52 protein-coding genes and 2 tRNA genes (1 of these 54 cut by a window edge) are annotated in these 56162 nt (G+C 73.5%); 28 read left to right on the top strand and 26 right to left on the bottom strand.

The genetic code is table 11. The features are described from left to right. Positions 1-441: the 5' portion of a hypothetical protein gene (locus PO879_RS05980; RefSeq protein ID WP_278237005.1), read on the bottom strand. The gene continues 270 nt to the left of window position 1, outside the view; the window shows 441 of its 711 coding nt (coding positions 1-441); the start codon lies at positions 439-441; its stop codon lies beyond the left edge, outside the window. Between the two features lie 359 nt (positions 442-800). Here PO879_RS05980 and PO879_RS05975 point away from each other — a divergent pair, with 359 nt between their 5' ends. Both PO879_RS05975 and ddaH read left to right on the top strand, forming a co-directional pair. Beyond that, complete coding sequence (locus tag PO879_RS05975) at positions 801-3458, top strand: hypothetical protein (RefSeq protein ID WP_278237004.1); 2658 nt, start codon at positions 801-803, stop codon at positions 3456-3458. Positions 3459-3517: 59 nt separating this feature from the next. Further along, a complete protein-coding gene (gene ddaH / locus PO879_RS05970; RefSeq protein ID WP_278237003.1) occupies positions 3518-4279 on the top strand; it encodes a dimethylargininase in 762 nt (253 codons plus the stop codon). Between the two features lie 5 nt (positions 4280-4284). On the opposite strand, the gene PO879_RS05965 is transcribed toward ddaH, so the two are convergent. Together PO879_RS05965 and PO879_RS05960 are read right to left on the bottom strand one after the other, a co-directional pair. After that, on the bottom strand, positions 4285-4719 hold the full coding sequence (locus tag PO879_RS05965; protein WP_278237002.1) for a hypothetical protein: 435 nt from the start codon (positions 4717-4719) through the stop codon (positions 4285-4287). Positions 4720-4807: 88 nt separating this feature from the next. Next, complete coding sequence (locus PO879_RS05960; protein ID WP_278237001.1) at positions 4808-5449, bottom strand: TetR/AcrR family transcriptional regulator; 642 nt, start codon at positions 5447-5449, stop codon at positions 4808-4810. An 84-nt stretch (positions 5450-5533) separates the two neighbouring features. Here PO879_RS05960 and PO879_RS05955 point away from each other — a divergent pair, with 84 nt between their 5' ends. From PO879_RS05955 to PO879_RS05940, 4 genes are all read left to right on the top strand, one after another. After that, entirely contained in the window at positions 5534-6481 is a 948-nt protein-coding gene (locus PO879_RS05955; RefSeq protein ID WP_278237000.1) for an NAD(P)-dependent alcohol dehydrogenase, read from the top strand. A gap of 142 nt (positions 6482-6623) precedes the next feature. After that, positions 6624-7316, top strand: a complete 693-nt coding sequence (locus PO879_RS05950; RefSeq protein WP_278236999.1) for a histidine phosphatase family protein — start codon at positions 6624-6626, stop codon at positions 7314-7316. Between the two features lie 93 nt (positions 7317-7409). After that, a complete protein-coding gene (locus PO879_RS05945; RefSeq protein WP_278236998.1) occupies positions 7410-8462 on the top strand; it encodes an alcohol dehydrogenase catalytic domain-containing protein in 1053 nt (350 codons plus the stop codon). Between the two features lie 294 nt (positions 8463-8756). Next, complete coding sequence (locus PO879_RS05940; protein ID WP_278236997.1) at positions 8757-9914, top strand: magnesium and cobalt transport protein CorA; 1158 nt, start codon at positions 8757-8759, stop codon at positions 9912-9914. 9 nt (positions 9915-9923) lie between these two features. On the opposite strand, the gene PO879_RS05935 is transcribed toward PO879_RS05940, so the two are convergent. Next, on the bottom strand, positions 9924-10370 hold the full coding sequence (locus tag PO879_RS05935; protein WP_278236996.1) for a cold shock domain-containing protein: 447 nt from the start codon (positions 10368-10370) through the stop codon (positions 9924-9926). A 103-nt stretch (positions 10371-10473) separates the two neighbouring features. On the opposite strand from PO879_RS05935, the gene PO879_RS05930 reads away from it, so the two are divergent. Continuing rightward, positions 10474-11691 carry an AI-2E family transporter gene (locus tag PO879_RS05930; protein ID WP_278236995.1) on the top strand — a complete coding sequence of 406 codons (1218 nt, stop codon included), beginning with the start codon at positions 10474-10476 and terminating at the stop codon, positions 11689-11691. 57 nt (positions 11692-11748) lie between these two features. On the opposite strand, the gene PO879_RS05925 is transcribed toward PO879_RS05930, so the two are convergent. Further along, complete coding sequence (locus tag PO879_RS05925) at positions 11749-12537, bottom strand: alpha/beta hydrolase (RefSeq protein ID WP_278236994.1); 789 nt, start codon at positions 12535-12537, stop codon at positions 11749-11751. A gap of 57 nt (positions 12538-12594) precedes the next feature. Between PO879_RS05925 and PO879_RS05920 the strand changes: the two genes are divergently transcribed. Further along, positions 12595-13089, top strand: a complete 495-nt coding sequence (locus PO879_RS05920; RefSeq protein WP_278236993.1) for a YbaK/EbsC family protein — start codon at positions 12595-12597, stop codon at positions 13087-13089. A gap of 88 nt (positions 13090-13177) precedes the next feature. Here PO879_RS05920 and cofE read toward each other — a convergent pair whose 3' ends face one another. The 3 genes from cofE to PO879_RS05905 are packed head-to-tail and all read right to left on the bottom strand — an operon-like array spanning position 13178 to position 15920. Next, positions 13178-13999, bottom strand: a complete 822-nt coding sequence (gene cofE, locus PO879_RS05915) for a coenzyme F420-0:L-glutamate ligase (RefSeq protein ID WP_278236992.1) — start codon at positions 13997-13999, stop codon at positions 13178-13180. Next, complete coding sequence (locus PO879_RS05910; protein WP_278236991.1) at positions 13996-15006, bottom strand: TIGR03557 family F420-dependent LLM class oxidoreductase; 1011 nt, start codon at positions 15004-15006, stop codon at positions 13996-13998. Before PO879_RS05910 ends, cofE begins: the two co-directional genes overlap by 4 nt. A 20-nt stretch (positions 15007-15026) precedes the next feature. Continuing rightward, a complete protein-coding gene (locus PO879_RS05905) occupies positions 15027-15920 on the bottom strand; it encodes a bifunctional helix-turn-helix transcriptional regulator/GNAT family N-acetyltransferase (protein ID WP_278236990.1) in 894 nt (297 codons plus the stop codon). A gap of 110 nt (positions 15921-16030) precedes the next feature. Between PO879_RS05905 and valS the strand changes: the two genes are divergently transcribed. Further along, entirely contained in the window at positions 16031-18808 is a 2778-nt protein-coding gene (gene valS / locus PO879_RS05900; RefSeq protein WP_278236989.1) for a valine--tRNA ligase, read from the top strand. Positions 18809-18910: 102 nt separating this feature from the next. Here valS and PO879_RS05895 read toward each other — a convergent pair whose 3' ends face one another. The 9 genes from PO879_RS05895 to PO879_RS05855 all read right to left on the bottom strand — a co-directional run bounded on the left by PO879_RS05895 (position 18911) and on the right by PO879_RS05855 (position 27704). Further along, entirely contained in the window at positions 18911-20152 is a 1242-nt protein-coding gene (locus PO879_RS05895) for a hypothetical protein (RefSeq protein WP_278236988.1), read from the bottom strand. Between the two features lie 168 nt (positions 20153-20320). After that, positions 20321-20698 (bottom strand): chorismate mutase, encoded by a 378-nt coding sequence (locus PO879_RS05890; protein WP_278236987.1) that lies wholly within the window; start codon positions 20696-20698, stop codon positions 20321-20323. Positions 20699-20804: 106 nt separating this feature from the next. Next, complete coding sequence (gene clpX / locus PO879_RS05885) at positions 20805-22070, bottom strand: ATP-dependent Clp protease ATP-binding subunit ClpX (protein ID WP_278236986.1); 1266 nt, start codon at positions 22068-22070, stop codon at positions 20805-20807. A gap of 156 nt (positions 22071-22226) precedes the next feature. Beyond that, on the bottom strand, positions 22227-22940 hold the full coding sequence (locus tag PO879_RS05880) for an ATP-dependent Clp protease proteolytic subunit (protein ID WP_278236985.1): 714 nt from the start codon (positions 22938-22940) through the stop codon (positions 22227-22229). 49 nt (positions 22941-22989) lie between these two features. After that, a complete protein-coding gene (locus PO879_RS05875) occupies positions 22990-23610 on the bottom strand; it encodes an ATP-dependent Clp protease proteolytic subunit (protein ID WP_278237464.1) in 621 nt (206 codons plus the stop codon). A 189-nt stretch (positions 23611-23799) separates the two neighbouring features. Beyond that, the gene (tig, locus tag PO879_RS05870) at positions 23800-25233 is read right to left on the bottom strand and encodes a trigger factor (protein WP_278237463.1); all 1434 of its coding nucleotides are present in this window, start codon (positions 25231-25233) and stop codon (positions 23800-23802) included. A 231-nt stretch (positions 25234-25464) separates the two neighbouring features. Then, a complete protein-coding gene (locus PO879_RS05865) occupies positions 25465-26052 on the bottom strand; it encodes an XRE family transcriptional regulator (RefSeq protein ID WP_278236984.1) in 588 nt (195 codons plus the stop codon). Between the two features lie 70 nt (positions 26053-26122). Continuing rightward, positions 26123-26653 carry a DUF4190 domain-containing protein gene (locus PO879_RS05860; protein WP_278236983.1) on the bottom strand — a complete coding sequence of 177 codons (531 nt, stop codon included), beginning with the start codon at positions 26651-26653 and terminating at the stop codon, positions 26123-26125. Between the two features lie 10 nt (positions 26654-26663). Beyond that, the gene (locus tag PO879_RS05855) at positions 26664-27704 is read right to left on the bottom strand and encodes a cation diffusion facilitator family transporter (protein ID WP_278236982.1); all 1041 of its coding nucleotides are present in this window, start codon (positions 27702-27704) and stop codon (positions 26664-26666) included. Positions 27705-27858: 154 nt separating this feature from the next. Between PO879_RS05855 and PO879_RS05850 the strand changes: the two genes are divergently transcribed. The 5 genes from PO879_RS05850 (at position 27859) to PO879_RS05830 (ending at position 32339) form a co-directional block, all read left to right on the top strand. Continuing rightward, a complete protein-coding gene (locus tag PO879_RS05850) occupies positions 27859-28254 on the top strand; it encodes a DUF202 domain-containing protein (RefSeq protein ID WP_278237462.1) in 396 nt (131 codons plus the stop codon). Further along, positions 28251-28604 (top strand): hypothetical protein, encoded by a 354-nt coding sequence (locus PO879_RS05845; RefSeq protein WP_278236981.1) that lies wholly within the window; start codon positions 28251-28253, stop codon positions 28602-28604. Before PO879_RS05850 ends, PO879_RS05845 begins: the two co-directional genes overlap by 4 nt. A 77-nt stretch (positions 28605-28681) precedes the next feature. Then, positions 28682-29467 (top strand): methyltransferase domain-containing protein, encoded by a 786-nt coding sequence (locus PO879_RS05840; protein WP_278236980.1) that lies wholly within the window; start codon positions 28682-28684, stop codon positions 29465-29467. Further along, positions 29464-31113, top strand: a complete 1650-nt coding sequence (locus tag PO879_RS05835; RefSeq protein ID WP_278236979.1) for an FAD-dependent oxidoreductase — start codon at positions 29464-29466, stop codon at positions 31111-31113. Before PO879_RS05840 ends, PO879_RS05835 begins: the two co-directional genes overlap by 4 nt. Then, positions 31110-32339 carry a cytochrome P450 gene (locus PO879_RS05830; protein ID WP_278236978.1) on the top strand — a complete coding sequence of 410 codons (1230 nt, stop codon included), beginning with the start codon at positions 31110-31112 and terminating at the stop codon, positions 32337-32339. Before PO879_RS05835 ends, PO879_RS05830 begins: the two co-directional genes overlap by 4 nt. Here PO879_RS05830 and PO879_RS05825 read toward each other — a convergent pair. Further along, the gene (locus PO879_RS05825) at positions 32282-32692 is read right to left on the bottom strand and encodes a hypothetical protein (RefSeq protein ID WP_278236977.1); all 411 of its coding nucleotides are present in this window, start codon (positions 32690-32692) and stop codon (positions 32282-32284) included. The genes PO879_RS05830 and PO879_RS05825 overlap by 58 nt on opposite strands. A 41-nt stretch (positions 32693-32733) precedes the next feature. Between PO879_RS05825 and PO879_RS05820 the strand changes: the two genes are divergently transcribed. After that, complete coding sequence (locus tag PO879_RS05820) at positions 32734-33861, top strand: lycopene cyclase family protein (protein ID WP_278236976.1); 1128 nt, start codon at positions 32734-32736, stop codon at positions 33859-33861. 198 nt (positions 33862-34059) lie between these two features. On the opposite strand, the gene PO879_RS05815 is transcribed toward PO879_RS05820, so the two are convergent. Then, positions 34060-34133: transfer RNA gene (locus tag PO879_RS05815), tRNA-Pro, on the bottom strand. A gap of 164 nt (positions 34134-34297) precedes the next feature. Here PO879_RS05815 and PO879_RS05810 point away from each other — a divergent pair. The 5 genes from PO879_RS05810 (at position 34298) to PO879_RS05790 (ending at position 38030) form a co-directional block, all read left to right on the top strand. Continuing rightward, positions 34298-34368, top strand: a tRNA-Gly gene (locus PO879_RS05810). Positions 34369-34883: 515 nt separating this feature from the next. After that, positions 34884-35819 carry a cysteine synthase A gene (gene cysK / locus PO879_RS05805; RefSeq protein ID WP_278236975.1) on the top strand — a complete coding sequence of 312 codons (936 nt, stop codon included), beginning with the start codon at positions 34884-34886 and terminating at the stop codon, positions 35817-35819. 4 nt (positions 35820-35823) lie between these two features. After that, the gene (gene cysE / locus PO879_RS05800) at positions 35824-36456 is read left to right on the top strand and encodes a serine O-acetyltransferase (RefSeq protein WP_278236974.1); all 633 of its coding nucleotides are present in this window, start codon (positions 35824-35826) and stop codon (positions 36454-36456) included. 210 nt (positions 36457-36666) lie between these two features. Then, a complete protein-coding gene (locus tag PO879_RS05795) occupies positions 36667-37023 on the top strand; it encodes a GntR family transcriptional regulator (RefSeq protein ID WP_278236973.1) in 357 nt (118 codons plus the stop codon). Beyond that, entirely contained in the window at positions 37020-38030 is a 1011-nt protein-coding gene (locus PO879_RS05790; RefSeq protein WP_278236972.1) for a DUF1648 domain-containing protein, read from the top strand. The genes PO879_RS05795 and PO879_RS05790 overlap by 4 nt, the downstream gene beginning before the upstream one ends. Positions 38031-38033: 3 nt before the next feature. Here PO879_RS05790 and PO879_RS05785 read toward each other — a convergent pair whose 3' ends face one another. Beyond that, positions 38034-38423, bottom strand: a complete 390-nt coding sequence (locus PO879_RS05785) for an MmcQ/YjbR family DNA-binding protein (protein WP_278236971.1) — start codon at positions 38421-38423, stop codon at positions 38034-38036. Positions 38424-38532: 109 nt separating this feature from the next. Between PO879_RS05785 and PO879_RS05780 the strand changes: the two genes are divergently transcribed. After that, on the top strand, positions 38533-39564 hold the full coding sequence (locus PO879_RS05780) for an LLM class F420-dependent oxidoreductase (RefSeq protein WP_278237461.1): 1032 nt from the start codon (positions 38533-38535) through the stop codon (positions 39562-39564). A gap of 27 nt (positions 39565-39591) precedes the next feature. Here the strand turns inward: PO879_RS05780 and PO879_RS05775 are convergent, their stop codons facing one another. Beyond that, positions 39592-39918 carry an MGMT family protein gene (locus tag PO879_RS05775; protein ID WP_278236970.1) on the bottom strand — a complete coding sequence of 109 codons (327 nt, stop codon included), beginning with the start codon at positions 39916-39918 and terminating at the stop codon, positions 39592-39594. An 86-nt stretch (positions 39919-40004) separates the two neighbouring features. Between PO879_RS05775 and PO879_RS05770 the strand changes: the two genes are divergently transcribed. Continuing rightward, a complete protein-coding gene (locus tag PO879_RS05770) occupies positions 40005-41312 on the top strand; it encodes a GNAT family N-acetyltransferase (RefSeq protein ID WP_278236969.1) in 1308 nt (435 codons plus the stop codon). A gap of 91 nt (positions 41313-41403) precedes the next feature. Here the strand turns inward: PO879_RS05770 and PO879_RS05765 are convergent, their stop codons facing one another. After that, entirely contained in the window at positions 41404-42483 is a 1080-nt protein-coding gene (locus PO879_RS05765; protein ID WP_278236968.1) for a DNA-formamidopyrimidine glycosylase family protein, read from the bottom strand. A 1-nt stretch (position 42484) separates the two neighbouring features. Continuing rightward, the gene (locus PO879_RS05760) at positions 42485-42946 is read right to left on the bottom strand and encodes a ribose-5-phosphate isomerase (RefSeq protein WP_278236967.1); all 462 of its coding nucleotides are present in this window, start codon (positions 42944-42946) and stop codon (positions 42485-42487) included. Positions 42947-43021: 75 nt separating this feature from the next. On the opposite strand from PO879_RS05760, the gene PO879_RS05755 reads away from it, so the two are divergent. Then, positions 43022-45034 carry a M13-type metalloendopeptidase gene (locus PO879_RS05755; protein WP_278236966.1) on the top strand — a complete coding sequence of 671 codons (2013 nt, stop codon included), beginning with the start codon at positions 43022-43024 and terminating at the stop codon, positions 45032-45034. Positions 45035-45134: 100 nt separating this feature from the next. Here PO879_RS05755 and PO879_RS05750 read toward each other — a convergent pair whose 3' ends face one another. Next, the gene (locus PO879_RS05750; protein WP_278236965.1) at positions 45135-46151 is read right to left on the bottom strand and encodes a hypothetical protein; all 1017 of its coding nucleotides are present in this window, start codon (positions 46149-46151) and stop codon (positions 45135-45137) included. Positions 46152-46360: 209 nt separating this feature from the next. Between PO879_RS05750 and pepN the strand changes: the two genes are divergently transcribed. After that, complete coding sequence (gene pepN, locus PO879_RS05745; protein ID WP_278236964.1) at positions 46361-48931, top strand: aminopeptidase N; 2571 nt, start codon at positions 46361-46363, stop codon at positions 48929-48931. 303 nt (positions 48932-49234) lie between these two features. Here pepN and malQ read toward each other — a convergent pair whose 3' ends face one another. Then, positions 49235-51409 (bottom strand): 4-alpha-glucanotransferase, encoded by a 2175-nt coding sequence (gene malQ / locus PO879_RS05740; protein WP_278236963.1) that lies wholly within the window; start codon positions 51407-51409, stop codon positions 49235-49237. A gap of 113 nt (positions 51410-51522) precedes the next feature. On the opposite strand from malQ, the gene PO879_RS05735 reads away from it, so the two are divergent. Beyond that, positions 51523-52557 (top strand): mechanosensitive ion channel domain-containing protein, encoded by a 1035-nt coding sequence (locus PO879_RS05735; RefSeq protein ID WP_278236962.1) that lies wholly within the window; start codon positions 51523-51525, stop codon positions 52555-52557. A 76-nt stretch (positions 52558-52633) separates the two neighbouring features. Here PO879_RS05735 and PO879_RS05730 read toward each other — a convergent pair whose 3' ends face one another. Beyond that, the gene (locus PO879_RS05730) at positions 52634-52873 is read right to left on the bottom strand and encodes a PTS glucose/sucrose transporter subunit IIB (RefSeq protein WP_278236961.1); all 240 of its coding nucleotides are present in this window, start codon (positions 52871-52873) and stop codon (positions 52634-52636) included. Between the two features lie 125 nt (positions 52874-52998). Between PO879_RS05730 and PO879_RS05725 the strand changes: the two genes are divergently transcribed. The 3 genes from PO879_RS05725 to PO879_RS05715 all read left to right on the top strand — a co-directional run bounded on the left by PO879_RS05725 (position 52999) and on the right by PO879_RS05715 (position 56144). Then, positions 52999-53382, top strand: a complete 384-nt coding sequence (locus PO879_RS05725) for a globin (protein ID WP_278236960.1) — start codon at positions 52999-53001, stop codon at positions 53380-53382. A 167-nt stretch (positions 53383-53549) separates the two neighbouring features. Next, on the top strand, positions 53550-54446 hold the full coding sequence (locus PO879_RS05720) for an acyl-CoA thioesterase domain-containing protein (protein WP_278236959.1): 897 nt from the start codon (positions 53550-53552) through the stop codon (positions 54444-54446). Positions 54447-54503: 57 nt separating this feature from the next. After that, the gene (locus PO879_RS05715; RefSeq protein WP_278236958.1) at positions 54504-56144 is read left to right on the top strand and encodes an SDR family oxidoreductase; all 1641 of its coding nucleotides are present in this window, start codon (positions 54504-54506) and stop codon (positions 56142-56144) included. Positions 56145-56162 lie beyond the last annotated feature (18 nt).

The raw sequence follows: 56162 nt of genomic DNA, 5'->3' as shown, positions 1-56162 counted from the left end.
CGACGCCGGACCGAGGTGCTTCACGCTCGCCGCTCCCCCGCGCTGCATCGCGCGGTAGGCGTCGACCGCTCCCCGCGCCGTGCCGAGGTGCTTGGCGGCCAGCCGGAGCCGTGACAGGAGCTCGCTCGGCTCCGTCTCGACGAGGGCGCGTGCGCTGCGGCTCGCCAGGAGCGGCCGGTCCCCCGCGCTCCACGCGCACGACGCGAGCAGCGCCTGCGACTCCCCGTCGTCCGCCCCGTCGGCGGCGGCGAGCATCCGGCCGCGCGAGAGCCGGCGGCGCTCCGGGTCGGCCGGGTCCGCCGGGAGCTCCTCGAGCCACGACGACGCCGGCACCCGCGGGGTCCACCACCGCGGGCGGAACCGGACGTCCTGTCCCAGCAAGACCTCCTGCCCCGGCAGTCGGTCCAGCAGCGACTGGCCCCCGGCCAGGCTCGTTCCCATCGGTGATCGGGCTCCTTCGGTGCGGACGGCGCGCCCCGCCGGACGCGCGGGCACGAGCAGAATCCTGGCGGACCGGGCGCCCGGTGACCAGTACCGGCCCGCGATTCACCTCACGCGCCGATCTGGTCGGCAGCTCGTCGTCGGATCGGCACTTCGAAGTGCCGATCCGACGACGAACTGCCGACGCCACGACCCATGGTCGGGACCACCCGACACCTCGCACCCTCGGCCTTGCTGGTATACGGTTTCCAGAGGCGACCTTGAATCGATTTACCGTCGCCGTGCGACGACACCGAGGTAGTCGCACGCCGGGCCGACGGCGGCCCGGCAGCACGTCAGGACACCGATGGAGGACGACGTTGTCACCCACACGCCGCACACACCCCCACCGATCACCCCGCCCCACGATCGCGATCGCGGCCGCCGCCGCGGTCGCCCTCGCGCCGCTCCCGCTGGCCACCAGCGCCGCGGCGGACACCTCCGACCCGACCACCGCCGTCGACCAGCGTTTCGACTTCGGCTCCACCGGCTCGCCCGTGGCCGACGGCTACACCCGCGTCGCACACACCACCTTGTACGACGACGGCGCGGGCTACGGTCTGTCCCGGCAGGTCGCCGTCCGCGACCGCGGGGCACCCGACGACCTGCGCCGCGACTTCACGGTCGGCACCACGACCTTCTCCACCGACGTCCCGGACGGCACCTACTGGGTGACCGTCACCAGCGGCGACCACATCGCCGGCAACTACACCGAGCTCACGGTCGAGGGCGAGGACCAGGGCACGCTCGAGGCCGGCGCCTCGGAGTACGCCACGTGGGCCCAGGCCGTCGAGGTCACCGACGGTCGCCTCGACCTGGACGTCGCTCGCGACGGCCGCCTCAACGGCGTCACTGTCTCCTCCCAGCTCCCGCCGACCAACCTGGTCTCGGACGTCGAGGTCGACGGCACCGCGGTCGAGGTCGACCTCACCTGGGACGCTCCGGCGGACGCCGCGTCCTATACCGTCTACCGGAGCACCAACGGCGGCGACGCTGAGCAGGTCGGCACCGCCACCGAGGCCGCCTTCACGGACGCCGACGACGTGATCCGCCTGGGCGACACCCTCACCTACACGGTCACCCAGACCAACGCGGCGGGCACCGAGTCCGGCCCGTCGCAGCCGCTGGAGATCGAGGCGGCGGACGAGGAGCAGGATCCGCCGTCGGCCCCGACGAACCTGCGCGTCGAGGGCGAGGAGGACGCCACCACGTCGACCCTGCGCTGGGACGCCGTCGACGGCGCCGTCGCCTACGACGTCTACCGCACCGACCACGTCGCCCACTCCTGGCAGCTCCTGGAGCGCACGGAGGACACCGCGAGCGCCCTGGACGTCGGCTACGGCACCGAGTGCTGCTTCACCTGGACCTACCAGGTCCGGGCGGTCGGCGCGGGTGGCATCTCCGACCCCTCGGAGAACACCACGCTGGAGCAGATGATCGGCACGAACACGGTCGCCGAGATCGACACCAGCGTCGCCGGCGACGGCGCCCGTCCGTGGTTCGGCGACCTGACCGGCGACGGCCGGCCCGAGATCATCATGGTCCAGCCGCACCACATCAACGCCGGCGCGCTGTACACCGGCCCGATGGTCGCCTCCATGACCGCATTCACCGCCACGGGCGAGCAGCTCTGGCAGATCGGCGAGGTGGACCCGGACGGGCGCAACAACAGCCAGGACATCCCCGCCCAGGTCGTCGACACCGACGGCGACGGTGACCTGGAGGTCGTGGCCGTGATGTACCCGGACGGGGACACCGGGGCCGAGGGTCGCTTCTACGTGTTCGACGGCGCCACCGGCGAGCACGTGCGCGACTTCGCCCTGCCGACGCCGGAGGCGCACGACGCCATCGTGTTCGTCGACGCCGACGGCGAGGGCCACCCGGACGAGATCCTCGTCAAGAACCGCTACTCGAAGGCGTGGCTGCTGGAGTCCGACGGCACCGTCATCTGGGAGCACGAGGGCAACACGGGGCACTACCCGTGGCCCTACGACTTCGACGGCGACGGCCGTGACGAGATCATGATCGGCTACGACATGGTCGACGCCGACGGCAACCTGCTGTGGAGCGCGGAGCTGCCCGACCACGCCGACACCATCTGGGTGGCGGACATCGACTCCGACGGCACCGCGGACGTGCTGCTCGGCGGCGCCTCGACGTCGGCCCACCGCTGGGACACCGGCGAGACGATCTGGGTCAACGACGACACCGTCGAGTCCCAGAACATCATGGTCGGCGAGTACCGCACCGATCTGCCGGGGCTGGAGACGTTCGGCCTGGACCGCATCAACCGGTCCTCCAACGGCCTGGACGGGCTGTTCATGATCGACGCCCAGGGCGAGACGGTCTGGGCCGAGGAGCGGCAGACCCGCGGCTGCTACGGCACGATCCCCGAGCCGATCCACAACTGGACCGGCGACGGCACCGACCAGATCATGGTCTGGAACCGCGGGTGCGGCGAGCCCACGGGCATCTACTCCGGCGACGGCGAGTTCGTCACCGAGCTGGACGACGCGCGTCTGTGGCACGTGGACATCTGCGGCGACGACAAGGAGGAGGTCGTCGAGTACGTCCAGGGCGAGTGGCTCGAGATCGAGGCCAACGGCCCCTGCGACCTGGACGCCAAGGTCACCGGCGAGCAGCGTCCGCAGTCCCCGCGGGAGTACAACTTCACGCGGTACACCGCGGGCGAGACGCCGGTGGCGGCCGTCGTCACCGGTCAGCCGTCGGACGTGACCACACGGCCGGGCCGGCAGGCCACCTTCACCGCCGACGCGGTCGCGGCCACGGGCTACCAGTGGCAGCGTCTCGTCGACGACGAGTGGACCGACCTGGACGGGGAGACGACGGCGGAGCTCACCGTCGTCGCCGCACCCCCGTTCGCCGGGGACTACCGCGTCCTCGTGGACGGTCAGACCGGCGCACGACCGACGGCGTCGGAGCCGGCGACGCTGACCGTCGAGGTCGGCGCACCCTGACCGGACTCGCCGCGCCCGCGAGGGTCCCCTCGCGGGCGCGGCGACGGTACGGTCACCCCATGCCCGGCACCCTGCTCGTCCGTCCGCCCTCGCCCCGCCTCGCCGAGGGCGAGCTGACCCACCTCGACCGCGTCCCGGTCGACGCCGACCTGGCCCGCCGCCAGTGGCAGGAGTACACGAGGCGGTACGCCGACCGCGGCTGGCAGCTCGTCGAGCTCCCCGCCGCGGACGAGCACCCGGACGGCGTCTTCGTCGAGGACGCCGTCGTGGTCTTCGACGACCTCGCCGTGCTCACCCGCCCGGGCGCGGAGTCCCGCCGGGGCGAGGTCGCCAGCATGCGCCCCGTCGTCGAGTCCCTCGACCTGGAGGTCGCGGCGATCGAGGCCCCCGGGACCCTGGAGGGCGGCGACGTCCTCCAGGTCGGCCGCACGGTCTACGTGGGCCGCTCCAGCCGCACCGACGACGACGGCGTGGCCCAGCTCCGCGCGCTCCTGGAGCCGCGCGGATGGCAGGTCGTGCCGGTGCCGGTCACCCGGGTGCTGCACCTCAAGAGCGCCGTCACGGCGTTGCCGGACGGCACCGTGATCGGCCACGAGCCGCTGGTCGAGGCGCCCGAGCTGTTCGAGCGGTTCGTGCCGGTCCCCGAGGCCGAGGGGAACGCCGTCGTCGTCCTCGACGAGGGCACGGTGCTGCTGTCCGCGAGCGCCCCGCGCACGGCCGAGCTGCTGCGGGACCGCGGCCTGGAGGTCGTCACCACCCCGGTGACGGAGTTCGAGAAGCTCGAGGGCTGCGTCACCTGCCTGTCCGTGCGGGTGCGCTGAGCGGCTCAGGCCGGGGTGAGCGGCTCGGTGAGCAGGTCGCGCAGCGGGACGCACCCGCTGGTGAGGTAGGACGCCGCGGCGAGCCGGTGCCGCAGCGAGGCCACGAGCTGGTCGTGGCGGGCCACGGCGGCAGACCGGTCGGCGAAGGACTCCTCGACCACGGTCTCGTCGGTGAGCAGCAGCGTGGCGGGGGTGTCGTCGTCGGCGTCCGCGGGCAGCACGTACCCCAGGGGATGGACGCTGACCCGGTAGATGCGGGGCGCCTCGTCCACGCGCTCCTCGCGGTCGGTCCCGACCCAGCGCGCCTCGACGACGTAGTCGGCCCCGACGAGCGTCTGCGCGACGCACCGGTCCTCCGTGTGCCACATGACCGCCCACCGCGCCTCGGAGACGGGCATGCCGTCCAGGTCGTAGTAGCGCGGTCCGCTGTCCATGCTCATGGCGGCTCCAGGTCGACGTGCCGGTCCGGGAACCGTAACCGGACGGACCGCCGTGGGGAACCCCTTGCCGACGACGGGCTCGCGGAGGTCAGTCCCCGCCGAGCCGACGCTCGAGGCCGTCCAGGATCAGCTCGAGGCCGTCGTCGAACTGGTCGGCGAACCGGTAGTCGCCACCCATGACGATCTCGTCGACCATCTCGGCGAGGTGGGGATGGTCGCCCACGGGCAGGTCGACGTCCGCCACGAACGCGCCGGCCTCTCCCGCGGCGTCGAACGGGAGCCTCTGCTCGGTCAGCACGAATCCGTAGACGTAGGAGTCGATGGCGGCGAACGCCTGGCTCGCCAGCGCGACGGAGAACCCGCCGGCCCGCAGGCACCCGAGCACGGTGTCGTGGTGGTGCAGCAGGGCTGGGCCGGGCGTGCGCCGCGACTCCACGAGGCCGAGCGCCCAGGGGTGCGCCGCCAGCACGGTCCGCGCCGAGGCGGCGCGGGCCGCCATCGCCGGTCGCCACGGGTCACCCACGACGGGCAGTTCGATGCGGGCGAACACCCAGTCGGCGAGCTGGTCGAGCAGGGCTTCCTTGTTCGCGACGTGGTGGTAGAGCGACATGGCCTCGACACCGAGGCGCCGTCCGACGTTGCGCATGCTGACGGCCGCCAGCCCTCCGTCGTCGGCGACGCCGGCAGCAGCGTCGAGAATCTTCTCGCTGGTCAGCGCGACACGCGCCATGCATCCTCCCGGGACCCTTGCCAACCTTACGATCGTAAGTCTACAGTGTGGACGTCCAGCCTTACACCCGTCAGGGAGAACGTCATGCGCGCAGCACTCGTCCAGCAGTACGGTCCGCCCGACGTCGTCCGCGTCGCCGACGTCTCCGCGCCCACGCCAGGCCGGGACGAGGTGCTCGTGCGGGTCCGCGCCGCGGCCGTCACGGTCGCCGACGCCCGCATCCGCGGGTCCCGGTTCCCCCGGGGGTTCCGCCTCCTCGCCCGGCTCGCCCTGGGGGTCCGCCGGCCGCGCCGCCCGATCCTCGGCGGCGTCTACTCCGGTGTCGTCGAGCAGGTCGGCCCGGACGTCACGACTCTCTCCCGGGGCGACGAGGTGGCGGGGATGACCGGCACCCGGATGGGCACCCACGCCGAGCTCGTCGTCGTGCCCGCCGACCGCGCCGTCCCGAAGCCCGACGGCGTCAGCCACGAGGACGCCGCGGCCGTGCTGTTCGGCGGCACCACGGCGCTGCACTACCTGACCCGGCGAGCCGAGGTCGGCCCCGGCACGTCCGTGCTCGTGGTCGGCGCGTCGGGCGCCGTCGGCACCGCGGTCGTCCAGCTGGCCGCCCACCGGGGCGCCACGGTCACCGGGGTGGCGAGCGCGGCCAACCTCGACCTGGTCCGGCGGCTCGGTGCCCACCACGTCGTCGACTACAGGACCACACCGGTGCAGGAGCTCACCGGTCGCTACGACGTGGTCGTCGACGTCGTCGGCGCACTGAGCACCCGGGCCGGGCGACGCCTGCTCACCGACGACGGCGTCCTGCTGCTGATCACGGGCACGTTCGGGCAGTCGCTGACGTCCGTCGGCCGGGTGCGCTCCGGCCCCGCGCCGGAGAAGCCGCAGGACGTCGCCGAGCTGCTCCGCCTCGTCGCCGAGGGAGCGCTGACACCGGTCACCGAGTCCGTCGTCGGGCTGGACGACGTCGCTGCCTCGCACGCCCGGATCGACACCGGACACAAGGTCGGCAACATCGTGCTCACGCCGTGAGGGACCCTGGAGCGGAGAGCCCAGCCACCCGGGCTCGGTAGACGCCCGGTGGCCCACCGCCGTGCACCGCGAGGTCACCCGGAGTCCACCCACCGGGTCTAGGGTCATGGCGAGACACACGCGACGAAAGGTCACCTCGACGATGACCCTCACCCTCACGCTCGTCCGCCACGGGCAGACGACCCTCAACGCCCGCCGCCACCTGCAGGGCGCCTGCGACTCCCCGCTGACGCGGACGGGCCGTGCCGGTGTCCGGGTCACGGCCCAGCACCTGGCCGACCAGTCGTTCGACGCCGTCTACTCCTCCCCGCAGGGCCGGGCGGTCCAGACGGCCGCGGAGATCCTCAAGCACCACCCCGACCAGCGGCTGCGCATCGACGAGGGCCTGCGCGAGCTGTCGTTCGGCAGCTTCGAACGGCGGCCCGAGCACATCCTCGACGCCGAGGTGCCGTGGGCGGAGCTCGTCCCCGCGATGCTCGCGGGGACCCACCCGGGCGTCGGCGGCGGGGAGTCCGGCGGCGACTTCATGCACCGGGTCCGCGGCACCTTCCGGCGCATCCTCGCCGAGCACGCGACGGCGCCCGCGGGTGCCTCGCACGGAGCGGCAGCGCCCAGCACGGCGCGCGTCCTCGTCGTCGGGCACGGGCTGACGCTCGCCGCCTACCTGTGGACCGTCGACCCGTCCGGGCTCACCGCGCTGCCGAACGCCTCCGTCTCGACCGTCGAGGTGTCCGACGGCGCAGCCCGCGTCGTGCGCGCGGGCGTCGACGTCGCGGGCCACGGCGCCGTGGCGGCGCGCCCCGCCCCGGCACCCGCGGCGGCCGCCGCACGCTGAGATCCGGTCGCGCACCGGCGTCGGACCCGGCGTGCGATCATCGCGACATGCCTGCCGTCGCCCGGATCCGCCAGATCGCCGAGGAGGTCTGAGATGCGCGCCGTCGCCTACGACGCCTTCGGCGGTCCCGTCACCGTCCGTGAGCTGCCCGAGCCCGTCGCGCCCGACGGCGGCGTGGTGGTGCGCGTGCACGCCACGGGGCTGTGCCTGAGCGACTGGCACGGCTGGGCCGGCCACGACGGCGACATCACCATGTTTCCGCACGTGCCGGGTCACGAGCTGGCCGGCACGGTCGCCGCCGTCGGCGCCGGCGTGCGGCGGTGGAGGGTCGGCGACCGCGTCACCACGCCGTTCGTCTGCGGCTGCGGACGCTGCGCGTGGTGCCGGGCGGGCGACGCCCAGGTCTGCCCCGACCAGACCCAGCCCGGGTTCACCCACCACGGCTCCTGGGCCGAGCTCGTGGCCCTGCACGCGGCGGACACCAACCTCGTCGCGGTGCCCAACGACGTCACCGACGCCACCGCGGCGGCCCTCGGCTGCCGCTTCGCCACCGCGTTCCGCGCCGTGGCGCACCGCGCCCGCGTGCGCGCCGGTGAGCAGGTCACCGTCGTCGGGGCCGGCGGCGTCGGCCTGAGCGCCGTCATGGTCGCGGCCGCCCGCGGGGCCCAGGTGATCGCCGTCGACCGCGACCCCGCCGCGCTGGAGGCCGCTCGCCGCGCCGGGGCCGAGCACACCCTCCTGACCGACGGCACCGACGGCACCGACGTCACCACCGCGATCCACGACCTGTCCGACGGCGGCACGCACGTCGCGCTCGACGCCGTCGGCTCGCCGGACACCTGCGCGACGGCGATCGGTGCGCTGCGTCGCCGGGGCCGGCACGTGCAGGTCGGCCTGCTGCCCGCCGTCGAGGGCCGCCCGCCGGTGGCGATGGACCGGGTCATCGCGCTCGAGCTGGACGTGCTGGGCTCGCACGGCATGTCCGCGGCCGACTACCCGGCGATGATGGGGCTCGTCGGCGACGGGACGCTGCGTCCGCAGGACCTCCTCGACGGCGTCGTGGACCTCGAGGCGGCGGCCGACCTGCTGCCGCGGATGCGCGAGCGCAGCACGGCGGGCATCACGGTCTGCGACCCGCGCCGCTGAGTCGGTGACGCAGGCCACGACCCGGCTCCCGGGCGCCGTGATCAGCGCCGGAGTAGACTGACCCCGGCCAGCAGCCGGCGGCCGGAACGCCGCCCGACGTCGAAGGAGGTACCGCGCATGACCCGCAGCGAGCCTCCCAGTAGTCCGAGCCGCGACTGACCCGGCTCCACACGACCTGCCCAGCGTCGGGCGGGTGATGCCGCTGTCCCCGAGCACCTCCGCCAGGACGAACTCGTCGTCAGTCGCGGGATCCAGCACGCAGACCACCGTTCCTGCACGCCTGGGAGTCCCCTCATGGCCTTCAGCTCCAACCGTTCGGTCCGTACCCGCCAGATGCTGGGCGCGCTGCGCCCGCGTCGACCCGGCACGCAGCAGGCGCCGGGATACCCGGAGAACGAGCCGACGCCCCCCACCCCGATCCGCCCGCGCTCGGCGATGGTGGCCGCCGCCGTCTACGACGACGAGGGCCACCGCAGCGCGAGCTTCACGCGGCTCGCCGACGCCTTCCGTGCCCTGCGCTCCACCCCCGGCGGCATGGCGTGGATCGGCCTCGAGCGCCCGGACGAGCACGAGCTCGCCGCGCTGGCCCGCGAGTTCGACCTGCACCCGCTGGCGATCGAGGACGCGATCCAGGCGCACCAGCGCCCCAAGATCGAGCGCTACGGCGAGACGCTCTTCGTCGTGCTGCACGCCGCGCGCTACCTGGACTCGATCGAGGAGGTGGAGTTCTCCGAGCTCCACCTGTTCGTCGGCCCCGACTTCGTGGTCTCGGTGCGGCACGGGGACTCCCCCGACCTCAGCGCCGTGCGCGCGCGGCTGGAGTCGACGCCGCAGATGCTCGCCCGCGGCCCCGAGGCCGCGCTGTACGCGATCATGGACCGCGTCGTGGACGACTACGCACCCGTCGTCTCCGGCCTGGACTACGACATCGACCAGATCGAGGGCGAGGTCTTCTCCGGCGACGCCCACGTCTCGCGGCGCATCTACGAGCTGTCCCGCGAGGTCGTCGACTTCCAGCGCGCGGTCCGCCCGCTGCAGAACGTCTGCCTGTCCCTGGCCAAGGGCGCCGAGAAGTACGGCGTCGACTCCGAGCTCCAGGCCTACCTGCGCGACGTCGCCGACCACCTCATCGAGGTCGCCGAGTCCGTGGAGACCTACCGTGTCGCGCTGCGCGACATCCTCACGGTGAACGCCACCCTCGTGGCCCAGCGGCAGAACGAGGAGATGACGCACCTGACCGAGGTGTCCATCAGGCAGGGCGAGGAGGTCAAGAAGATCTCCGGCTGGGCGGCCATCCTGTTCGCCCCGACCCTCGTCGGCACGGTCTACGGCATGAACTTCGACGTGATGCCCGAGCTGCACTGGGCCTGGGGCTACCCGGTGGCGCTCGTGCTCATGGTCGGCGTCTCCGTCAGCCTGTTCGCCGTCTTCCGCTGGAAGAAGTGGATCTGACCCTCGTCGTCAGGCGTCCAGCCAGCCGTGCCGCCGGGCGACCTGCTCGACGGCGGTGCGCACCGCCAGCACCTGGCGTGCGGTGAGGTCCCCGACCGCCGCGAGCAGCTTCTCGGTGACCTCGGTGCGCAGCTCGGCGGCCGAGAGCACGTCCGCGTAGCCGTCGTGGTGCCCCTCCGGCGCGGACGACGGCGGCGCGGCGTGCTCGCGCGACGGGCCGCCGCCCATCGCCGCCTGCACCGCCTCGGCCACCGGGGAGGAGATCAGCGAGGCGCTCAGCGCGCGCGGCCCCCGCTCGCCCATCTCGTGGGTGAAATCCACGACGGTGCCGACCGCCAGGAGCGACTTGTCGAAGTCGAGGTCGTTCACGTGGAGGAACACGTCCTCGTCGAGCTCGTCCGCCGCGACGAAGGCGTATCCCTTGACCGCGTCGTACCGCACCACGTCACCACGCACCGCGCACCGTCCCTGTGTCGTCGGGCAGCCTCTGACCGCAGCATAACCACGCGGGCCGCGACTTGACGGGCGAAGTGCCATCCCACGCCGCTAGGGTCGCCCCGTGACGTCGACACCCGCGACCCAGGCCAGCAGCACCCGTCCCCCGCACGATCCGCACCCACCGACCCCCGGGACGACCGGGCTGTCCCCGGCGGCGCGCACCCTGCTCGCCCTGGCCTGCGGCGTGCTGGTGCTCGCGGGCATGGCCGCGGCGGCCGAGGTGCTGGCACCGCTGTTCCTGGCGGCCGTCATCGTGATCATCTGCCACCCGGTCCGGTTCCCGCTGCTGGCGCGGGGATGGCCGAGCTGGCTGGCCACCACGACCGTCATCCTGGTCGCCTACCTCATCCTGGCGGCCCTGGTGGGCATGCTCGTCTGGTCCGGGTTCCGGTTCGCGGCGCTGGTACGGGAGTTCCTCCCCCAGCTCAGCGAGTCCGTGGCGCAGATCCAGGGGCAGCTCGCCGCCGCGGGTCTCGACACCCAGATCGCCGAGGCCGTCACGGGGTGGTTCCAGCCGTCCAACATCCTGGCGCTCGCGGGCGGCGTCAGCTCGGTCGCGCTGGGCATCGGCACGGCGTTCTTCTTCGTCCTGGCCTACGCCGTGTTCATGGCGGCCGACGCGGGTCGCTACTCCACGGCGTCGCAGCACTTCGGCGTCTCGCGCGCGGGGGCCATCGACCGCGCCACCCGGTTCAGCAGCGGGGTGCGGCGGTACTACGTCGTCAACGCCTCGTTCGGCGCCGTCGTGGCGGTCGTGGACGGCGTCGCGCTGTGGCTGCTCAACGTCCCCGGCGCCGCCATCTGGGCGATCCTGGCGTTCGTCACCAACTTCGTGCCGAACATCGGGTTCATCCTCGGCCTGGTGCCGCCCGCCATCATGGCCTTCGTCGTCGGCGGCTGGCAGCTCGCGCTGGCGGTGGTCGCGGTCTACTGCGTGGTCAACGTGGTGCTGCAGGTGTTCGTCCAGCCGAAGTTCGTCTCGGACGCCGTGTCGCTGTCGCTGACGCTCAGCTTCGTCTCGGTCGTCTTCTGGACCTTCGTCATCGGCCCGCTCGGCGCGATCCTGTCCATCCCGCTGACGCTGCTCGTGCGGGCGCTGCTGCTGGAGGGCGACCCGCGCAACGCGTGGTTGCGGTGGCTGTCGGGAGACGACGTCGAGCCCGCCGAGGAGGACTCGCACGCCCGGGACGCCGTCGGCCGCCGGGAAGCCGACCACGACGAGGAGCCGACGGCGGACGGCGGCCTCGACGGCGAGCCGGCCGGCGAGCACGGTCGCTGACCGACCGGGATCGTCGGCCCCGGTGCGTCCCGGGGCCGACGGCCCGCTCGCGGGCGCTCAGGTCTCGTCGCGCACGAACCGCACGATCTGGTCGGCCATCGCGCCGACGTCCCAGGTGTGGTCGGCGCCGGCGATCTCGCGCTCGGTGCCGCGGGTCACGGCGCCGACGACGCGGCGCGCCGCGACGGGCATCTCGTCGAAGGTGCTCGTGCCGTAGGTCGCCAGGACCGGGACGGCCAGCTCACGCAGCAGGTCGGCCTCGATGAGGTCGGTGGCACGCACCAGGGCCTGGCCGTCCGCACGCTGGCTGATGGACGTGCGGGCGATCTGCTCGAAGTCCGGCGAGGCGCGCAGCCCCTCCAGCCACTCGGCCGGCATGTCCTTCATGTACTGCTCGAGGGCGCCGACGTAGTCCTCGGCGTCCAGTCGCTGCTCGAACTCGGTGATCCACGCGACGGTGTCCTCCGCGGACCGCGCGAGCGGTGCCTCCCAGAGCACGAGTCCGGACACCGGCAGCTCGGCGTCCGCGGCGCACAGGGCCAGCGCTGCCCCCGAGGAGTGGCCGACCAGCACCGCCGGGGCACCGGCGGCGTCGATGACGGCGTGCAGGGCGGACAGCTCGCGGTCGAGGTCGAGCACACCCTCGGCCGGGCTGTCACCACGCCCGAGCCGGTCGTAGACGACAGCGGTCAGGCCCTGCTGCGCACAGCGCACGGCCGTCTCGGTCGTCACCGGGTCGATCGCCCGGAACGGGCCGGCCCCCGCGACGAACACCACCGCGGGTCCCTCGCCGTCGCGGTCGAACCCGACCCGGTCTCCGGCCACGCTCGTCACGTGGTGGGTCATCTCCGTCTCCTTCCCGCCGGGTGATCGACCCGGTCGCCACGGCTATATTGCAGCACCATGAGCTCCCCGACGACTTCACACCCCGCCGTCGAGCAGGTCCGTGCCGCGCTGGTCGAGGCCGGAGCCACGGACGCGGCGCACGGGATCCGCTGGTTCGACGACGCCGTGACCACCGCCGCGGCGGCGGCCGACGCCCTGGGCGTCGAGGTCGCCGCGATCGCCAACTCGCTCGTCTTCACCCTCGACGACACCCCGGTGCTGGTGCTGACCTCCGGCGCGCACCGCGTGGACACCGCGTTCCTCGGCGACCGCCTCGGCGGTCGGGTCGGGCGCGCGTCCAAGGAGGTCGTCAAGGAGGCCACCGGACAGGTGATCGGCGGCGTGGCGCCGGTGGGGCACCCCGCTCCGGTGCGCACGGTGGTGGACACGGCCCTGGCCGACCTCGACGTCGTCTGGGCGGCCGCCGGGCACGCCCGGACGGTGTTCCCCACGACCTTCGACGAGCTGGTGCGTCTCACCGGCGGGCAGCCGTCGCCGGTCACGCCGGACTGACCGCCGGTCCTCCGCAGAGGGTTCGGTCGTCCGGGACGAGTTCGGTCCGTCCTCCGACCGCACGCGTCCCGGACGACCGACGCGAGGACTAGCGGTTCGCGCGACCGTCGGCGACTCCCCGCGCGTAGGCCTCCGCGCTGCCCTCGCGGAACAGGTCGTCGGGCCCCGTCCGCACCAGGACCCGGGCACCCGGGCCGTCGCCGTCCGGCCCGGTCCCCCCGCGCACGAACCGGGACAGCCCGCGCGCCACCGCCACGGCCCGGCCGGAGGCCTTGCCGCGCACCAGCTCCGAGGCCGCGGCGATCTCGTCGGCCACCGCGGTCACCGTGACCGAGATCGGCCGCCCGTGCGAGTCCACGCCGCCGCGCAGGTCGTCGACCACGCGCATCCCGGCGGCGCCGATCGCGACGTCGGTCACGCCGTCGCGCCACGGGCGGCCCGCGGTGTCGGTGACGACGACGGCGAGCCGGTCGAGACCGAACCGGTCCCGCAACGCGGCCCGCACCGTCCGCGCCGAGGCGTCCGGGTCCTCGGGCAGCAGCAGCACCGTGCCGTCCGGCGTGTTCGAGGCGTCCACCCCGGCCGCGGCCATCACGAGGCCGAGCCGGTTCTCCACGATGCGCAGGGGCGGCAGCCCGTCGGGCCGCTCCCGGGTGGCCACGACCCGCACGGTCTCGTCGGTGATCGCCTGCTCGCGGTCGGTGGCGCGCACGACGCGGCCCTCGGCCTTGGACACGATCTTGGAGGTCACCACGACGACGTCGCCCTCGGCGAGCGGGTCGCCGGAACCCTCCGCGTCACGGGCGAGCAGGTCGCCGACCAGCGCCGCGAGGTCGTCGCCGGGACGGACCTCACCCAGCCCGGCCGGCGCCCACAGCGTCAGGCGGGCGCCGTCGAGGACTGCCGTCACCGGACCAGCTTCGGCAGCACCTCGCGGCCGAAGACCTCGATCCACTCCTTCTGGTTCCGGCCCACGTTGTGCAGGTAGATGCGGTCGAAGCCGAGGTCGACGTACTGCTGGATGGCCTCGCGGTGCTTGTCGGGATCCGCGGAGACCACCATCCGGCCGGAGAAGTCCTCGGGGCGGACGAGCTTGGCCATCTGGGCGAAGTCGTGCGGCGAGCGGATGTCGGCCTTGGGGAACTTCATGCCGCCGTTCGGCCACTCGGTCATGGCGTTGGCCATGGCCTCCTCGTCGGTCTCGGCCCAGGACATGTGCACCTGCAGGACCTTCGGCATCGTCGAGGCGTCCCGGCCGGACTCCTTGACGCCGGCCTCGAACCGTCCGAACAGCATCTCGATCTTCTCCAGCGGCGCCCCGACGGTGATCAGGCCGTCGGCGTGCTTGCCGGCCCGCTTGGCCGTGATCGGCCCGGCGGTGGCCACGAGGATCTCCGGCGGGACCTCGGGCATGGTCCACAGCCGGGTGGACTCCATCTTGTAGAACTGCCCGGAGTGCTTGACGTCCTTGCCGTCGACACCGGAGGCGAAGAGCTTCTTGATGATGTCGATGGCCTCGAACATGCGGTTGATGCGCTCCGGCGCCTCGGGCCAGTAGCCGGCCGTGACGTGCTCGTTGAGCGCCTCGCCCGAGCCCAGGCCGAGCCAGTGCCGGCCCGGGTACATCGCGGCGAGGGTCGCCGAGGCCTGCGCCACCATCGCCGGGTGGAACCGGAAGGAGGGGCACGTCACGCCGGGGCCGAGGTCCCCGCGGGTGCGCTCGCCCAGGGCGGTCAGCACGTTCCAGACGAACGCGGCCTCCCCCTGCTGCGGGACCCACGGCTGGAAGTGGTCGGCGGCCATGACGCCGTCGAAGCCGTGCTCCTCGGCGTAGGCGGAGTAGTCGACCACGTCGGTCGGGTGGAACTGCTCGAGCATCGCGGCGTAGCCGACGGTGAGGTCCTTCGAAGCTGCCATGTCCCGACCCTACGCCGCCCTCAGGTGAGGTCCTTCGCGAAGAAGTGCGTGGCGTGCGGGTTGTCGTTGTACCGCTCGACCTGCCGGTAGCCGGCCCGCTCGTACATCGCGATCGCCTCGGTGAGCGCGGCGTTCGTGTCGAGGTGGACGACGGCGTGCCCGAGCTCGCGCGCGAGCTCCTCCAGTCGGCGCAGCAGCCGGGACCCGAGCCCGGCGCCGCGCCAGGCGTCGTCGACCCACATCCGCTTGATCTCCGCGCCGCCGTCGGCGAGCGCCTGGACCCCGCCGCACGCGACGGGTGCGCCCGCGGAGGTGGCGACGACGAACGCGCCGTGCGGCGGGGCGAGCCGTCCGGCGTCGGCGGCGAGCTCGGCCTCGACGTCGAACGTGCCCGCGCCCCCGATCCGTGTCCCGACCTCGGTGAGGTAGGCGGCGACGGCACGCCGCGCGAGGGGCGCGGTCGGCGCCACCGTCTCCAGCTCGACGGTGGCGGCGCGCACGAGCAGGTCGGCCTCGGCCAGCGCCGCGGACAACCGGGCGCGCTGACGCTCGGTGAGCGGGTCGACGAGGCGGTGGGCACGCTCGGCGGAGCGCCGCTCGAGCTCGTCCCAGGTCCGGCGGCCGGCGGCCGTCAGGGCCACGCGGCGCCGACGCCGGTCGACCGGGTCGGGTCCGAGCGCGACGAGACCGTCGTCCTCCAGCCGGCGCAGCAGCCTGCTCAGGTACCCCGAGTCGAGCCCGAGGCGTGCGCGCAACGACCGGGTCGTGCCCGGTTCGACGCCGATCTCGTAGAGCAGCCGGGCGGTGCCGAGCGGCATCCCCAGCCCGAGGAAGGACTCCTCCAGCGCACCCACCCGCTGGGTGTAGCCGCGGTTGAACCGGCGCAGGACGTCGACAGGATCTGACACGCTCATTTCGCTGACTCTAGTCAGAGAAATTGCGGTGGCGCCAGCCCGGCCGCCTGGACGTTCACGTGGTGAAAGCGCGTCCGCCCCTCCCGGGGGATCTGGGACAATGAGGCACCATGAGCGACTTCCCGAACCCCGGGGCGCCGACCGCGCCCGAGCAGACCTCCGCAGCGACCTCCGCGTCCGGCCCCGTAGCCGACGACGTCGTGCGCGCGGTGGTCCGGGAGGTACCGGACAGGGTCAGCACCGACGGCCTGGAGGAGAAGTTCGACGAGCGCTGGGCCGCCGAGCGCACGTTCGCCTTCGACCGCTCCGCCACGCGCGAGCAGGTCTACTCCATCGACACCCCGCCGCCGACCGTCTCCGGCTCGCTGCACGTGGGCCACGTGTTCAGCTACACCCACACCGACGTCGTCGCGCGCTTCCAGCGCATGCGCGGCAAGGAAGTCTTCTACCCGATGGGCTGGGACGACAACGGCCTGCCCACCGAGCGTCGCGTGCAGAACTACTACGGCGTGCGCTGCGACCCGTCGCTGCCCTACGACCCGGACTTCGTTCCCCCGCACCAGGGCACCGAAGGCAAGAAGGTCAAGCCCGGCGACCAGGTGCCGATCAGCCGCCGCAACTTCATCGAGCTGTGCGAGGAGCTGACCGCCGACGACGAGCGCCAGTTCGAGGAGCTGTGGCGCCGGCTCGGGCTGTCCGTGGACTGGTCGCAGACGTACCAGACCATCGACGCCACCTCGCGCGCCGCCTCGCAGCGGGCGTTCCTGCGCAACCTGCAGCGCGGCGAGGCCTACCAGGCCGAAGCCCCGGGACTGTGGGACGTCACCTTCCAGACGGCCGTCGCCCAGGCCGAGCTCGAGGCCCGCGAGTACCCCGGCCACTACCACCGCGTCGCGTTCCACCGCGCCGGTGACGGCGCGACCGGTGAGCCGGTGTACATCGAGACCACGCGGCCCGAGCTCGTGCCGTCCGTCGTGGCCCTCATCGCCCACCCGGACGACGAGCGCTACCAGCACCTGTTCGGCACCACCGTGACCTCGCCCCTGTTCGGCGTCGAGGTGCCGGTGCTCGCCCACCACGCCGCCGCCATGGACAAGGGCGCCGGCATCGCCATGTGCTGCACCTTCGGCGACCTCACCGACGTGCAGTGGTGGCGCGAGCTGCAGCTGCCCACGCGCTCCGTCATCGGCCGCGACGGCCGCCTGACCCGCGAGACCCCCGAGTGGATCGCGGGCGGCCCCGGCGCCGACCTGTACGCCGAGGGCCTCGCCGGCAAGACCGCGTTCAGCGCCCGCACCGCCGTCGTCGACGCGCTGCGCGAGTCCGGTGACCTGGACGGCGAGCCCTCGCCCACCCAGCGCATGACGAACTTCTACGAGAAGGGCGACAAGCCCCTCGAGATCGTCACCTCCCGCCAGTGGTACATCCGCAACGGGGGCCGCGCCTGGGAGCAGCGCGACCTGAAGGCCGAGCTGCTCGCGCGCGGCAAGGAGCTCGACTTCCACCCCGACTTCATGCGGGTGCGCTACGAGAACTGGGTCAACGGCCTCAACGGCGACTGGCTCATCTCCCGTCAGCGGTTCTTCGGCGTGGCCGTGCCGGTCTGGTACGGGCTCGACGAGCACGGCGAGGTGGACTACGACCGCCTCATCACGCCGTCCGAGGCCGAGCTGCCCGTGGACCCGACGTCGCAGGCGCCCGCGGGCTACACCGAGGACCAGCGCGGCGAGCCCGGCGGGTTCGTCGGCGACAACGACGTCATGGACACCTGGGCGACGTCGTCGCTGAGCCCCCTGATCGTCTCCGGCTGGGAGCGCGACGCCGACCTGTTCGACCGCGTCTACCCCATGGACCTGCGTCCGCAGGGCCAGGACATCATCCGCACCTGGCTGTTCTCCTCCGTGGTGCGCTCGCACCTGGAGTGCGGCGTGCTGCCGTGGAAGAACGCGGCCATCAGCGGCTGGATCCTCGACCCCGACCGCAAGAAGATGTCCAAGTCCAAGGGCAACGTCGTCACGCCGATGGACCTGCTCACCGAGCACGGGTCCGACGCCGTGCGCTACTGGGCGGCAGCGGCCCGCCTGGGCACGGACGCGGCTTTCGAGGTCGGCCAGATGAAGATCGGTCGCCGGCTGGCGATCAAGGTCCTCAACGCCTCCAAGTTCGCCCTGACCTTCGGCGTGGACCCCGAGTCCGGCGCCGGCGAGATCGTGCTCGACCCCGCCGCCGTCACCGTCGACCTGGACCGCGCCATGCTGGCCGGGCTGGCCGACGTCGTCGACCAGGCGACCGCCGCGCTCGAGTCGTACGACCACACGCGCGCCCTGGAGATCACCGAGTCCTACTTCTGGGCGTTCTGCGACGACTACCTCGAGCTCGTCAAGGACCGCGCCTACGGCGGCGACGGCGAGGTCTCGGCCGCGACGCTCTCGGCCCGCACCGCCCTGGCGATCGCCCTGGACGCGATGCTGCGGCTGCTGGCCCCGTTCATCCCGTTCGCCACCGAGGAGGTCTGGTCCTGGTGGCGCACCGGGTCCGTCCACCGGGCCCCGTGGCCGACGGCGCAGCCGCTGCGGGACGCGTCCGCCGACGTCGACCCGACCGGCCTCACCGCGGCCGGCCACGCCCTGGCGGCGCTGCGCAAGCTGAAGTCGGCCGCCAAGGTCTCCATGAAGACCCCGGTCCTGTCCGGCACCGTCGCGGTCCCGGCGCACCTGCTGCCGGGCGTCGAGTCCGCCATGGTGGACCTGCGCGGCGCGGGCCGCGTCACCGGCCCCCTGGAGCTCGTCGAGGCGACCGACGGCCAGGGCGACCCCGACGTCCAGGGCGGGATCGTCGTCGTCGAGCACGAGCTGGGTGAGCCGCCGGCCAAGAAGCCGCGCGGCTGACACCGCCCCGACCCGGCGACAGGGAGGGTCGCGGCACGATCGCGTACTTCGCGATGGACGATCGTGCCGCGACCCTCCCCGTCGCCTTTCTCGTGCGTCGTCCTAGTGAGCCGCCGAGACACGACCGTCGTCGCCGCTCATGGTGGCGGCCGACTCGTGCGGTGTCCCGCCGTCGTGCCAGCGCAGCGTGGCCCCGACACCGTCCCGGAGCTCGACCGAGCCCTCCGGGGCGAAGACGAGCCCGGCGTCCTGCCCGATGGCGGCACGCAGCAGCGCGGTCGCGGCCGGCAGCTCCTCGAACTCGCCGACGCCCTCGAGCTCGGCCCGCGAGGCGGCGATGTGCATCGGGTCGGGCCCGACGAACAGCTGGAAGCCGTTGAGCAGACCGCCCAGCCCGGGCTCCTCGACCGAGCCGTCGACCCAGGCGTGCAGGGCACGGGCCGCGTCGTCGGCCAGCTCCTCGGAGAGCACCAGCTGCTTGACCTGGCCGCGCGCCAGGACCTGGGCGACGTCACCGATGCTGGTCACCGCTCCCGCCTCGCGGCCGAGCCCCTCGCGCAGCTCTGCCAGGACCTGCTCGCGACGGCGTTCGCGGAACGAGTCGAGAGCGTCCGCGACGGACTCCGCGAAGGGGCCCACGTGGACGCCGTCGTCGCGACCCCCGCCCGGCACCTCCACGGTGACCTGGGCGGCCTGCTGACCGAGCGCGTCCCGCACCATGTGCACGGCCCGCACGTCGCCGGTGATCAGCACGATCTCCGGGCGGCGTTCGGCCACGCGCCGGTCGATCTCGCCGGCCACCGCCTCGGCGTTGCGGTGCCACGAGTCCTCGGCGCGCGACTCGATCACCGACCGCTTGGTCGACGTGCTGGACGTCTTGGAGATCTCGTCGTCCGGCCCCTCGAAGGTCTCCTTCTCGCCGACGGGACGCCCGTCGGAGCCCACCGCGAAGAAGTCGGCCCCGGAGCGGTCGATGGCCACGCAGAGCGCGTCGACCTCCTCGTCGGCCGACCGTGCCGCCTGCAGCAGGCTCGGGACGCGGTGCCAGACCCCCGCCATCACCGGCGGCGGCTCGCGCAGGACCCGGTCGACCAGCACCCCCTCGTCGTCGGCGATGAGCACTCGGCCGTGCGGGCCGTGCACCCACGTCGGGCGGTCCACGGAGGCGTCCAGGTCGCTCAGAACGGTGTCCGTGGCGCCCTGCTTGGCGAGCGAGCGGCGCACGGAACGCCACCGGTTCGCCACATCCTTGTCGCCGGCCTCGACCGATCGCGTCGCGTCCAGGTAGACCGTCGCGAACGGGCCGGGGTGTCCGACCAAGGGCTTGAGCCAATCGATCTTCATGCAGATCTCCCTCGCGTCCGTCGGCTGTGAGACTCCAGCGTGCGACGGATCGCCGGTCGGCGCATCCCCGCTGGGCACAGGGTCGCGCGACCTCGGAGGACGCGGCGCCGCCCGGTGGCCGGGACCACCGGTGCGGACCGTGTCAGCGGCTCAGAAGCCGGAACCCCTTCAACTGTAGGTGTCCAGCGGGGGCACGTCCTCGGCCCGTCCGGCGGCGGCGTGCTCGGCGGCGATCCGCTCGTGACGGCGGATGACCTCGGAGACGATGAAGTGGCGGAACTGCTCGGCGAACTCGGGGTCCAGCCCGGCACCGGAGGCGATGGCCTTGAGCCGGTCGATCTGCTGGCGGTCTCGCTGGGGGTCCGCCGGCGGCAGGCCCTCGGTCGCCTTCAGCTCGCCCACGCGCTGCGTGGCGCGGAACCGCTCGGCCAGCAGGTGCACCAGCGCGGCGTCGATGTTGTCGATCGTGCTGCGCAGCCCGAGGATCTCGGTCGGCAGCGCCCGACCGGTCTCGGGCACGGGTGCTTCGTCGAAGGGCTCAGCCATGCCCACGATCCTACGGTCGCCACGCGCGCGACGGGCGCCCGCCCGCCATGTGGCCGTCCGCCGACCACACCAGGTCGGCGCACCCGTCGTCGGGCCGGGCGGGACGTCAGGCGGACTTGCGGTTGCGCACCGGTCCCGAGGACCGCGGCACGATCGTCGGGTTGACGTTCTCCTCGACGACCTCGCGGGTGATGACCACGCCTTCGACGTCGTCACGGCTCGGCACGTCGAACATCACCTGCTGCAGGACCTCCTCCATGATGGCCCGCAGCCCGCGGGCACCGGTCCCCCGCAGCAGCGCCTGCTCGGCGATCGCCTCGACCGCGTCGTCGGCGAACTCCAGGCGCACGCCGTCGATCTCGAACATCCGCTGGTACTGCTTGACCAGGGCGTTGCGCGGCTCGGTGAGGATGCGCACGAGCGCGTCGCGGTCCAGCGGCGAGACGGAGGCGATGACGGGCAGACGGCCGATGAACTCGGGGATGAGGCCGAACTTGTGCAGGTCCTCGGGGCGCACCTCGGAGAAGAGGTCGACGTCGGCGGTGGACTCCATCGGGGCGGAGAAGCCGATGCCGCGCTGGCGGGCGCGGGAGGCGATGATGTCGTCCAGCCCGGCGAACGCCCCGGCGACCACGAACAGCACGTTCGAGGTGTCGATCTGGATGAACTCCTGGTGCGGGTGCTTGCGCCCGCCCTGCGGCGGCACCGACGCGCTGGTGCCCTCGATGATCTTCAGCAGGGCCTGCTGGACGCCCTCGCCGGAGACGTCGCGCGTGATCGACGGGTTCTCGGCCTTGCGGGCCACCTTGTCGATCTCGTCGATGTAGATGATGCCCGTCTCGGCCTTCTTGACGTCGTAGTCCGCGGCCTGGATCAGCTTGAGCAGGATGTTCTCGACGTCCTCGCCCACGTAGCCGGCCTCCGTCAGCGCCGTCGCGTCGGCGATGGCGAACGGGACGTTGAGCATCTTGGCCAGCGTCTGCGCCAGGTAGGTCTTGCCGGTCCCGGTGGGCCCGATGAGCAGGATGTTGGACTTGGCGATCTCCACCGAGTCCTCGTCGTCCTTGGCCGGCGGGGGCGCCTGGACCCGCTTGTAGTGGTTGTAGACCGCGACGGCGAGCGCGCGCTTCGCGGGGTCCTGACCGATGACGTACTGCTCGAGGAAGTCGAAGATCTCCCGCGGCTTGGGCAGCTCGGTCAGCCCCAGCTCCGTCGTCTCACCGAGCTCTTCCTCGATGATCTCGTTGCACAGGTCGATGCACTCGTCGCAGATGTATACGCCGGGCCCAGCGATCAGCTTCTTGACCTGCTTCTGCGACTTCCCGCAGAAGGAGCACTTGAGCAGGTCTGCACCGTCACCGATTCGAGCCACCGCGGGCCTCCTTGTCTCGTGCGCGTCCTTCGACCATTCCACACCACACCGGCCCCGTTGTCAGCAGAGACGGCCCGGTGTGGCGCGACCCGGGTGCCGACCTCGTGGTCGGCACCCGGGTCGCGCGCGATGTCGTCACCGGTGGTCCCGGGGCTCTCAGGCCCGGATCTGACCCGGCTTGCGGGACTCGAGCACCTGGTCGACCAGGCCGTAGTCCTTGGCCTCGGCGGCCGTGAGGATCTTGTCGCGCTCGATGTCGTCGCGGATCTCCTCGACGTCCTTGCCGGTGTGCCGGGCCAGCGTCTCCTCGAGCCACTCGCGCATGCGGATGAGCTCGTTGGCGTGGATCTCGATGTCGGAGGCCTGGGCGTAGCCGCCGCCCTCCATCGCCGGCTGGTGGATCAGCACGCGGGCGTTCGGCAGCGCCAGGCGCTTGCCGGGCTCACCCGCGGCCAGCAGCACGGACGCGGCCGAGGCCGCCTGCCCGAGGCAGACCGTCTGGATCTGCGGCTTGATGAACTGCATCGTGTCGTAGAGCGCGGTCATCGCGGTGAACGACCCGCCCGGGGAGTTGATGTAGATCATCACGTCGCGGTCGGGGTCCTGGGACTCCAGGACGAGCAGCTGGGCCATGATGTCGTCGGCCGACGCGTCGTCGACCTGGACGCCCATGAAGATGATGCGGTCCTCGAACAGCTTCGTGTACGGGTCCTGGCGCTTGAAGCCGTAGGGCGTGCGCTCCTCGAACTGCGGGAGCACGTAGCGCGACGACGGGGCGCCGTGCGGCAGCGCGATCCCGCCCGGGCGGGCGGCGTCGCCGGCGAGACGCTCGGCCCGCATCGCGAACTGGTACTCGGCGGAGTGGCTCATGGTTCTCCTCGGTGGGAAGTCGTCAGGGGTCTCGATCGACCGGGTGGGGTCAGCTGGCGGTCGTGCCGCCGCCCCCGGACACCGAGGCAGCGTTGGCGACGACCCGGTCGACGAAGCCGTACTCGAGGGCCTCGTCCGCCGTGAACCAGCTGTCGCGGTCGTTGTCCTTGAGGATCTTCTCGAGCGGCTGGCCGGTCTGCTCGGCCGTGAGCTCCGCGAGCACCTTCTTCATGTGCATGATGAGCTGGGCGCCGATGCGGACGTCGGTGGCCGTGCCGCCGACGCCACCGGAGGGCTGGTGCATCAGGACCCGCGCGTGCGGGGTGATGTAGCGCTTGCCCTTGGCGCCCGAGGACAGCAGGAACTGCCCCATCGAGGCGGCCATGCCCATCGCGACCGTGGCGACGTCCGGCTGGATGAACTGCATGGTGTCGTAGATCGCCATGCCGGCCGTGATCGAGCCGCCCGGGGAGTTGATGTAGAGGTAGATGTCCTTGTCCGGGTCCTCCGCCGCGAGCAGCATCATCTGGGCGCAGATGGCGTTCGCGTTGTCGTCGCGCACCTCCGAGCCCAGCCAGATGATGCGCTCCTTGAGGAGCCGGTTGTAGATGGAGTCGTTGAGGCCGAAGCCCGGGCCGTCGGCGCGGGCCTCAGGTGCCGCTGAGCCCATCTGCAGCAGGTCGTTCACGTCCGTCTCCTTCGCTTCGCTGTCGCTCGACCCTAACGTGCAGGGCGTGCCCGCCGAGTCCCCGGAGCGCCCTGTTTCGCTGCAGGCGCACAGCGGCACGTCGCCGGGGACGACGACGGCCCGCACCCTCCGGGTGGAGGATGCGGGCCGTCGTCGTGCGGCGCGGTGGCGTCAGGCCTTGCCGGTCTCCTCGGCGGAGTCGCCGGACTCCGCGGAGTCCGGGGTGTCCGCCGACTCGGCCGACTCGCCGGACTCGGCCGACTCGCCGGACTCGGCGTCGGCGATCTCCGACTGCGCGGCCTCGGTGGCGGCGGCCGCGGCCTCGTCGTCCTCCTCGGACCCGATGAACTCGGTCAGGTCGACGACGTTGCCGTCGGCGTCCTTGACCTCGATGTCGCGCAGGGCCACGGCGAGCGCCTTGGACCGCGCGACCTCGCCGACCATGGCCGGGATCTGGCCGGACTGGTCGAGGGTCTGGATGAACTGCTGCGGCTCCATGCCGTACTGCTGGGAGGCCTGGACCAGGTACTCGATGAGCTCGCCCTGGCCGACCTGCACCTCGAGCTTCTCGGCGAGGGTGTCCAGCAGGATCTGGTTCGTGATCGCCTTGGTGGCGTCCGCGGTGACCTCGGTGCGGTGCTCGTCGTCCTCGAGACGACCCTCCTGCTCGAGGTGGCGGTGCACCTCGGCCTCGACGACGCCGGACGGCACCGGCACCTCGACGGCCTCGAGCAGCTTCTCCAGCAGGGCGTCGCGCGCGGCGACGGCCTGGTCGGAGGACTTGGAGGAGGCGACCTGCTGGCGCAGGTCGGCCTTGAGCTCCTCGAGGGTGTCGAACTCCGAGGCCATCTGGGCGAAGTCGTCGTCCGCCTCGGGCAGCTCGCGCTCCTTGACGGAGGTGGCGGTCACCGTGACCGTCGCCTCGGCGCCCTCGTGCTCGCCACCGGCGAGGTTGGTGGTGAAGGTGGTGGTCTCGTCCGCGGACAGACCGGTCAGCGCCTCGTCCAGACCCTCGAGCATGTTGCCAGCACCGATCTGGTAGGAGACGCCGGAGACGGAGTCGACCTCGTCCTCGCCGACCATGGCCTTGAGGTCGATGACGACGTAGTCGCCCTCGACGGCCGGGCGGTCGACGCCCACGAGGGTGCCGAACCGCTCGCGCAGCGAGTCGAGACGCTCGGCGACGTCCTCGTCGGAGACCTCGGTGGACTCCACGGTGAGCTCGATGGCGGACAGCTCGGGCAGCTCGAGCTCCGGGCGGACCTCGACCTGCGCGACGAACTCCAGCCGGCCCTCGCCGGCCTTCTCCGGGATGCCGGTGACCTCGACCTCGGGCTGGCCCAGCGGGCGCAGCTCCTCGGCGCTCACGGCGTCGCGGTAGAAGCCGGACAGGCCCTCGTTCACGGCGTGCTCGATGACGGCACCCCAGCCGATGCGCTGGTCGATGATGCGCGGGGGGACCTTGCCCTTGCGGAAGCCGGGGATGTTCACCTGCTCCGCGATGTGCTTGTAGGCGTGGTCGATGCTCGGCTTGAGCTCGTCGTACTCCACCTCGACGGTCAGCTTGACCTTGGTGGGCTCCAGGGTCTCGACGGCGCTCTTCACTTCGATGGTCTCCAACGTGTCGGGTGCGTGCGCGCGCGTCTTGCCGGAGCGGGCCGGCGCGGGATGGTGCGGCGCGGGATGCTTGCGATGCCTGTCGCCCGGCGTCCGCACGACGGGCGCACGGGCAACCCATCGATCATACGCCACGTGACGGAGCGCCGGGCACCGGCCCTCCGGTGGCGAACGCCACGGCGCCGACACCCCGCCGGTGCGCCGGCCGGGTGACGGCGCCTACCGGGACGACCGGGGTCGCACGCGCGTGTGGATGCGCTGCCCCTGCGGGCCGAAGAGACTGAGCAGCTCGACGGCCTCGTCACCGACGGGTCCGAACCAGTGCGGCACCCGGGTGTCGAACTCGGCGGCCTCCCCCGGGCCCATCTCGACGTCGTGGTGGCCGAGCACGAGGCGCAGTCGGCCCGCGAGCACGTAGAGCCACTCGTACCCCTCGTGCGTGCGCGGGTCGGGCCCGTCGGGCCGGGCGTCGGCGGTGAAGATCATCTTGTAGGCCGCCACGTCGGGGGCACCCGGCGTGAGCGCGATGGCGGTCACGCCGTCGGCGGTCTCGGGCTTGAGGTGCACGCGCGGGTCGCCGGTGGTCGGGGCGTCGACCAGGTCGTCGAGCGTCACGCCGTGCTCGCGGGCCAGGGGAAGCAGCAGCTCCAGCGAGGGCCGGCGCGCGCCGGACTCCAGGCGCGAGAGCGTGCTGATCGAGATGCCGGTGCGCTCGGAGACCGCCGCGAGGGTCGCCCCGCGGTCCTGGCGCAGCCTGCGCAGCCGCGGCCCCACCGAGTCGAGCGCCGTGCCCAGGTCGTCCACCACGGGACGAGTTTGCCAGCCCGGCAAGCCGTGCTGCAGCGCGCAGGTCCTTCTCGCCGGGTCCGGTGGGCGCTCAGTAGCCGACGGGCGCCGAAGACACCACGGCGAGGAAGAAGATCATCAGCGCGAGCGTCGCCGCCCCGACCCACCCGAGCACGACCCCGGCGATCGCCAGCCCACGACCGTCCTGCGGGGCGGAGGCCGGGGCCTTCTTGATCTGGCTCAGCGCCACGTACCCGAAGATCAGGGCCAGGACGCTCCCGACCCAGTAGAGCCAGAGGATGCCCAGCACCAGCGAGGCCACCGCCAGGCCGTTGGTCCGCCGCACCGGGTACGGCCAGGCGCCGTACGGCGGACCCGGCTGCGGCGCGGCCGGCCAGGCTCCGGCGGACGACGGATACGCGGCACCCGAGCCCTGCGGCACCGAGGACGGCGGCGGACCGGCGGCGTAGCCCGCCGGCGGGGCCGCCGGTCCGTACGGGTCGCCCGGCGCGGACGGCGGGGTCGGCGGCGTGGCCGACGAGGCCGGCGGCACCGGCTGCGTCGGGTGCTGCTGCGGGTGCTCGCCGCCCGGGGCGGCGTAGGGGTCGTTCGAGTCCGTCACGCTCTCGAGCCTACCGGTCGGCGGACAGGTCGTTCCGGTCGTCCACCGCCGGGACCAGGGACGACTCCTCCGGCGTGGACACCGTGAACACGGCTCCCGCGACGCGGGGGTGACCGGTCGCGGCACGCTCGAGCTCGTCCAGCCGTCGCGCGACGGCGGTCTCGCGCTCCTCCCCCGCCAGGTCGACGCTGGCCACCAGGTACAGCCGCCGGGGACCCACGTACTCGATCCGCAGGTAGGTCACCCGGTCCACCGTCGGCAGCGCCAGCAGCCGGGCCAGGACCGCGTCCCGGACGGCGGGACGCACCTCCTCGCCCACCAGGAAGCGCCGGTTGCGGTCCACGAGCACGAGCGAGACGACGGCCAGCAGCACGCCGATGGCGATCGACCCGATCGCGTCCGGCACCGCCGACCCCGTGAGCTGGTGGGCCAGCACGCCCGCGAACGCGATGACCAGGCCGACCAGCGCCGCCGCGTCCTCGGCGACGACCGCGCGCAGCGTCGGGTCGGAGGTCTGCAGCACGTGCTCGAACGGGTCCTGACGCGTCCGGCGGGCCTCGGACCGGACCTGGCGCACGGCCTGGAGGAACGACACCCCCTCGAGGACGAAGGCCAGGGCGAGCACGGCGTAGGCGATGCCGAGGTCCTCGGCCGGCTCCGGGTCGAGGAGCTCCTGGACACCGTGCGTGATCGAGACGCCCGCCCCGACGGCGAAGAGGCCGATGGCGGCGAACATCGACCAGACGTACGCCTCGCGCCCGTACCCGACCGGGTGCCCGCGGTCGGCGGGCCGGCGCGACCGCTTCGACGCCACGAGCAGGAACACCTCGTTGCCCGTGTCGGCCCACGAGTGCACGGCCTCGGCCAGCATCGACGCCGACCCGGTGAGCAGGGCGGCCGCCGACTTGGCGACGGCGACGAGCCCGTTGGCGACGAAGGCGACGACCACCGTCGTGGCGCTCTCGCCGCCGGGCTCGGGCGGTCGCGCGACGCGCGGGTCGGCCGACGGGGCGGTGGTCTCGGCGGGCGACGGGTCGACGGAGGAGGTCATCCGGTTCCTTCGGGCGGGGCGACGGCGGGTCCAACCTAGGTGCGCCGTGCGCGGGCCGCGCGCCGAGCCGCGCCCGCTCGTCGCGCCGCCTCCCGGCGTCGGTGCCAGGATGATCGACGAGAGGCCGTCGGACCGCGACCGCGAAGGGAACCGCATGCCGCCCGGGGACACGACCAGCGAGCCGCGACCGCGCCCCGAACGCTTCCCGCGCTGGGTCTACTCCCGGGGCCGCGAGCCCGACCCGCGCTTCTCGCTGGCCAACGAGCGGACCGTCCTGGCCTGGATCCGCACCTCCCTGGGCCTGATCGCCGGCGGGACGGCCCTGGAGGCGCTCGACCTGCCGATGGAACCCCACCTGCGGCTCGCCTCGGCGGTGGTCCTGCTGCTGGCCGGGGCGACCGTCCCCGTCGTGGCGGCCGTCGAGTGGGCCCGCACCGAGCGGGCGATGCGGGAGGACGCCGCGCTGCCGGGTGCGATCACGGGGTTCGTGCTCGTGGCGACGATGACGACCGTCGGGGTGCTGCTGCTGCTGGCGCTGCTGCTGCGATGACCGGCCCGCCCTCCGGTCACGGACCGACCGACGCGGGCGCCCCCGGGCTGTGGGCCGAGCGCACCGCGCTGGCCTGGCGGCGCACGCTGCTGTCGTTCACGGCGGCCTGCCTGGTGGCCGTCCAGGTGCTGCCCGCGGCCCGGAGCGCCCGTGCCCTGCTGCTGGCGGCCGCCGTCGCGCTGCTCCTCACCGCGCCCGGCTGGTGGTTCGCCCGCAGCCACGCCCGGCACACGGACGTCCACCTGCGTCGAGAGGTCCCCCGGCTGCGGCACGGCCGCCGGATCGTGGCGATGTGCGCCGGCACGAGCCTGCTCGCCCTCGGCGGCCTGGTGCTCGTCCTCGTCGTCTGACCGGATCGCCGACGTCTTCGGCACCAGCCCCGGGTGGCACCGAGAAGAACGTCACACCGGCATCGTAGGGTGAGCACGTGCTACGCAAACGCCCCGCCGTCGTGGGTCCTGTCGAGACGCGGGGAGCGCAGCTCTCCGACGAGTTCGACCGCGCCGCGGACCGCTACGACCTGCTGACCCGGCTCAACCCGGGCTACCACCAGGCCTTGAGCACAGCGGCACGCGCGCTGGTCTCCCTGCTGCCGCGCCGCTCCGACGACGAGCCGTTCGTGCTGTGGGACCTGGGGTGCGGCTCCGGGCTGTCCACGCGGGCCCTGGTCGACGCGGCCGGCGACAGGACCCGCGTCGTCGGGCTGGACGCCTCCGCCGGGATGCTGAGCCGCGCCCGGGCCAAGACCTGGCCGGACGGCGTCCGGTTCGTGCAGGCCTTCGCCCAGTCCCTGCCCGAGGTGGCGCGCGACCACGTGGGGCGGGACGCCGACGGGGCCTTCGCCGCCTACCTGCTGCGCAACGTCCCCGAGGAGCAGCGCGACGACGTCGTCACCGCCATCCACGACCAGGTGCAGCCCGGCGGCTGGGTGGCGCTGCAGGACTACCACGTCAAGCACGACCGGGTCGCCTCGGCCGTCTGGACCGTCGTCTGCTGGGGCGTCGTCATGCCCCTGTCCTTCCTCGTGCGCGGCAACCCGGCGATCTACCGCTACCTGTGGCGCAGCGTCGTCGACAACGACAGCACCGCCCAGCTCCAGGCACGCCTCGAGCGGGCCGGGCTCACCGACATCCGCTGGCACACCGGCACGGGCTGGCAGCGGGGCATCCTGCACACCGTCCTGGCCCGCCGACCCGAGAAGGACCCCGCATGAGCCGACCCGTCCCGCCCGGCCGCGACGTCGCCGCCGTCCTCCACCCGGCAGCGCCCGGCGCCGAGCGCGTCAGCGACGACCAGCACGTGGTCGTCGTCGGCGGCGGCATCGCCGGCCTGGCCGCGGCGGCGATCCTGGCCGAGCGGGGCGTACGGGTGACGGTGCTCGAGGCCTGCGACCAGCTCGGCGGCCGGGTCCGCGCGTGGCCGGTCGACGGCGCCGACGAGGACGGCCGCACCATGAGCCGCGGCTTCCACGCCTTCTTCCGGCAGTACTACACGCTGCGGGCGCTGCTGCGCCGCGCCGACCCGACGCTGGCCCACCTGGTGCCCGTCCCCGACTACCCCCTGCGTCGCGGCGACGGCCTCACCGACAGCTTCGCGGCGCTGCCGCTGACCCCGCCGGTCAACCTCGCGGCGTTCGTCGTGCGCAGCCCCACCTTCCCGATCACCGCGCTGACCAAGGTGCACCTGCCGAGCGCCGTCGAGCTCGTCTCGGTCTCCTACCCCGCGAGCCACGAGCGCTACGACGGCGAGTCCGCCCAGGACTTCCTCGACCGCCTGCGCTTCCCCGAGGGCGCGCGGCACCTCGCCCTGGAGGTGTTCGCCCGGTCCTTCTTCGCCCACCCCACCGACTTCGGGGCCGGCGAGCTGGTCGGCATGTTCCACACCTACTTCGCCGGGTCCTCGGAGGGCCTGCTCTTCGACGTCCCCGACGACGACTACGACACCGCGCTGTGGGCCCCGCTGGGCCGCTACCTGGGCGGGCTGGGCGTCGACGTGCGCACCGGTACGCGGGCCGAGTCGCTCACCCGGGCCGCGGACGGGACCTGGCACGTGGGCACCTCGTCCGGGGACCTCACCGCGGACGCCGTCGTGGTGGCCACCGACCCCCGGGCGGCACGCGGCCTGCTCGCGCCGCTCGCCGACCAGGCGGACGACGGTCTCGACCCCGCGGAGCGGCAGCAGTGGCACCGGCGGGTCGCCGCCGGGCGCAACGCCCCGCCCTTCGCCGTGCTGCGGCTGTGGCTCGACGGCCCGGTCGCCCCGGAGCGGGAGGCGTTCCTGGGCACGTCCGGCTACGACCTGCTCGACAACGTCACCGTCCTGGAACGGTTCGAGCAGGGAGCGGCCGACTGGGCGCTCGCGCACGGCGGCTCCGTCGTGGAACTGCACGGCTACGCCGTCGACCCCGAGCGGGACCCCGACCTGGCCGGCGACGGGCCGCGCGGGCTCGACACCTCGCGTCTGCGCACACGGCTGCTGGACGCCCTGCACGAGGTCTACCCCGAGACCCGCGGGCTGCAGGCGGTCCACTCCGAGCTCCTCGTCGAGGACGACTGCGGGCTGGTCGGCACCGGCCCGTGGCGCGACCGGCTCACCGTCGACACCCCGTACCCGGGCCTGGCCCTGGCGGGCGACGGGCTCCGGGTCGACTGGCCGATCGCCCTCATGGAGCGCGCCGCGGTGACCGGCGTGCTCGCCGCCAACCACCTGCTGCAGGGCTGGGACGTGCGGGGCGAGGACGTCTGGACCGTCCCGCTGCAGGGTGTGCTCCGGCGTCGGCCGGACCTGTCGGCGGCGGGAGCAGCCGTGGCCCGGACCGCGCGGACCGTGCGGGACCGCCTGCCCGTCGGGCGGCGATGACGGGCCGACGGCGGGCGGTGCGCCCGGGCGAGCCGAGCACGCCTCGCGTCGAGCGGCAGGGGGCCGACGGCGGCCGCGGGGTCAGCACCGTGTGGCGCATCCGGTCGCTGGAGGCGGCGCGGCAGGTGCTGCGTGCGCGCCACGCCACGACGCAGGCCGGCTTCACCGCCGAGGCCATCCCCCAGCGGCTCAAGCACCACCCGATCCTCATCTCCGACGGTCCGCAGCACGACGAGCAGCGCCGCAAGGTCGCCCGCTTCTTCGCGCCCGTGGTCGTGGCCGAGCGCTACACCGCGCAGATGGAGGAGTGCGCCGACCGGCTGCTCGGCGGGACCCCGCCCGGCGGCCGACTGGTGCTCGACGAGCTCGCGCTGCACTACACCGTCGAGGTCACCGCGGAGGCGGTCGGGCTGACCGAGTCGTCCGTGCCGCGGATGTCGCGCCGGCTGGTGAGCTTCTTCCGCCAGCCGCCCTTCGACATCACCCGCCGCGACCTGGGCCGCACGCGACGCCAGTGGATGCGGGCGGCCGTCAACGGTCTCCTGCCGGTCGCGCGCTTCTACCTCGCGGACGTGCGCCCGGCGATCCGGGCGCGTCGCACGGAGCGCCGCGAGGACATCATCAGCCACCTGGTCGACGAGGGCTACACCGACGTCGACATCCTGGTCGAGTGCGTCACGTACGGCACGGCGGGCATGGTGACCACGCGCGAGTTCGTCACGATGGCCGCCTGGCACCTGCTGCGCGACGACGCCCTGCGCGAGCGCTACGTCGTCGCCGGCCAGGAGGAGCGCTTCGCGATCCTGCACGAGATCATCCGGCTGGAGCCGGTCGTCGGGCACCTGTACCGACGCGCGCAGGAGCCGATCAGCATCACCGACGGCGACGGCGCCTGGACGATCGAGGCCGGCGACCTGGTCGACGTGAGCGTCCGGTCCGCCAACGCCGACCCCCGGGCGCTGGACGAGGACGGCCTGGACCTCTGCCCCGGCCGGTCCCTGCCGCGGGGCGTCAACGCCACCGGCCTCACCTTCGGCGACGGCGCCCACAAGTGCCCCGGCCAGCCCCTGGCGATCCTGGAGACCGACGTGCTGCTCACCCGGCTCCTGGCACGCTCGCCGCGCCTGGTGTCCGAGCCCGAGGTGGGCTGGGACGACCTCATCGAGGGCTACACGCTGCGGGGGCTGGAGCTGGAGCTGCCCGCCGCCTCCTCCGGCAGCCGGTGACGGTAGGTCCACGACGTCAGGGCCGTCACGAGGACCGCGAGCAGCACGCCGGTGAAGATGTGCAGCGCCTGCAGGTCCCCGCCGAGCCGACCGAGGGTGAACTGCACGGTCACCAGCACCGCCGTCGCCACGGCGAGCGCCACGTTGACCCGACCGGCGGAACGCCGGAGCACGAGGTAGACGACGACCGCCAGCCAGGCGACCGCCAGGGTGACCCAGGCGCCCACCCGGTGCTGGTCGAGGTACCCCGGTTCTCCGCCGAGGTAGGCCGAGGCCCAGCCGGCCTGCGCGATGACGCAGCTGATGAGCACGGTCGCGGCGCTGCGCAGCCAGATCAGGTGCGGGTGGGGCATGGCGGTCTCCCGTCGACATAGGGTGTGGCCCGGAGGTGGACATGGCGGACGTCGCGGTGGTCGGGCTGGGTCCGGCCGGGCGTGCCCTCGCCGCGCGGTGCGTGGCCGCTGGACTGTCGGTGGTCGCGGTCGACCCGCGCCCCGACGCGGTGTGGACGCCGACCTACGGTCTCTGGGCCGACGAGCTGGGCGACCTGCCCGCCTCCGTCGTGCGGGCACGGGCCGAGAACCCCGAGCTGCGGGCGACCGGCGTGCACCCCCTGCAGCGTGCCTACCTGGTCCTGGACAACGCCGCGCTGCAGGCCGCCCTGCCCCTGGACGACGTCGAGGTCCGTACCGGACGCCTCGACGACGCGCAGGTCGGCGCCCTCCGCCGCGAGGCCCGGGTGGTGGTCGACGCCCGCGGGGCGCGACCCGGCGGTTTGCGGGCCGACGACCCGGCGCCGCTGCAGACCGCCTACGGGATCGTCGTGCCGGCCGAGGCCGCCGCGCCGGCCCTCCAGGGCGCCGAGTCCCTGCTGATGGACTGGCGCACCGACTGGTCGGAGCAGGAACGACCGACCGCCACCCCGACCTTCCTCTACGCGATCCCCGTGGGCGGCGAGCGGATGCTGCTCGAGGAGACGTGCCTGGCCGCCGCGCCGGGGCTGCCCGTCGCCGAGCTGCGGGCGCGGCTCCGGCGTCGCCTGCTGGCCCGCGGCGTCGACGCGGCCACGGTGGACCACCCTCTCGACCGCGAGGTCGTGCGCATCCCCATGCGCGGCCGCGACGCTCCCCCGCCCCCGGGCGTCCTGGCCGTCGGCACCGCGGGACGTGGCGGGCACCGGATCACCGGCTACTCCGTGGCGCACTCCCTGCGCCGGGCCGACGCCCTCGCGCACGCTCTCGCGCAGGGTGACGGGCCGGACGAGGTCGATCCGACGGACGCCGCCGAGCGGCTCCGGGAGGTCGGCCTGCGCGCGCTGCTGCGGCTGAGCACGCCGGGCACGCTGGAGCTCTTCGAGGGCTTCGGCCGCCTGCCGGCCCCCCGTCGGCAGGCGCTCCTCTCCCGCGACGCGGGCGCAGGCGGGCTGGCGGGCGCCATGTGGGGGATGTTCGCGCGGATGCCGTGGGCGGCCAAGGGCGAGCTGGTCCGCGCGTCGCTGAGCCCCTCGCGCCCGGGCGGCTGACCGACGCGTGGGTACCGTCCGACGGCGCGGGGCCCGCGGGTGCCTGACGTCGTCCGCTGCGGTCACACCGTGCTCCTCGCTGTCGCGGCCAGCCTCGCACAGGGCACTCCCGCGAGCGCGCCGGACACCCGGCGCGCGGAACGACGACGGGCCGCCGACGCTGCACGGCGGCAGGTCGACGGCCCGTCGTCCCGACGGTCGGGGTGACAGGATTTGAACCTGCGACCCTCTGCTCCCAAAGCAGATGCGCTACCAAGCTGCGCCACACCCCGGGGTACCCGTCCGCCCCGGAGGACGGCGGGTCCGGTGGGCAAGTGTAGTGCGCGACGTCGGTGCACCGGACGGCTGCGTGCCGTGCACGGGCACCGGTGGGGCTTTGCTAGGCTGGCGCCGCCGTCCGCGGGGCAGCTCGTCATCGAGCCGCTGCCGGACCGGTGCGGGCGTAGCTCAATGGTAGAGCCTCAGTCTTCCAAACTGATTACGCGGGTTCGATTCCCGTCGCCCGCTCGCCCGAGCGCGACGAACGGCCCCGGTCATGCTGATGACCGGGGCCGTTCGTCGTTGAACAGCGGCGCCGACGGGCCGCGTCGATGGGCGGCGCGACGGCGCACGACTCATCGATCCTCTCGATATGTGAGCGTGATCTTGTCGATCGGAGCGGGTGTGGCTAGGCTCGTCGTGCGGGACGTCCGAGACCCGCCGGAGAACAACGCGCCACAGAGCGCCCGCGCACCTGGGAGGGACGCACGATGACGACCATCGCACCCTCCCACGTCTCCGGCCCCGACACCTTCGCTGCCGCGCCCCTCGTGCGCCGGCCGATGTGCGCCTGCCCCGCGGTCTGCTGCTGTCGGTAGAGCGTCCGCCTCACGCCTGACCCCGCGGGTCGTGGCGACCGCGCGACGCTCACGGACCACTGCCCCCTGCACCCCGCCCGGACGCCCCGGCCGACGACGATCGCCTGCCGTCGGCGCGCCGGGACCAGACCACCGCATCACCCCGACACGAAGGAACTCTCACTCATGGCCACCATCTACGACGACGCGACGCAGCTCATCGGCCGGACGCCGCTGGTGCGGATCAACCGTCTCACCGAGGGCTCGGAGGCGACCGTCGCCGCCAAGCTCGAGTTCTACAACCCGGCCAGCTCGGTCAAGGACCGCATCGGCGTCTCGATCATCGACGCCGCCGAGGCCTCCGGCGAGCTGAAGCCCGGCGGGACCATCGTCGAGGGCACCTCCGGCAACACCGGCATCGCCCTCGCCTTCGTCGGTGCCGCTCGCGGCTACCACGTCGTGCTCGCGATGCCCGAGACGATGTCCAAGGAGCGCCGCGCGCTGCTGCGCGCCTACGGCGCCGAGCTGGTCCTGACCCCGGGCTCGGAGGGCATGAAGGGGGCCGTCGCGGCCGCCGAGAAGATCGCCGCCGAGCGTCCCGGGGCGATCCTGGCCCGCCAGTTCGCCAACGAGGCCAACCCGAAGATCCACCGCGAGACGACGGCCGAGGAGATCTGGGCCGACACCGACGGCGAGGTCGACATCGTCGTGGCGGGCATCGGTACCGGCGGCACCATCACCGGCGTCGGCCAGGTCCTCAAGGAGCGCAAGCCCGAGGTCCAGATCGTCGCCGTCGAGCCGGAGGAGTCGCCCATCCTCAACGGCGGTGCCCCCGGACCCCACAAGATCCAGGGCATCGGCGCGAACTTCGTCCCGGAGATCCTCGACACCGAGATCTACGACGAGGTCATCGACGTCAACGCGGAGACCGCCGTCGAGTGGGCGCGGCGCGCCGCTCGCGAGGAGGGCCTGCTCGTGGGCATCTCCTCCGGCGCCGCTCTGAACGCCGCGGCCCAGGTCGCGAAGCGCCCGGAGAACGCCGGCAAGACGATCGTCGTGATCATCCCGAGCTTCGGCGAGCGCTACCTGTCCACCGTGCTGTTCTCGGACCTGCTGGACTGATCGCATGGCGGACTCCCCGGCGCGCGCGTTCCTCCGTCTCCTCCGCGAGGACGCGGAGGTCGCGCGCGCCCAGGACCCGGCGGCGGACTCGCTGCTGTCGGTCGTCCTGACCTACCCCGGCGTCCATGCCGTGTGGCACTACCGCCTCGCCCACGCGATGTGGCAGTCACCCCTGCTGCGCATGCCCGCACGGATGCTGTCCCTGGCCTCGCGGCTGTTCACCGGCGTCGAGATCCACCCGGCGGCCCGGATCGGGCGCCGGCTGTTCATCGACCACGGCATGGGCCTGGTCATCGGCGCCACGGCCGAGGTCGGCGACGACTGCCTGCTCTTCCACGGCGTCACCCTGGGCGGGCGCACCATGAACCCCGGCAAGCGGCACCCCACCCTGGGCGACCGCGTGATGGTCGGTTCCGGGGCCAAGGTGCTCGGACCGCTGTGGATCGGCGACGACGCCAAGATCGGCGCGAACGCCGTCGTGACCAAGGACGTGCCGAACGGCGCGGTCGCCGTCGGCGTGCCGGCGAAGAACAAGGTGCCCGCCGCGCAGCCGCCGGACCCGACCTCGAACGGCAGGTCCCGCAGCACGCCGCGCACGATCGAGGACCCGTCGCAGCTCATCGAGTACGTCATCTGATTGCGATTCGGCAACAGGCCTTGAACCACTGTGGCGCAGGCCACTAGGAAGGGACGTGGTGCGGTGCAATGGGGCACCGCGCCACTTCTTCTCACCGGTCCCGCCCTCACCGGTTCTCCGAGGACAACACACCTCCTCCACGACCGTGCCGCACCGGACAGAGTTCTCCCGACCTTGTTCTAGTTGTCATAGAACTAGTACTGTGTCGGCATGCTCTGGACCATCGACGCCGGGAGCGACGAGCCGCTGTACGCGCAGCTCGTCGCGCAGGCGCACCTCGCCGTCGCCCGCGGCGACCTCTCCCCCGGCGACCGCCTGCCCGCGGCACGCGAGCTCGCGACCTCGCTGGACCTCAACGTGCACACGGTCCTGCGCGCCTACCAGCAGCTGCGGGACGAGGGTCTCGTCGACCTGCGGCGCTCGCGCGGCGCCGTGATCACCGGGGCCGCCGCCACGGACCTGACCGCCGTCGAAGAGGCGCTGCGCACCTTCGTCGCAGCGGCCCGCGAGGCGCGCCTCTCCCCCGAAGCCACCACCACCCTCCTCCAGGAAGAGCTCAAGCGATGACCACCCACCCCGACCCGACACCGGCCTGGCGTCGGCGCGCCCGCCGCTCGACCCTGTGGTCCTCCCTCGCCGGACTGGCCCTCACCCTCGGCGCTGCCGCGACCGTGTGGGGCTGGCGTGGCGACCTGCCCGACGAGGTCGCCACGCACTGGGGGCCCGGCGGCACCCCGGACGCCTCCATGACGGTCACGGGCCTGGTGGCGACCGCGGTGGCCACGACCGTCGGCCTGCTGGCCCTCTTCGCCGTCGTCGGCCTGGCCTGGGGCTCCAGCGCCTCCACCCGGCGGACGGCGGCCGGTGCCGCCGTCTGGTCCGGCGGCCTGGGCGCCGCCCTCCTGCTGGTCACCGCCGGTCTCCAGCGCGGCCTGGACACACCGCAGGCCGCAGAGCTGCCCGGATGGGCCCTGGCCGTGGTCCTGCTCGCCCCGCTGCTCCCCGCCGTGGGCGCCGCGGCGCTCGTCCCGGGCGACCCGGCCCTGCCGGCCGAGCGCCCCGTCGCGGCCGACGCCCCCCGGACGACGCTGACGGACAGCGAGCGTGCCGTCTGGATGGGAACCGCCCGGGGCGGTGCGGCCCTCGTGCTGGGGATCGGGGCCGTCGTCGCCACGACGCTGCTCGCCGTCGTCGCCCAGCTCTGGGCGACACTGCTGGTCCCCGCGCTGCTGGCCGTGCTGTTCGCCGCGATGTTCGCCTTCCGGGTACGGGTCGACGCGACCGGCTTCACCGTGCGGTCGGTGCTGGGTTGGCCCGGGACCCACGTCCCGGCCGACGAGGTCGTGGAAGCCTCGGTGACCCGGGTCAGCCCGCTCGGGGACTTCGGCGGCTGGGGCTGGCGCGTCGGCTTCGACAAGGGCCGCGTCGGGGTCGTGCTGCGGTCGGGCGAGGCCGTGCTGGTGGAGCGCACCGGAGGGCGCGGCCTCGTGGTCACGGTGGACGACGCCGCGAGCGCCGCGGCCCTGCTCAACACGATGGCCGACCGGGCGCGCGCGGACCGCACCCCCGGCTGACGGTCACCGCGACGGGCGGTGCCGGGCGACCAGCGAGTACGGCGCCCGGGCCGCCCACGCGTCCTCCACGGTCTCGGCCAGGACGCCGTCGTCCACCGCCTCGAGCCGGACCAGCACCGCCGCGTACCCGTCGAAGTGGGCGATGGTGAAGTGCGACTCCGGGTGCGCGGCGAGCACCGCGTCCTTCTCGTCGAGGTCGTCCACGGCGGCCGCGAGGATCGGCCCGGCGGGCACCGGGTCGTCGCCGAACCGGCGCAGGTCGGCCTGCCGGAACGGCCGCTCCCAGACGAACTGGCGGCCCTCCACCTTCCAGGTGCGCCACCCGTGCGAGGTGGCCTCGGCGGTCCTCGGGAGCGCGAGGGCGAGCTGCGCGACGTCGTCGTACGTGGCCATACCCCCAGGATCGGAGGCGACGCCGCACACCGCACCTCGGTTAGAGTGACAGGTACCCGAGACCCGACGTCCTGGGTAACCCGACTCGACGAGGAGCTCCATGACCACCCTGCGCATCGGCATCCAGACCGGCTACTGGTCCCGCAAGCCGCCGACCGGCATCGTCGAGGCGCTGCAGCAGGGCGAGGCCGCCGGGCTCGACTCGGTCTGGACCGCCGAGGCCTACGGGTCGGACGCCTTCACGCCCCTGGCCTGGTGGGGCTCGCACACCTCGCGCCTGCGGCTCGGGACCGGCATCGCGCAGATGGCCGCCCGCACGCCGACGGCGACCGCCATGCAGGCGATCACGCTCGACCACCTCTCCGGCGGCCGGTTCGTGCTCGGGCTCGGCGCCTCGGGACCGCAGGTCGTCGAGGGCTGGTACGGCCAGCCCTATCGCCGCCCCCTGGCCCGCACCCGCGAGTACGTCGACATCGTGCGCCAGGTGATCGCCCGCGAGCGCCCCGTGGCCTACGACGGCGAGTTCTTCACCCTGCCGGTCGGCGCGGACACCCCGGGGGCGACCGGCCTGGGCAAGTCCCTGAAGCCGACGGTCCACCCCCTGCGCGCCGAGATCCCCATCGTGCTGGCCGCGCAGGGCCCGAAGAACGTGGCGCTGGCGGCGGAGATCGCCGACGGCTGGATGGCCGGCTTCTACGCGCCCAGCGCGGACGCCGGGCACCGTGAGCAGCTCGCCGAGGGGTTCGCACGGCGTGCCGAGGAGCGCTCGGCCGTCGGGGACTTCGAGGTCGCCGCGATGGTCCCGGTGGTGGTGCGCGACGACGTCGAGTCCGCCGCCGACCTGGTGCGTCCCCACGTCGCGCTGTACGTCGGCGGCATGGGCGCCAAGGGCTCGAACTTCCACAAGGACTCGCTCGACCGGCTGGGGTTCGCCGCCGTCACCGACGAGGTGCAGCGCCTCTACCTGGACGGCCGCCCCCAGGACGCGGCCCGCGCGGTCCCGACCGAGCTGGTCGAGGAGATCGCGCTGGTCGGCCCGGCCGCGAAGGTGCGCGCCGACCTCGGACGCTGGGAGGACACGGCCCTGACGACGCTGCTCGCCCAGGGCGACCCGGCGTCGGTCGCGGCGCTGCTCGGCTGAGCGGACGACGGCGGCACGGGGACCGGCTCAGGGCAGCCAGACGGCGCGCCGCAGGTCGACGCGGCGTCCGTCGCGCGTCAGCGGGCACCCCTCGGCCCGCAGCTCGGTCAGCGCCGCGTCGAGGTGGTGCGCCGGCGGCGACCCGGCGGCGTTGACGATCCGCCACCAGGCGACCCCCGAGCCGGCCCGCGCCATCACCTGCCCGACTTGGCGCGGGCCGCCCCGCCCGAGCACGTCGGCGACCGCCTCGGCCACCAGTCCGTACGTCGTCGCCCGGCCGGCGGGGACGCGCTCGACGACCGTCAGCACCTCCGCGAGGTACTCCTCGGCGGGCGGGATGGGCGTGGGGTCCATGACCACATCGTGGCATCACCGGTGACGGGGCGGGAGCACCACGAATTTCGGTGGCACGCCCGCGGCCCGGGCAGCAGGATCGAGGCATGACCCTCGACTCCCCGCTGCCTGCCGGCTACCGGTTCCGCCGGCTGACCGCCGACGACGACCGCGCCGTGATCGACCTCGACTCCTGGGCGTTCCCCGTCCCCGTGGAACCCGAGGAGATCGCGAAGATGCCCTCGCCGCTCAGCTGGGACCGTGCCGTCGGCGTCGAGGCCGACGGCGGCTCACCGGGCGGATCGCCTCTGGTGGCGATGCACGCCTCCTACCCGTTCACGCACTTCCCGGTCCCGGGCGGCACGCTGCCGACCGCGGGGCTGACCTGGGTCGGGGTCCACCCCCAGTACCGGCGCCGCGGCCTGGCGAGCGCGATGCTCGACCTGCACCTGGCCCGGTGCCGCGAGCGGGGCGAGCCGTTGTCGGCGCTGTACGCCGCCGAGTACGCGATCTACGGACGGTTCGGGTACGGGCGCGCCGCCGACGACGTCCGCGTCACCCTCCCGCGGGGAGCGGCGCTGCGGGACGTGCCCGGCGCGTCCGAGCACACGGTCCGCGTCGAGCACGCCGACCGGGAGCACCACGGGGACCTCGTCGCCGCCGTCCACCGTGCCGCCGGGCGCGACGCGGCCGGGCTCGGGGTGAACCGCCCGGGCTGGGCGAGCCCCGAGACCCCCGAGCTGCAGGCTCACCGCTGGCACGACGCGGCCGCGTTCCGTCAGGGGTTCGAGACGCGCCGGATCGTGGTCGTCGAGCGTGCCGGCGAGCCGCGTGGATACGCCCTGCTGCGCCGCAAGCTGGACTGGGACGTCACGGGACCGCGGGGCACGGTGAACGTCGGCGAGGCCGTCGCGCTCGACGCCGCGGCGTCCCGCGCCCTGTGGGGCGTGCTGGTGGACCTGGACCTGATGAACGAGACCAGGCCGTTCATCCTCGCCCCGGACGACCCGCTGCTCGGCCTGCTCGTCGACCGCCGCAGCGCCGACCTGCGGGTCGCCGACAACGTCTGGGTCCGCCTCGTCGACGTGCCCACGGCGCTGGCCGGCCGGCAGTACGCCGCCGACGTCGACGTCACGCTGGCCGTGACGGACACCCGCCTGGGCGAGAACGACGGCGTCTGGCGGTTGCGGGCGTCCGCGTTCGGCGAGGCGATCTGCGAGCGCTCGGACGTCGCGGCCGCCGACGCCGACCTGGCGCTGGACGTGCGCGAGCTCGGCGCCGCGTACCTCGGCGGGACGTCGCTGTCCGAGCTCGGGGGCGCCGGGATGGTCACGGAGCGTGCCCCGGGCGCGCTCGCGCGGGCGTCGACCGCCTTCGGCTGGCCCGTCGCGCCGGTCTGCAGCTGGGTGTTCTGACCCCGGCCCGCCCCGTGTCGCGTTGTGGGCGTGAAATCTGCAGCCCTGAACCGGTTCAGGGCTGCAGATTTCACGCCCACAAAGCTCCAGGTCAGGCCTGGCAGACCCCGCACCAGAACAGGTTGCGGCCCGCCAGCTCCCGGAGCAGCACCGGCGTGCCGCACACCCGGCAGGGCAGCCCCTCGCGGTGGTAGACGTAGAACGCCTCGTGGGCGGGCACGGCGTCCGGGTCGCCGTCGGTGTTCTGCCGGGTACGACGACGGCCCGCGGCCGTGCCCGCTGCTCCGGCCCGCGCCTGCTCGTCACCCGTCGCGCCGCCGCCGTCCACTGCCCCGCCGTCGTCGCGGTGCTCCGGGCGCGTGGTGACGATGCGGCCGGAGGCGGCGCCGTCGCGCAGGAGCGCCACGAGGTCGTCCCAGATCTCCTCCAGGACCGCCGCGGCCACGTCGCGTCCCGGCCGCAGCGGGTCCAGCCCGGCCCGGAAGAGCGCCTCGGCGCGGTAGATGTTGCCGACGCCGGCGACGACGGCCTGGTCCATGAGCTGCTGACCGACGGTGACCCGCGAGCACCGCACCCGGGCGACGAACGCCGCACGGGCCGCCTCGAGCGAGCCGTGGCCCCCGTCGGGCCGGATCGGGTCAGGACCGAGGCGGTCCTCGACGGCGGCCTTCTCGTCCGGGGTGAGCACCTCGCAGGCGGTCGGGCCGGTCAGGTCGGCGACGGCGTGCGGAGCGAGAAGGCGGACCCGCACGGCACCGCGCGGCTCCGGGGCGGTCCACTCCCCCGGACCCGCGGGACGCGTGTCGCGACCGCCGGTGGCCTGGTCCGACGGCTCCGAGGACAGGGTGGTCTCGCGCTCCCCGACCCGCCGGCGCGGTGCCCCGATGGCGTGCGCGACGTCGGCGCTGCCGTCGCCCGCGAAGGTCCAGGCGCCGTAGAGCCCCAGGTGGACCCGCAACCAGCGCTCGTGCGTCCCGGCGTCGGGGCCGGGCACGGCGAACCGGCAGAACAGCTGCTTGCCCCACGCCTCGGCCCCGACGAACGTGGCGCCGTCGAGCACCGCGGCACCACCGGCGAAGCGCCCCTGCGGGCTGCTCACCGCCAGCCGCCGGCCGGCGAAGAGCTGGTCCAGGGTCCGGGCCAGGCGGTGGACCGTGTGCCCCTCGGGCACGTCAGGAGGCGGTGGGCCGGTCGGCCTCGTAGGCGGCGAGCTGGTCGATGCGGCGCTGGTGGCGCGCGTCGCCGGAGAACGGCTCGGCCACGAACGCCTCCACCAGAGCGGTGGCCTCCTCCAGGGAGTGCATGCGCCCGCCGACGGCGATGACGTTGGCGTCGTTGTGCTGACGACCCAGCCGGGCCGTCTCGGCCGACCAGGCCAGCACCGCGCGGACACCGGTGACCTTGTTCGCGGCGATCTGCTCGCCGTTGCCCGACCCGCCGATGACGATGCCGAGCGACCCGGGCTCGGCCACGACGGCCTCGCCCGCGGAGAAGCAGAACGACGGGTAGTCGTCCAGGGCGTCGTAGGTGTGCGCACCGTGGTCGACGACGTCGTGCCCGGCGGCGCGCAGGTGCTCGACGAGGTGGGACTTGAGCTCGTATCCGGCGTGATCGGCGGCGATGTGCAGACGCATGGGCCCATTCTGACCTACGGCGCCGGAGGGCGCCGACGTGTCTCGCAGCACGGGCGCCCGCGTAGGGTGGCGCTCATGACGACCGACGCGACCGGGCTGCGGTCCGGCATCGACACAGCAGCACTCGACGAGTCCGTCCGCCCCCAGGACGACCTGTTCCGCCACGTCAACGGGCGGTGGCTCGCCACGCACGAGATCCCGGCCGACCGCGCCATGGACGGCGCGTTCCGCGAGCTGCACGACCAGGCCGAGGACCAGGTGCGCGACATCATCACCGACGCCGGCGAGGCCGTGCGCGCGGGCGGCGCCACCGGCGCGCAGCAGCAGATCGGCGCCCTGTACGCCAGCTTCATGGACACCGAGCGCGTCGAGGAGCTCGGGACCACGCCGATCGTCCAGGAGGTCGCCGCGGTCCGCGACGCCGCGGACCGGACCGGGCTGACCCGGGTGCTGGGCGCCCTGCAGCGCACCGGCGGCGGCGGCGCCGTCGCCTTCGGCGTCGACAACGACGCCAAGGACCCCGAGCGGTACGTGACGATCATGGTCCAGGCCGGGCTCGGCCTGCCCGACGAGGCGTACTACCGCGAGGAGCAGTACGAGCCGGTGCGTGCCGCCTACGCCCCGCACGTGGCGCGGATGCTCGCGATCGCCGGCGTGGGCACCGAGGACTGGGGCGTCGGCCCCGAGGAGGCCGCTGCGCGGGTGGTCGCCCTGGAGACGCAGCTCGCGACGCACCACTGGGACGTCGTGCGCGACCGGGACGCGACCCTGACCTACAACCCCATGACCTTCGCCGAGCTCGTCGAGGCCGCCCCCGGGTTCGACTGGGCGGTCTGGGCGGACGCTCTCGGCGCCCCCGCCGGGGCCATGGACGCCCTGGTGGTGCGCGAGCCGTCGTTCGTCACCGGCCTCGGCGAGCTGTGGTCGACGCTCCCGCTGCTCGACTGGCAGCTGTGGGCGGCCTACCACCTCGTCACCGCCCGGGCGCCGTACCTGTCCGACGAGATCGTCCAGGCGAACTTCGACTTCTACGGCAAGGTCCTCTCCGGTGCCGAGCAGGTGCGCGAGCGCTGGAAGCGCGGCGTGAGCCTCGTCCAGGGCGCCCTCGGCGAGGCGGTCGGCCAGGAGTACGTGGCCCGCCACTTCCCGCCGGAGCACAAGGAGCGCATGGACGTCCTGGTCGAGCACCTCATCGCCGCGTACCGCGAGTCGATCGAGGCCCTGGACTGGATGACCGCCGAGACGAAGCATCGGGCGCTGGCCAAGCTCGAGAAGTTCACCCCGAAGGTCGGCTACCCCGCCAAGTGGCGCGACTACACCGGCCTGGAGCTGTCCGCGGACGACGTCGTGGGCAACGTGCGGCGCGCGCACGCCTTCGAGCAGGACTACGAGCTGGGCAAGATCGGCAAGCCGCTGGACCGCGACGAGTGGTTCATGACGCCGCAGACCGTCAATGCCTACTTCAACCCGGGGATGAACGAGATCGTCTTCCCCGCCGCGATCCTGCACCCGCCGTTCTTCGACCCCGAGGCCGACGACGCCGTCAACTACGGCGGCATCGGCGCGGTCATCGGGCACGAGATCGGCCACGGGTTCGACGACCAGGGCTCGAAGTACGACGGCGACGGCCGGCTCGAGGACTGGTGGACCGAGACCGACCGCACCGAGTTCGAGAAGCGCACCAAGGACCTCGTCGCGCAGTACGACGCGTTCCGCCCGGCCCAGCTCGGCGAGGACGGTCCGACCGTCAACGGGTCGCTGACCATCGGCGAGAACATCGGCGACCTGGGCGGGCTGTCCATCGCCATCAAGGCCTACCGCATCGCCCTCGGCAGCTCGCTCGACGACGCCCCGGTCATCGACGGCTACACCGGTCTGCAGCGGGTGTTCCTGTCGTGGGCGCAGGTGTGGCAGGCCAAGGGACGCGACGCCGAGGTGGAGCGCCGGCTGGCCACGGACCCGCACTCGCCGAACGAGTTCCGCTGCAACGGCGTCGTGCGCAACGTCGACGAGTTCTACCGTGCCTTCGACGTCGCGGCGGACGACGCGCTGTACCTGCCGCCGCAGGAGCGCGTCACCATCTGGTGACGCCGCGGCTGCGCCGCACCGACGACGGACGCCCCGGACCCGCAGCAGGGTCCGGGGCGTCCGTCGTCGTCGGGCGGTGCGGGCGTCGGGCGGTGCGGGCTCAGTACGTCCCGACGCCGGCCCGGGCCAGCGAGAATCCGTTGCCCGTGGGGTCGTGCTGGCAGTACATGCCGTCGGTCTCGCTGGTGCAGGTGAAGTCGCCCTCGGTGCGGGACTCGCCGTAGGGCAGCTCGTCCAGCCCGTCGCCCGCCGGACCCGGCTTCTCCCCCTGCGGCACGCAGGGCAGCGCGACCTCGCCCTCCCCGGACAGGGTGACGACGTACCCGGTCGTGCCGTCGCAGCCCTCGACCGGTGCCGGCTGCTGGTTGAGCTCGGCCAGGCCGCAGGTCACCTGGTCGGGGTAGACCTGGCAGGTGATGTTGCGCGACGGCGAGGCGAACTCGGTCACGAGCTCGCCCGGCCCGTCCTCGGCCTCCTGTTCGCCGGCGTCGTCGCCGTCGCCCTGACCCTCCTGCGCGTCCTGGCCGGCGACGGCCTCGGGGTCGCCCGTCGGGGTGCTGGACGGGTCCGGACCGCCCAGCGCGCGGAACGCCAGGACCGCCACGACGACCACGAGGACGACGTCGAGCACGATGAAGGCGATCCAGCCCGCGCTGAGTCGCCGGCCGCGACCGCCGACGGACGGCTGCTGCGTGGTGCCGGTCGGCGGGGTGCCGCCGGCGGCGGCCGGCCCTGCTGCCGGGGGCTGCTGGTACGCGTACTGCTGCGGCGTGTAGCCGTACTGCTGCGCCGCGGGCGCGGGCGCACCCGCCACCGGCGCGGTCGCGTTCCACGCCGCGGACCGCGCCGGGGCGGGCGCCGCGGCGGGCACGGGGGCCGGGGCAGGCGAGCTCGTCGCCGGGGACGACGGCGCCGGCGGGACCGGGGCGTGCGGCTGGGTCGGCTGCTCGTCGGGGGACGGCGCAGGCCCGCCCGTCGAGGCACCCCGCGGGGCGAACGACGGCGGCGACGCCGGGCGGGCGTCGTCGCCGCGCGGGCCCGCGGCGGGCGAGGCGGCGCCACCGGGCTCCTGCGGTCCAGGGCCGGGCGGCGGGGGCGGCGGCACCGTGCCGGACATCGAGTCTCCCTCCCGCGCCGGGCGGTACCGACGCGTCACATGCACCGAGCAGGATGTCACGATCGTGTGTCGATGGTCGAACCTCGCCGCCCCAGGCCCGGCGAACGGGACGAATCCGTTCGGCCGCGCGCGGTTCAGGTGGCATGATCGGCGGCGTGTCGCGACGACCTCGCGGCACGCCGCCACGACAACCGTCCGAGGGAGTACCCGTGCCCGGAGAGAACCTGACCCGCGCCGAGGCGATCGCACGCGCCGACGTCGTCACCGCCGTCGAGTCCTACGCGATCGACCTCGACCTGACCACCGGGCCCGAGGTGTTCGCGTCGACCACCGTCATCCGGTTCTCGGCGACCGAGGGCGCGAGCACGTTCCTCGACCTCGTCGCCCCGCGCGTGCACGAGATCGTGCTCAACGGCCGATCGCTCGACGTCGGCACGGTGTTCTCGGACTCGCGGATCGCCCTGGACGACCTCGCCGCGGACAACGAGGTGCGCGTCGTGGCCGACTGCGCCTACATGAACACCGGCGAGGGGCTGCACCGGTTCGTCGACCCGGTCGACGACGAGGTCTACCTCTACACCCAGTTCGAGGTGCCCGACGCCCGCCGGGTCTTCGCCACCTTCGAGCAGCCCGACCTCAAGGCGCCGTTCCAGCTGTCGGTGACCGCGCCCGCGCGGTGGCACGTCGTGGCCAACCAGCCGACGCCGGAGCCCACGCCCGCCACCCACGCGAGCGACGGCGACGTCGAGGCCGCCCGCTGGGAGTTCGGGCCGACCCCGCGCATCTCCACCTACCTCGTGGCGCTCGTCGCCGGGCCGTACGCCGTCGAGCGCGGGGAGGTCACCTCGTCGGACGGCCGCGTGATCCCGCTGGGCGTGTACTGCCGCGCCTCGCTCTCCGAGCACCTGGACGCCGACGCGATCATGGAGACCACGCGCCAGGGCTTTGGGTTCTACGAGTCGACGTTCGACGTCCCGTACCCGTTCGACAAGTACGACCAGCTCTTCGTGCCCGAGTACAACATGGGCGCGATGGAGAACCCGGGCTGCGTCACCTTCACCGAGTCCTACGTCTTCCGCTCCCAGGTCACCGACGCCATCCGCGAGCGCCGCGTCGTGACGATCCTGCACGAGCTGGCGCACATGTGGTTCGGCGACCTGGTGACGATGAAGTGGTGGAACGACCTGTGGCTGAACGAGTCGTTCGCCGAGTACGTCTCCACCCTCGCCACGGCCGAGGCCACCGAGTGGAAGGCGGCCTGGACGACGTTCAACGCCATGGAGAAGACCTGGGCCTACCGCCAGGACCAGCTCCCCTCCACGCACCCGATCGTCGCGCCGATCAACGACCTGGAGGACGTCCAGGTCAACTTCGACGGCATCACCTACGCCAAGGGCGCCTCGGTGCTCAAGCAGCTCGTGGCCTGGGTGGGTCGTGACGAGTTCGTCGCGGGCGTCTCCGCCTACTTCCGCAAGCACGCCTGGGGCAACACCGAGCTGCGCGACCTGCTGGTCGAGCTCGAGGCCACCAGCGGGCGCGACCTGTCCGCCTGGTCGCAGGCCTGGCTGGAGACCGCCGGCGTCAACACGCTGCGCCCCGCGATCGAGCTGGACTCCCACGGCCGCACCACGGCGTTCGTCATCGAGCAGACGGCGCACGAGGACTACCCGACGATCCGTCCGCACCGGCTCGGCATCGGGTTTTACGACTTCGACACCTCCGGCGACGTGGTGCGCACGCGGTCCGTCCAGGTGGACGTCGACGGCGAGCGGACCGAGGTCCCCGAGCTCATCGAGCTCGACCGGCCCGCGCTCGTGCTGATCAACGACGACGACCTCGCCTACGCCAAGGTCCGCCTGGACGAGGCGTCGCTGACGTTCGCCGTCGAGAACCTCTCGCGGATCGCGGACCCGCTCGCCCGCTCCCTGGTGTGGAGCTCGGTGTGGGACGCCGTGCGCGACGGCGAGACCCCGGCGTCGTCCTACGTCGACCTGGTGCTGGGCAACATCGCCGCGGAGACCGAGTCGACGACGGTGCGCACCACGCTGGCCCAGCTCGGGCTGGCCACGCGGACCTACGTGGCTCCGGCGCGGCGCGCCGAGACGCTGCAGCGCGTCGGCGACACGCTGTGGACGCTCGCCCAGGACGCCGCCCCCGGTTCCGACCTGCAGCTGCAGCTCGTGAAGTACTTCTCGGCGCTGGCCTCGACCGCCGACCACGTCGCCCCGCTGCGGGGCCTGCTCGACGGGTCGGTCACACTCGAGGGCCTGACCGTCGACACCGACCTGCGCTGGGAGCTGCTGCAGGGCCTGGTGCTGCTCGGCGAGGCCGACGCCTCCGAGATCGACGCCGCGCAGGCGGCCGACGACACGGCGACCGGGCGCCAGGCGGCGGCCCGTGCCCGGGCGACCACACCGTCGGTCGCGGGCAAGGAGCGCGCGTTCGCCTCGGTCGTGGACGACTCCGACGCGCCGAACGCGATCATCCGCGCCACGGCCTCCGGGTTCGTGCACGTGACCGACCCCAGCGTGCTCGAGCCGTTCGCGCAGCGGTACGTCGACGCGCTGCTGCCGATCTGGGAGAACCGCAGCTACCACATCGCCGAGGAGCTCGTGGAGGGCCTCTACCCGGCGCCGCTGGCCTCGGTCGAGCTGCGGGACACGGTGCGCGGCTGGCTCGAGGCACACCCCGAGGCCCCGGCGGCGCTGCGCCGCATGGTGGTCGAGGGGCTGGCCGGCACCGAGCGTGCGCTGGCGGCGCAGGCCGTCGACGCCGCCTGAGCTCCTCCGCCCGCCCCGGCGAGGTAGGCAGATTCCCGGCCAGGTAGGCAACTTCCGGGCCAGGTAGGCAACTTCCGGGCCAGGTAGGCAACTTCCGGGCCGGGTAGGCAACCTTCCGGCGAGGTAGGCAACTTTCCGGCGAGGTAGCACGCGATCTGTGCTACCTCGCCGGGGATCTGCCTACCTCGCCGTTTTCTCGCCTACCTCGCGCAACACTCGCCTACCTCGACGGAGGGTTGCCTACCTCGGCGGAGGGTTGCCTACCTCGCGGCGGGCTGGACCCGGCGTCAGCGCGCGGCGCCGTCAGCGGGCGGAGGCGACGGCTGCGAAGAGCGACCGCAGCCGCGCGTTGTCGAACAGGTCCTCGACCAGGACGATGTTGCCCGCGGAGTCGCCCAGCGGCACCTTCCAGTTCGGGTACTCGGTGTCGGTGCCGGGCTGGTTCTGCGAGCGCCGCTCCCCCACCGCGTCGACGAGCTGGACGCCGACGAGAGCGGCCCGAGAGCGCCGCAGGTAACGGTGCAGCCCCTCGACCACCTCGCGCTCCGAGGGCGAGTCGCCGACCAGTCCCCTCTCGGACAGGGCCAGCACGGCGCCGTCCCGCTCCGCGCGGGCCTGCGCCCGCAGCACCTGGGCGTCCTCGGTGAGCAGCCCGAGCCGTTCACGCAGGTCCACGTGCTCGCCGGCGAGGTAGCCGGCCGTCGGCGGCATGTCGTGGGTGCCCACCGTGGCGAAGGTCAGGTGCCGGTAGTCCTCGGGAGGCAGGGGCCGCCCGTCGGACTTCTCGAACCAGAAGACCGACGTGCCGAGCACGCCGCGCGAGGCGAGGTAGTCGCGGACCCAGGGCTCGAAGACACCGAGGTCCTCGCCGATGACGACGGCACCGGCGCGCTGGGCCTCCAGGCACAGGATCCCGATGAGCGCGTCGTGGTCGTAGCGCACGTAGGTGCCCTCGGTGGGGCGCATGCCGTCCGGGACCCAGAACAGCCGGAAGAGGCCGAGGATGTGGTCGACGCGCAGCGCGCCGGCGTGCCGCAGCGCGGTGCGCAGCATGTCCCGGTACGGCCCGTAGCCGGCGCGCGCGAGCGTGCGCGGGTTCCACGGCGGCTGGGACCAGTTCTGCCCCTGCTGGTTGTACATGTCGGGCGGGGCGCCGACGCCGACCCCGTGCGCCAGCACGTCGCCCAGGGCCCACACGTCGGCGCCGGCGGGGTGCACCCCCACGGCGAGGTCGTGCATGATGCCGACCCGCATGCCGGCCTCGAGGGCGGTGCGCTGGGCGGCGTGCTTCTGCTCGTCGAAGACCCACTGCAACCAGCAGTAGAAGTCGACGCGTTCGGCCAGCCGCTCGCGCGCGGCGGCCACGGCCGGCGACCAGGGGTCGCGCAGCTCGTCGGGCCTGGGCGCGCCGCCCAGCTCCTCGGTGAGGGCGCACCAGGTCGCGAAGTCCTGCAGGCCCTGCCCCTGGGACTCGACGAAGGCCTCGTAGGCCGCCTGCCGGGCGGCGCGACGCGGCGCGGTGTGGACGACCTCCAGCGCGGCCTTCTTCGCCTCCCAGACCGCGTCCCGGTCCAGCGCCCCGGCGTCCGTGTCCAGGTCGCGCACCGGGTCGGCGGCCCACTCGACGAGCGACCGGTCCGCGGCGGAGAGGTAGGCCGTCTCGAGGATGTCCTCGACCCGGACGTAGATCGGGTTGCCGAAACGCCGCGACGTGGGCAGGTACGGCGACGGCGTCATCGGCACGGTGGGCTCGGCCGCGGACAGCGGGTTCACCGCCACGAAGTCGGCACCGGCCTGGTGGGCCGTCAGCCAGGCGAGGTCGGCCAGGTCCGCCAGGTCCCCCATGCCCCACGACGTCCGCGAGCGGACGGAGTACAGCTGGGCGAGGACCCCCCAGACCTGGTCGCGCTCGATGTCGTCGCCCAGCTCGAGACGCGCCGGGGTGACCACGAGGGTGGTCGACCACTCCTGGCCCTCGGTCAGCGCGTGCAGGGTGTGCCAGCCCAGCGGCAGGTCGTCCGGCACGGCGAAGGTCGCGCGCCCGACCGTGCGGCCGTCGACCTCCCGCGGCGTGACGAACACGTCGCGCTGCTCCAGGTCGCGACGACGGCGGAGCTCGTGCGGACGTGCCTCGGGCTCGGCGCCGTCCAGCTCCACCCACACGTGCACGGACGCTCCGTCGCTGACGTGGACCGGCAGGTCACGGGCGTCGCCCTGGCGGGCGACCACGGTCGGTGGCAGGACGGTGCGCCACTCGTCGTCCCGTGCGCGGCGCAGACTCTGGGAGACCTCCTGCCGGGTCGTCGCCGCCACGCCGAGGGCGGTCAGGACGGCGACGAGGGTGGCGTCGGAGACGTGCGCGATCCCCCCTCCGAACCGGTGGTACTCGGTGAGCACACCGTGCGCCGCCGCCAGCTCACGCAGCTCGGTGGGCGCACCGTCGTCGGGCACGGCCGATGTCTGGTCGTCAAGGCTCACACGACGATCCTGCCACTATCAGCACGTCGAGGCAGGCACCGCACGCCGACGGCGAGCGGTTCGGTGCGGACCGCCCGGGCGTTCGCCGGGTCCGGGACGATAACGTGGCCCGCGTGCGTGATGAACCCGTGATCTTCAGCCTGCCCCTGCCGTTCGACACCGACCCCGCCCCCGAGCCGAGCACCTCCGAGGGGGTGCTGGAGAACGCGGGGGACGTGGCCGCCGACGCCGGGAACACGTTCTGGGAGTGGTTCACCGGCTGGCCGCTGCAGATCCTCGTGATCCTGCTCTTCGGGATCGTCGTCCTCGTGGCGCTGCGCCGCGTGATCTCCCACGTCGCCGAGCGCATCGCCCTCGGGGGCAGCAAGGCCGTCCCCGCCGAGCGCAAGGGGTGGAAGGCCTGGTTCGGCAGGACGCCGCTCGTCGAGGACGCGATGGCCGTGGCCAACCCGCTGGCCTCCGAGCGACGCGCCCAGCGTGCCCGGACCGTCGGTTCGGTGCTGACCTCCACGGCGAACATCGTCGTCGGCGTCATGGTGGTGCTCAGCGTGCTGTCCGCCGTGGGCCAGCCCGTCGGGCCGCTGCTGGCGTCGGCCGGTGTGGCCGGCATCGCGCTGGGCTTCGGCGCGCAGTCGCTGGTGCGCGACTTCATCTCCGGCATCTTCATCCTCATCGAGGACCAGTACGGCGTCGGCGACTGGGTCGACCTCGGCTCCGGCGCGGAGGGCGAGGTCGAGGAGGTCCAGCTGCGAACGACCAAGGTGCGGGCCCTGGACGGCACGCTGTGGTGGGTGCGCAACGGCGAGATCCTGCGGGCCGGCAACCGGACCCAGCGCTGGTCGCGCGCGCTGGCCGAGGTGCACGTCCCGGTCGACGCCGACGTCGACGTGGTCCGGGCGGCGCTGGGCCGGGCCTGCGACGCCGTGGCCCGCAGCGAGGAGTTCGGTCAGGAGTTCCTCGAGCCGCCGGCGGTGCGCAACGGCGTGGACGCGGTGTCGGACTTCTCGATGTCGTTCACGATCATGGCCCAGACGCGTCCGGGCATCCAGTGGAACGTCTCCCGCGCACTGCTGCGGGCGGCGCAGGACGAGCTGCGCCAGGTCGGTGCGGTGCGTTCGGAGCGTGTCGAGGTCCCCGAGCAGGCCTGAGAAGCCCGCGCGGTGCGGGCAGCCCGGGGCGTCGCTGCGGCGTCGGCCCCGGGCTCGTCGCCCCGCGACGAGGTCGTCAGGCCGAGGTGAGCCGGCCGTCGAGCTCGGCGGCCAGGTTGTCGGCCTCGGGGCCGACGATGACCTGGATGATGCGTCCGGACCGTACGACGCCGAAGGCGCCGGACTCCTTGAGGGCGGGCTCGTCGACCTGCTCGGGATCCGACACCTGGACGCGCAGCCGCGTGATGCACGGCTCCAGCTCGACCACGTTCGCGGTCCCGCCCAGTGCTGCGAGGATGTTCTCCGCCTTGCTCATTCGGTCTCTCCCCAAGATGTCGTCGGATTGCGCCGTTGCAGTTCCGTGACCAGCCTAACCCCTCGCACGAGCGGGCGGTGACTTCCGCCACGGACGCCCGAGCGTGCGTCTGGGAAGATGTGCCGGTGACGACCCCCACCTTTTACGACGACGTCGGCGGCCACGAGACGTTCGTGCGCCTCGTGGACGTGTTCTACGAGGGCGTGGCCACCGACGAGGTCCTGCGCCCGATGTACCCCGAGGAGGACCTCGGACCGGCGAAGGAACGCCTGACGCTCTTCCTCGAGCAGTACTGGGGCGGTCCGACGACGTACAGCCAGCAGCGCGGGCACCCGCGGCTGCGGATGCGGCACGCGCCGTTCAAGGTCAACCCCGACGCCCGGGATCGCTGGCTGGCGCACATGCGCACCGCCGTCGACTCCCTGGACCTGCCGCCCGCCCACGAGTCCCAGCTCTGGGACTACCTCGAGCGCGCGGCCTTCAGCATGATCAACACCTTCGAGGAATGATGCGGAGGGCGGCGGCCGAGGAACGAGGTCTCGCCCGCAGCAACATCCCGACCCGACAGCACCAGGAATGATGCGGAGCGAGGTGAGGGTGGGGCCGAGGCACGAGGACCCGTCCCGCACCGAGCACAGCAGCATCCCGACCCGACGACCCGAGGAATGAGACGAGCGTGAGCGACGCCCCCGACGGCCCCCTGGACCGGCTGCTGGCCGCCCTCGACCTGCACGAGATCGAGGGCTGGGGACCCCGCGGCGAGGACGACGTCTGGCGCGGCGACTCCGTGCCCGGCCCGGCCCGCCGGGTCTACGGCGGGCAGGTGCTGGCCCAGGCCCTGCTGGCGTGCGGCCGCACCGTCGAGGACGACCGGCTCCCGCACTCCCTGCACGCCTACTTCCTGCGCGAGGGGTCCCTGGACTCCCCGATCGACTTCGCCGTCGAACGGCTGCGCGACGGCCGCTCCTTCAGCGCGCGCCGTACGCACGCGATCCAGGCGGGTCGTCCGATCCTGTCGCTGACGGCGTCGTTCCAGGTCGACCAGCCCGGCTACGAGACGCACGTCCCGATGCCCGACGGCGTCCCGGCGCCGGAGGAGGTGACCTCGGCCTTCGAGGCCCTGCGCGGGATCGACCACCCGGCGGCCCGCTACTGGGCCGACGGGTCGGCGTTCGAGCTGGCGCACGTGGGCGGCTCGCTCTACGTGGGCCCGGCGGACGAGCCCCGCCCGCAGCAGATGGTGTGGATGCGCGCGCGGCACGCGATCGAGTCCGACGACCTGCTGCTGCACCGCGCGCTCCTGGCGTACAGCTGCGACCAGGTCATGCTGGAGCCGATCCTGCGCGGGGCCGGCAAGTCCTGGCTGGACGTCGGCGGCGCGGTACCGATGGCCTCGCTGGACCACGCCATGTGGTTCCACCGGGACGCCAGGGCCGACGAGTGGCTGCTGTACGTCCAGGAGTCGCCGGGAGCCCAGGGCGGCCGCGGCCTGGGGCTGGCCCGGGTGTACGACCGCGAGGGCGCGCTGGTGGCGACCATCGCCCAGGAGGGCATGGTCCGGCTGCCCGCCTGACCTGCGGCGGGGCCCGTTCAGACTGTGCTCGCGCCGTTCCGGCGGCAGACTGACGGGATGTCGACCGACTCTCCCGCCCCGGACCCTGTGACCGCCTCGGTGCCCACCGACACCCCGGCCACCGTCGCGGTGACCGGCGTGACCGGTTACGTGGGTGGCCGGCTCGTCCCCGAGCTGCTCGCGGCCGGCTACACCGTGCGTGCGCTGACGCGGAACCCCGACCGTCTCGCGGGGCGCCGGTGGGCCGGCGACGTCGAGGCGGTCCGCGCCGACGTCTCCGACCTGGACGCCACCCGCGAGGCTCTGCGGGGCGCCGACGTCGCCTACTACCTGGTGCACTCGCTCGGCACGGGTCGCACCTTCGAGGTGCGCGACCGGCGCAACGCGCTGACGTTCGCCCGCGCGGCGCGGGAGGCTGGCGTGGGGCGCATCGTCTACCTCGGCGGCCTGTATCCCGACGTCCCCGAGGGCGAGCTGTCGCCGCACCTGTCCTCGCGCAAGGAGGTCGAGGAGATCCTGCTCGCCTCGGGCGTGCCGACGACGGTGCTGCGAGCGGCGGTCATCCTCGGCTCGGGCTCGGCGTCGTTCGAGATGATGCGCTACCTGACCGAGCGGCTGCCCGCGATGACCACACCGCGGTGGGTGGACAACCGCATCCAGCCGATCGCGATCCGCGACGTGCTGCGCTACCTGGTCGGCGCGGCCGCGATGCCGCCGGACGTCTCGCGCGGGTTCGACATCGGCGGCCCGGAGATCGTCACCTACCGCGACATGATGCAGCGCTACGCCCGGGTCGCGGGCCTGCCCCGGCGACTCATCGTCGGGGTGCCGGTGCTGACGCCGCGGCTGTCCAGCCACTGGGTGGGGGTGGTGACGCCCGTCCCGTCCGGGATCGCCCGCCCGCTGGTCGAGTCGCTGCAGCACGAGGTCGTGTGCCTGGAGGACGACATCCGCGAGCTCGTGCCCGACCCGCCCGAGGGACGCGTGGACGTGACCCGGGCGATCGAGCTGGCGCTGACCCGTATCCACGACGGCGAGGTGACGACCCGCTGGACCTCGGCCTCGGTGCCGGGGGCGCCGTCGGACCCGCTGCCCACGGACCCCGACTGGGCCGGCGGGTCGCTCTACGTCGACGAGCGGCGCACGGTCGTGCACGCCCCGCGCGACGTGCTGTGGCAGATGATCGAGGAGATCGGCGGCCAGGACGGCTGGTACTCGTGGTCGCTGGCGTGGCGGCTGCGGGGCCTGATGGACCGCATCGTCGGCGGGCCGGGACTGCGCCGCGGCCGGCGGGACGAGCACCGGCTGCGGGTCGACGACGCGCTCGACTTCTGGCGGGTCGAGGCCCTGGAGCCGGGCCGGCGCCTGCTGCTGCGGGCGGAGATGCGCCTGCCGGGGCTGGCCTGGCTGGAGCTGCGGGTGGACGAGTCGGCGGAGGAGGTCACCGACGCGGACGACCCGGGGCCGGAGCCCGCCGACGCCAGCGGGCCGCAGCGCACCTACTTCGCCCAGCGGGCGCTGTTCTACCCCCACGGCCTGCTCGGCCAGGCGTACTGGTGGTCCGTCGCCCCGTTCCACGGGATCGTGTTCGGCGGCATGCAGCGCAACGTCGCGCGCGCCGCCGAGGCGCGCGCGGGCGACCAGCAGGAGAGCCGGCACCAAGCCGCCGAGAGCCGGGCCGCCGACGCCGGCTCCTGAGCCCTGCCCCACCCCGAG

This window comes from Isoptericola sp. AK164 (genome assembly GCF_029643425.1).
Classification (GTDB): Bacteria; Actinomycetota; Actinomycetes; order Actinomycetales; family Cellulomonadaceae; genus Isoptericola; species Isoptericola haloaureus.
Note: the sequence above shows the minus strand (reverse complement) of the source record. Positions and strands in the feature narration are given on the sequence as shown.

Excerpts from the sequence above, each read along its gene's own strand:
- ddaH (WP_278237003.1), top strand. The coding sequence starts at position 3,518 with ATGCCCGGCACCCTGCTCGTCCGTCCGCCCTCGCCCCGCCTCGCCGAG.
- PO879_RS05965 (WP_278237002.1), bottom strand. The coding sequence starts at position 4,719 with ATGAGCATGGACAGCGGACCGCGCTACTACGACCTGGACGGCATGCCC.
- PO879_RS05960 (WP_278237001.1), bottom strand. The coding sequence starts at position 5,449 with ATGGCGCGTGTCGCGCTGACCAGCGAGAAGATTCTCGACGCTGCTGCC.
- PO879_RS05955 (WP_278237000.1), top strand. The coding sequence starts at position 5,534 with ATGCGCGCAGCACTCGTCCAGCAGTACGGTCCGCCCGACGTCGTCCGC.
- PO879_RS05950 (WP_278236999.1), top strand. The coding sequence starts at position 6,624 with ATGACCCTCACCCTCACGCTCGTCCGCCACGGGCAGACGACCCTCAAC.
- PO879_RS05945 (WP_278236998.1), top strand. The coding sequence starts at position 7,410 with ATGCGCGCCGTCGCCTACGACGCCTTCGGCGGTCCCGTCACCGTCCGT.
- PO879_RS05940 (WP_278236997.1), top strand. The coding sequence starts at position 8,757 with ATGGCCTTCAGCTCCAACCGTTCGGTCCGTACCCGCCAGATGCTGGGC.
- PO879_RS05925 (WP_278236994.1), bottom strand. The coding sequence starts at position 12,537 with ATGACCCACCACGTGACGAGCGTGGCCGGAGACCGGGTCGGGTTCGAC.
- PO879_RS05920 (WP_278236993.1), top strand. The coding sequence starts at position 12,595 with ATGAGCTCCCCGACGACTTCACACCCCGCCGTCGAGCAGGTCCGTGCC.
- PO879_RS05910 (WP_278236991.1), bottom strand. The coding sequence starts at position 15,006 with ATGGCAGCTTCGAAGGACCTCACCGTCGGCTACGCCGCGATGCTCGAG.
- PO879_RS05905 (WP_278236990.1), bottom strand. The coding sequence starts at position 15,920 with ATGAGCGTGTCAGATCCTGTCGACGTCCTGCGCCGGTTCAACCGCGGC.
- valS (WP_278236989.1), top strand. The coding sequence starts at position 16,031 with ATGAGCGACTTCCCGAACCCCGGGGCGCCGACCGCGCCCGAGCAGACC.
- PO879_RS05895 (WP_278236988.1), bottom strand. The coding sequence starts at position 20,152 with ATGAAGATCGATTGGCTCAAGCCCTTGGTCGGACACCCCGGCCCGTTC.
- PO879_RS05890 (WP_278236987.1), bottom strand. The coding sequence starts at position 20,698 with ATGGCTGAGCCCTTCGACGAAGCACCCGTGCCCGAGACCGGTCGGGCG.
- PO879_RS05880 (WP_278236985.1), bottom strand. The coding sequence starts at position 22,940 with ATGAGCCACTCCGCCGAGTACCAGTTCGCGATGCGGGCCGAGCGTCTC.
- PO879_RS05875 (WP_278237464.1), bottom strand. The coding sequence starts at position 23,610 with ATGGGCTCAGCGGCACCTGAGGCCCGCGCCGACGGCCCGGGCTTCGGC.
- PO879_RS05855 (WP_278236982.1), bottom strand. The coding sequence starts at position 27,704 with ATGACCTCCTCCGTCGACCCGTCGCCCGCCGAGACCACCGCCCCGTCG.
- PO879_RS05850 (WP_278237462.1), top strand. The coding sequence starts at position 27,859 with ATGCCGCCCGGGGACACGACCAGCGAGCCGCGACCGCGCCCCGAACGC.
- PO879_RS05845 (WP_278236981.1), top strand. The coding sequence starts at position 28,251 with ATGACCGGCCCGCCCTCCGGTCACGGACCGACCGACGCGGGCGCCCCC.
- PO879_RS05835 (WP_278236979.1), top strand. The coding sequence starts at position 29,464 with ATGAGCCGACCCGTCCCGCCCGGCCGCGACGTCGCCGCCGTCCTCCAC.
- PO879_RS05830 (WP_278236978.1), top strand. The coding sequence starts at position 31,110 with ATGACGGGCCGACGGCGGGCGGTGCGCCCGGGCGAGCCGAGCACGCCT.
- PO879_RS05825 (WP_278236977.1), bottom strand. The coding sequence starts at position 32,692 with ATGCCCCACCCGCACCTGATCTGGCTGCGCAGCGCCGCGACCGTGCTC.
- PO879_RS05820 (WP_278236976.1), top strand. The coding sequence starts at position 32,734 with ATGGCGGACGTCGCGGTGGTCGGGCTGGGTCCGGCCGGGCGTGCCCTC.
- cysK (WP_278236975.1), top strand. The coding sequence starts at position 34,884 with ATGGCCACCATCTACGACGACGCGACGCAGCTCATCGGCCGGACGCCG.
- cysE (WP_278236974.1), top strand. The coding sequence starts at position 35,824 with ATGGCGGACTCCCCGGCGCGCGCGTTCCTCCGTCTCCTCCGCGAGGAC.
- PO879_RS05795 (WP_278236973.1), top strand. The coding sequence starts at position 36,667 with ATGCTCTGGACCATCGACGCCGGGAGCGACGAGCCGCTGTACGCGCAG.
- PO879_RS05790 (WP_278236972.1), top strand. The coding sequence starts at position 37,020 with ATGACCACCCACCCCGACCCGACACCGGCCTGGCGTCGGCGCGCCCGC.
- PO879_RS05785 (WP_278236971.1), bottom strand. The coding sequence starts at position 38,423 with ATGGCCACGTACGACGACGTCGCGCAGCTCGCCCTCGCGCTCCCGAGG.
- PO879_RS05775 (WP_278236970.1), bottom strand. The coding sequence starts at position 39,918 with ATGGACCCCACGCCCATCCCGCCCGCCGAGGAGTACCTCGCGGAGGTG.
- PO879_RS05770 (WP_278236969.1), top strand. The coding sequence starts at position 40,005 with ATGACCCTCGACTCCCCGCTGCCTGCCGGCTACCGGTTCCGCCGGCTG.
- PO879_RS05760 (WP_278236967.1), bottom strand. The coding sequence starts at position 42,946 with ATGCGTCTGCACATCGCCGCCGATCACGCCGGATACGAGCTCAAGTCC.
- PO879_RS05755 (WP_278236966.1), top strand. The coding sequence starts at position 43,022 with ATGACGACCGACGCGACCGGGCTGCGGTCCGGCATCGACACAGCAGCA.
- PO879_RS05750 (WP_278236965.1), bottom strand. The coding sequence starts at position 46,151 with ATGTCCGGCACGGTGCCGCCGCCCCCGCCGCCCGGCCCTGGACCGCAG.
- PO879_RS05730 (WP_278236961.1), bottom strand. The coding sequence starts at position 52,873 with ATGAGCAAGGCGGAGAACATCCTCGCAGCACTGGGCGGGACCGCGAAC.
- PO879_RS05715 (WP_278236958.1), top strand. The coding sequence starts at position 54,504 with ATGTCGACCGACTCTCCCGCCCCGGACCCTGTGACCGCCTCGGTGCCC.